This is a genomic window from Pedobacter nototheniae, from assembly GCF_004335085.1.
GTDB lineage: Bacteria > Bacteroidota > Bacteroidia > Sphingobacteriales > Sphingobacteriaceae > Pedobacter > Pedobacter nototheniae.
Map to the genome: position 1 here is coordinate 1 of NZ_RQRS01000003.1, position 57,671 is coordinate 57,671.

At 33.3% G+C, this 57,671-nt stretch carries 54 protein-coding genes (1 of these 54 running past the window's edge); 45 read left to right on the forward strand and 9 right to left on the reverse strand.

Annotated features, from left to right (window positions below):
• On the forward strand, positions 1-206 hold a 206-nt coding region (locus EHC72_RS22930), incomplete at its 5' end, for a hypothetical protein (protein WP_211660273.1).
• A gap of 347 nt (positions 207-553) precedes the next feature.
• Entirely contained in the window at positions 554-1,030 is a 477-nt protein-coding gene (locus EHC72_RS03515; RefSeq protein WP_131536176.1) for a hypothetical protein, read from the forward strand.
• A gap of 869 nt (positions 1,031-1,899) precedes the next feature.
• On the opposite strand, the gene upp is transcribed toward EHC72_RS03515, so the two are convergent.
• The 3 genes from upp to EHC72_RS03530 form a co-directional block, all read right to left on the reverse strand.
• On the reverse strand, positions 1,900-2,544 hold the full coding sequence (gene upp, locus EHC72_RS03520) for a uracil phosphoribosyltransferase (RefSeq protein WP_131536178.1): 645 nt from the start codon (positions 2,542-2,544) through the stop codon (positions 1,900-1,902).
• A gap of 83 nt (positions 2,545-2,627) precedes the next feature.
• Positions 2,628-3,896, reverse strand: a complete 1,269-nt coding sequence (locus EHC72_RS03525) for a DUF7033 domain-containing protein (protein WP_131536180.1) — start codon at positions 3,894-3,896, stop codon at positions 2,628-2,630.
• A 150-nt stretch (positions 3,897-4,046) separates the two neighbouring features.
• Positions 4,047-4,559, reverse strand: a complete 513-nt coding sequence (locus tag EHC72_RS03530; RefSeq protein ID WP_131536182.1) for a DUF6702 family protein — start codon at positions 4,557-4,559, stop codon at positions 4,047-4,049.
• Positions 4,560-4,651: 92 nt separating this feature from the next.
• On the opposite strand from EHC72_RS03530, the gene EHC72_RS03535 reads away from it, so the two are divergent.
• The 6 genes from EHC72_RS03535 to EHC72_RS03560 all read left to right on the forward strand — a co-directional run bounded on the left by EHC72_RS03535 (position 4,652) and on the right by EHC72_RS03560 (position 10,942).
• On the forward strand, positions 4,652-5,236 hold the full coding sequence (locus EHC72_RS03535) for a HupE/UreJ family protein (protein WP_131536184.1): 585 nt from the start codon (positions 4,652-4,654) through the stop codon (positions 5,234-5,236).
• A 12-nt stretch (positions 5,237-5,248) separates the two neighbouring features.
• On the forward strand, positions 5,249-7,621 hold the full coding sequence (locus tag EHC72_RS03540) for a M1 family metallopeptidase (protein ID WP_131536186.1): 2,373 nt from the start codon (positions 5,249-5,251) through the stop codon (positions 7,619-7,621).
• A 156-nt stretch (positions 7,622-7,777) separates the two neighbouring features.
• Positions 7,778-9,820, forward strand: coding sequence for an excinuclease ABC subunit UvrB (gene uvrB, locus EHC72_RS03545; RefSeq protein ID WP_131536188.1), 2,043 nt, complete (start codon positions 7,778-7,780; stop codon positions 9,818-9,820).
• A 45-nt stretch (positions 9,821-9,865) separates the two neighbouring features.
• The gene (locus EHC72_RS03550; protein WP_131536190.1) at positions 9,866-10,063 is read left to right on the forward strand and encodes a YwbE family protein; all 198 of its coding nucleotides are present in this window, start codon (positions 9,866-9,868) and stop codon (positions 10,061-10,063) included.
• Positions 10,064-10,065: 2 nt separating this feature from the next.
• Positions 10,066-10,578: a hypothetical protein gene (locus EHC72_RS03555; RefSeq protein WP_131536192.1), complete on the forward strand. Its 513-nt coding sequence runs from the start codon at positions 10,066-10,068 to the stop codon at positions 10,576-10,578.
• 106 nt (positions 10,579-10,684) lie between these two features.
• Positions 10,685-10,942, forward strand: coding sequence for a DUF4834 family protein (locus tag EHC72_RS03560; RefSeq protein WP_131536194.1), 258 nt, complete (start codon positions 10,685-10,687; stop codon positions 10,940-10,942).
• A 5-nt stretch (positions 10,943-10,947) separates the two neighbouring features.
• Here the strand turns inward: EHC72_RS03560 and EHC72_RS03565 are convergent, their stop codons facing one another.
• The 4 genes from EHC72_RS03565 to EHC72_RS03580 all read right to left on the reverse strand — a co-directional run bounded on the left by EHC72_RS03565 (position 10,948) and on the right by EHC72_RS03580 (position 13,766).
• Positions 10,948-11,421, reverse strand: a complete 474-nt coding sequence (locus EHC72_RS03565; protein ID WP_131536196.1) for an SRPBCC family protein — start codon at positions 11,419-11,421, stop codon at positions 10,948-10,950.
• Between the two features lies 1 nt (position 11,422).
• Positions 11,423-12,349 (reverse strand): TIGR01777 family oxidoreductase, encoded by a 927-nt coding sequence (locus EHC72_RS03570; RefSeq protein WP_131536198.1) that lies wholly within the window; start codon positions 12,347-12,349, stop codon positions 11,423-11,425.
• A 7-nt stretch (positions 12,350-12,356) separates the two neighbouring features.
• Positions 12,357-13,169 (reverse strand): thiol-disulfide oxidoreductase DCC family protein, encoded by an 813-nt coding sequence (locus tag EHC72_RS03575; RefSeq protein WP_131536200.1) that lies wholly within the window; start codon positions 13,167-13,169, stop codon positions 12,357-12,359.
• Between the two features lie 90 nt (positions 13,170-13,259).
• Positions 13,260-13,766 carry a GbsR/MarR family transcriptional regulator gene (locus EHC72_RS03580; RefSeq protein ID WP_131536202.1) on the reverse strand — a complete coding sequence of 169 codons (507 nt, stop codon included), beginning with the start codon at positions 13,764-13,766 and terminating at the stop codon, positions 13,260-13,262.
• A gap of 221 nt (positions 13,767-13,987) precedes the next feature.
• Between EHC72_RS03580 and EHC72_RS03585 the strand changes: the two genes are divergently transcribed.
• The 11 genes from EHC72_RS03585 to EHC72_RS03635 all read left to right on the forward strand — a co-directional run bounded on the left by EHC72_RS03585 (position 13,988) and on the right by EHC72_RS03635 (position 26,891).
• Positions 13,988-16,492, forward strand: coding sequence for a YfhO family protein (locus EHC72_RS03585; protein WP_131536204.1), 2,505 nt, complete (start codon positions 13,988-13,990; stop codon positions 16,490-16,492).
• Positions 16,493-16,841: 349 nt separating this feature from the next.
• Positions 16,842-17,693, forward strand: coding sequence for a UDP-2,3-diacylglucosamine diphosphatase (locus EHC72_RS03590; protein ID WP_131536206.1), 852 nt, complete (start codon positions 16,842-16,844; stop codon positions 17,691-17,693).
• A 26-nt stretch (positions 17,694-17,719) separates the two neighbouring features.
• Complete coding sequence (locus EHC72_RS03595; RefSeq protein ID WP_131536208.1) at positions 17,720-18,712, forward strand: glycosyltransferase family protein; 993 nt, start codon at positions 17,720-17,722, stop codon at positions 18,710-18,712.
• Positions 18,713-18,863: 151 nt separating this feature from the next.
• Entirely contained in the window at positions 18,864-19,844 is a 981-nt protein-coding gene (locus EHC72_RS03600; RefSeq protein WP_131536210.1) for a DUF6427 family protein, read from the forward strand.
• A 155-nt stretch (positions 19,845-19,999) separates the two neighbouring features.
• Complete coding sequence (locus EHC72_RS03605) at positions 20,000-20,734, forward strand: type III pantothenate kinase (protein WP_131536212.1); 735 nt, start codon at positions 20,000-20,002, stop codon at positions 20,732-20,734.
• A complete protein-coding gene (locus EHC72_RS03610) occupies positions 20,715-22,028 on the forward strand; it encodes a porin family protein (protein WP_131536214.1) in 1,314 nt (437 codons plus the stop codon). The genes EHC72_RS03605 and EHC72_RS03610 overlap by 20 nt, the downstream gene beginning before the upstream one ends.
• Positions 22,028-22,600, forward strand: coding sequence for a hypothetical protein (locus tag EHC72_RS03615; RefSeq protein WP_131536216.1), 573 nt, complete (start codon positions 22,028-22,030; stop codon positions 22,598-22,600). The genes EHC72_RS03610 and EHC72_RS03615 overlap by 1 nt, the downstream gene beginning before the upstream one ends.
• A gap of 193 nt (positions 22,601-22,793) precedes the next feature.
• On the forward strand, positions 22,794-24,869 hold the full coding sequence (locus EHC72_RS03620) for a peptidylprolyl isomerase (RefSeq protein ID WP_317126312.1): 2,076 nt from the start codon (positions 22,794-22,796) through the stop codon (positions 24,867-24,869).
• Positions 24,870-24,935: 66 nt separating this feature from the next.
• Entirely contained in the window at positions 24,936-25,451 is a 516-nt protein-coding gene (locus EHC72_RS03625; protein WP_131536220.1) for a DUF2480 family protein, read from the forward strand.
• A 94-nt stretch (positions 25,452-25,545) separates the two neighbouring features.
• Positions 25,546-26,319 (forward strand): DUF3108 domain-containing protein, encoded by a 774-nt coding sequence (locus EHC72_RS03630; RefSeq protein WP_131536222.1) that lies wholly within the window; start codon positions 25,546-25,548, stop codon positions 26,317-26,319.
• A gap of 2 nt (positions 26,320-26,321) precedes the next feature.
• Complete coding sequence (locus tag EHC72_RS03635; protein ID WP_131536554.1) at positions 26,322-26,891, forward strand: DUF3109 family protein; 570 nt, start codon at positions 26,322-26,324, stop codon at positions 26,889-26,891.
• Positions 26,892-26,900: 9 nt separating this feature from the next.
• Here EHC72_RS03635 and EHC72_RS03640 read toward each other — a convergent pair whose 3' ends face one another.
• Complete coding sequence (locus EHC72_RS03640; protein ID WP_131536224.1) at positions 26,901-27,551, reverse strand: LexA family transcriptional regulator; 651 nt, start codon at positions 27,549-27,551, stop codon at positions 26,901-26,903.
• 106 nt (positions 27,552-27,657) lie between these two features.
• Here EHC72_RS03640 and EHC72_RS03645 point away from each other — a divergent pair, with 106 nt between their 5' ends.
• The 26 genes from EHC72_RS03645 to EHC72_RS03770 all read left to right on the forward strand — a co-directional run bounded on the left by EHC72_RS03645 (position 27,658) and on the right by EHC72_RS03770 (position 56,756).
• Positions 27,658-28,368 carry a hypothetical protein gene (locus tag EHC72_RS03645; protein WP_131536226.1) on the forward strand — a complete coding sequence of 237 codons (711 nt, stop codon included), beginning with the start codon at positions 27,658-27,660 and terminating at the stop codon, positions 28,366-28,368.
• An 83-nt stretch (positions 28,369-28,451) separates the two neighbouring features.
• Positions 28,452-29,504, forward strand: coding sequence for a dTDP-glucose 4,6-dehydratase (gene rfbB / locus EHC72_RS03650; RefSeq protein ID WP_131536228.1), 1,053 nt, complete (start codon positions 28,452-28,454; stop codon positions 29,502-29,504).
• Positions 29,505-30,053 carry a dTDP-4-dehydrorhamnose 3,5-epimerase gene (gene rfbC / locus EHC72_RS03655; RefSeq protein ID WP_131536230.1) on the forward strand — a complete coding sequence of 183 codons (549 nt, stop codon included), beginning with the start codon at positions 29,505-29,507 and terminating at the stop codon, positions 30,051-30,053.
• On the forward strand, positions 30,046-30,906 hold the full coding sequence (gene rfbD / locus EHC72_RS03660; RefSeq protein WP_131536232.1) for a dTDP-4-dehydrorhamnose reductase: 861 nt from the start codon (positions 30,046-30,048) through the stop codon (positions 30,904-30,906). The genes rfbC and rfbD overlap by 8 nt, the downstream gene beginning before the upstream one ends.
• Positions 30,907-30,921: 15 nt before the next feature.
• Positions 30,922-31,782 carry a glucose-1-phosphate thymidylyltransferase RfbA gene (gene rfbA / locus EHC72_RS03665; RefSeq protein WP_131536234.1) on the forward strand — a complete coding sequence of 287 codons (861 nt, stop codon included), beginning with the start codon at positions 30,922-30,924 and terminating at the stop codon, positions 31,780-31,782.
• 131 nt (positions 31,783-31,913) lie between these two features.
• Complete coding sequence (locus tag EHC72_RS03670) at positions 31,914-33,197, forward strand: nucleotide sugar dehydrogenase (RefSeq protein ID WP_131536236.1); 1,284 nt, start codon at positions 31,914-31,916, stop codon at positions 33,195-33,197.
• A gap of 66 nt (positions 33,198-33,263) precedes the next feature.
• Positions 33,264-34,400, forward strand: coding sequence for a GDP-mannose 4,6-dehydratase (gene gmd, locus EHC72_RS03675; RefSeq protein WP_131536238.1), 1,137 nt, complete (start codon positions 33,264-33,266; stop codon positions 34,398-34,400).
• A gap of 89 nt (positions 34,401-34,489) precedes the next feature.
• A complete protein-coding gene (locus tag EHC72_RS03680) occupies positions 34,490-36,958 on the forward strand; it encodes an SLBB domain-containing protein (RefSeq protein ID WP_131536241.1) in 2,469 nt (822 codons plus the stop codon).
• Positions 36,959-37,112: 154 nt separating this feature from the next.
• Positions 37,113-38,198, forward strand: a complete 1,086-nt coding sequence (locus EHC72_RS03685; protein WP_131536243.1) for a GumC domain-containing protein — start codon at positions 37,113-37,115, stop codon at positions 38,196-38,198.
• A gap of 163 nt (positions 38,199-38,361) precedes the next feature.
• On the forward strand, positions 38,362-39,858 hold the full coding sequence (locus EHC72_RS03690; protein ID WP_131536245.1) for a lipid II flippase MurJ: 1,497 nt from the start codon (positions 38,362-38,364) through the stop codon (positions 39,856-39,858).
• 1 nt (position 39,859) lies between these two features.
• On the forward strand, positions 39,860-40,699 hold the full coding sequence (locus EHC72_RS03695; protein ID WP_131536247.1) for a glycosyltransferase: 840 nt from the start codon (positions 39,860-39,862) through the stop codon (positions 40,697-40,699).
• Positions 40,696-41,799: a glycosyltransferase gene (locus EHC72_RS03700; protein ID WP_131536249.1), complete on the forward strand. Its 1,104-nt coding sequence runs from the start codon at positions 40,696-40,698 to the stop codon at positions 41,797-41,799. Before EHC72_RS03695 ends, EHC72_RS03700 begins: the two co-directional genes overlap by 4 nt.
• Positions 41,800-41,802: 3 nt before the next feature.
• Positions 41,803-42,912 carry a glycosyltransferase gene (locus tag EHC72_RS03705; protein ID WP_131536251.1) on the forward strand — a complete coding sequence of 370 codons (1,110 nt, stop codon included), beginning with the start codon at positions 41,803-41,805 and terminating at the stop codon, positions 42,910-42,912.
• 15 nt (positions 42,913-42,927) lie between these two features.
• The gene (locus EHC72_RS03710) at positions 42,928-43,575 is read left to right on the forward strand and encodes a DUF1919 domain-containing protein (protein ID WP_131536253.1); all 648 of its coding nucleotides are present in this window, start codon (positions 42,928-42,930) and stop codon (positions 43,573-43,575) included.
• A gap of 6 nt (positions 43,576-43,581) precedes the next feature.
• Positions 43,582-44,472: a glycosyltransferase family 2 protein gene (locus EHC72_RS03715; RefSeq protein WP_131536256.1), complete on the forward strand. Its 891-nt coding sequence runs from the start codon at positions 43,582-43,584 to the stop codon at positions 44,470-44,472.
• Positions 44,473-44,490: 18 nt separating this feature from the next.
• Positions 44,491-45,048 carry an acyltransferase gene (locus tag EHC72_RS03720; RefSeq protein ID WP_131536258.1) on the forward strand — a complete coding sequence of 186 codons (558 nt, stop codon included), beginning with the start codon at positions 44,491-44,493 and terminating at the stop codon, positions 45,046-45,048.
• A gap of 31 nt (positions 45,049-45,079) precedes the next feature.
• Entirely contained in the window at positions 45,080-46,297 is a 1,218-nt protein-coding gene (locus tag EHC72_RS03725; protein ID WP_131536260.1) for a glycosyltransferase family protein, read from the forward strand.
• A 51-nt stretch (positions 46,298-46,348) separates the two neighbouring features.
• Positions 46,349-47,380 (forward strand): EpsG family protein, encoded by a 1,032-nt coding sequence (locus EHC72_RS03730; protein ID WP_165585757.1) that lies wholly within the window; start codon positions 46,349-46,351, stop codon positions 47,378-47,380.
• Between the two features lie 3 nt (positions 47,381-47,383).
• On the forward strand, positions 47,384-48,220 hold the full coding sequence (locus EHC72_RS03735; protein WP_131536264.1) for a glycosyltransferase: 837 nt from the start codon (positions 47,384-47,386) through the stop codon (positions 48,218-48,220).
• Positions 48,220-48,978 (forward strand): glycosyltransferase, encoded by a 759-nt coding sequence (locus tag EHC72_RS03740; RefSeq protein ID WP_131536266.1) that lies wholly within the window; start codon positions 48,220-48,222, stop codon positions 48,976-48,978. Before EHC72_RS03735 ends, EHC72_RS03740 begins: the two co-directional genes overlap by 1 nt.
• Entirely contained in the window at positions 48,956-50,074 is a 1,119-nt protein-coding gene (locus EHC72_RS03745) for a glycosyltransferase (RefSeq protein ID WP_131536268.1), read from the forward strand. The genes EHC72_RS03740 and EHC72_RS03745 overlap by 23 nt, the downstream gene beginning before the upstream one ends.
• Entirely contained in the window at positions 50,071-50,973 is a 903-nt protein-coding gene (locus EHC72_RS03750; RefSeq protein WP_170311710.1) for an NAD-dependent epimerase/dehydratase family protein, read from the forward strand. The genes EHC72_RS03745 and EHC72_RS03750 overlap by 4 nt, the downstream gene beginning before the upstream one ends.
• A 4-nt stretch (positions 50,974-50,977) precedes the next feature.
• Entirely contained in the window at positions 50,978-52,072 is a 1,095-nt protein-coding gene (locus EHC72_RS03755; RefSeq protein ID WP_165585758.1) for a mannose-1-phosphate guanylyltransferase, read from the forward strand.
• Positions 52,073-52,090: 18 nt separating this feature from the next.
• Positions 52,091-53,056: an MraY family glycosyltransferase gene (locus EHC72_RS03760; protein ID WP_131536274.1), complete on the forward strand. Its 966-nt coding sequence runs from the start codon at positions 52,091-52,093 to the stop codon at positions 53,054-53,056.
• A 143-nt stretch (positions 53,057-53,199) separates the two neighbouring features.
• A complete protein-coding gene (locus tag EHC72_RS03765) occupies positions 53,200-55,140 on the forward strand; it encodes a polysaccharide biosynthesis protein (RefSeq protein WP_131536276.1) in 1,941 nt (646 codons plus the stop codon).
• Positions 55,141-55,145: 5 nt separating this feature from the next.
• Positions 55,146-56,756, forward strand: a complete 1,611-nt coding sequence (locus tag EHC72_RS03770; RefSeq protein WP_131536278.1) for a gliding motility protein RemB — start codon at positions 55,146-55,148, stop codon at positions 56,754-56,756.
• 92 nt (positions 56,757-56,848) lie between these two features.
• Here EHC72_RS03770 and dxs read toward each other — a convergent pair whose 3' ends face one another.
• A protein-coding gene (gene dxs, locus EHC72_RS03775) for a 1-deoxy-D-xylulose-5-phosphate synthase (protein ID WP_131536279.1) crosses the window boundary here: on the reverse strand, positions 56,849-57,671 show its 3' portion. 1,106 nt of this gene lie beyond the right edge of the window; only the last 823 of its 1,929 coding nucleotides appear in the window; its start codon lies beyond the right edge, outside the window — the gene reads right to left on this strand; it ends in the stop codon at positions 56,849-56,851.

Genomic DNA, 57,671 nt, shown 5'->3' on the forward strand with positions numbered 1-57,671 from the left:
GAGATAGTTATATTATTGAAAATTATCATAATAATAAATACTCTGCAAAGCAGATTGATAGCTTTGCATATCAATTAGGCAAACTTAAAAAAGACAGTTGTAATTCCCTTTTAATTACTTTTTATAAGGCTTCTGATATAACCAACCTCAGTCATCTTAAAGAAAATCCTAGAGATTTATATCGGTATCTCAAGATAATGATATGATTTATGAATATTGGTGGTCTGGTCATGTATTCTTGGGAAGAACAAAATTTAAAAATGGTGAAATAATTGACCCTAAAAGCACTGTAATAGTAACAGACAACAGCTTTAGCCCATAAAATGGCTGTTTTTGTAAAATACTTGTTGTAATAAAATGTAAATATTAATCTTATCTAAGTTTTATTACCTACCTTATAGAACTGCCAATTACCCCTTAAGCTTAGAAAACTAAGCAAATTATCCCGATTTATTTTTGATTGATGTTTGAAGGCAATTTATGCTTAACGAAGATTTTTTTGTTAAGATAAATCCTTCTGTTTTTTGTGTAAAATTTAAAAACCATATAAATAATGAGTACTCAAAACCAAATTTCTATTGAAGTTCCAGCTTCCGTAATCGAAGCCGCCTTAAATCATTTAAAAGAATGTAAGGCTTCATTAGCGCCTTATCTAAAGGGCCTATCTGATGAGGATAGGAAGAGCCTGTTTAAAATGGGCAACAAAACAGTTGCTACCGTGCAAAAAACAAAATCTTATATCGAAACCAACCCAGAATTTATTCCAGCTTATATGGATAAGATAGAATTTTTTAAAGACGAAGCTATAGTTACCCAATTTAATCCGCTTGCAAATTTGGCAGAACAGTTAACACGCGATTTAGAAGATACAGTTATGCTTGCCGGTAGTGATGCTTTAAGAGCCGCGATGCTTTATTATGGACAGGTTAAAGAGGCCGACCATAAAGGAATTGTTACCGCTAAACCTATTTATGATGATTTAAGCGCCCGGTTTGCAAAAGGCAGCCCAAAACACCAGAATAAGATTTAACACTTTTGCCTCAATTTTGATACTATTAGTCTATAATTAATCACTAATAGTATCAAAATATAGACTAATAGTATTTAAGTAATTACTAATAGTATCAAATTATAGATTAATAGTGATTAAGTAATTACCAATAGTATCAAATTATAGGTTAATAGTATTTAAGCAATTACTAATAGTATCAAATTATATATAAATAGTATTTAATTAGTAGCTATTGGGCTTAAGTTAATTTCTAATTGTATTTAGAAGGTGGCAAGTGAAAAATTGAGGAGCGTAATTAACGACTAGCAACTGTTTGTTTTCGCTAAGTAGCTGATTATTTTTTCTAGGCATTAGAATTTGTAAATGAACGCTACGGTGTGCATGGCAATTGAAGTCCTGCTTTTACACTATATCCCGATAGAAAAAATCGGGATGTCGTTTCAATCCGGTTTAGATACAATGTTTGTGCCCTGATTTAACAAATTTCTTGCTGCCCTTTTTAAATAAACCCGACCAACAGCGGTATCCCGATTTTTTCTATCGGGATTTAGCAAAGGGCGGGGCTGCATTAGCCAAAAGCTACTGACAATAGTTTCCTAAAATAATTAGCTTCTAACCTTAATTAAAATAGCGGTTAATCCAAAAGTAAGATTTTTAGAATTTGTAAATGAACGCTACGGTGTGCATGGCAATTGAAGTCCTGCTTTTACACTGTATCCCGATAGAAAAAAATCGGGATGCCGTTTCAATCCGGTTTAGATACAATGTTTGTACTCCTGATTTAACAAATTTCTTGCTGCCCTTTTTAAATAAACCTGACCAACAGCGGTATACAACGTATGTATTGCATTATTTAAACAACTTCAATAAAGCAAAAAGAAGATTCATTATATTTTTTGTCCGTAAGCAAGGTCGCCGGCATCCCCTAAACCAGGTACAATGTAAGCCTTGCTGGTCATTTCTTCATCAATAGCACCTAGCCAAAGTGTGGCTTTTGGTAAATGCGCTCTAACATAGGCAACGCCTTCTGTGCTGGCAATAGCTGCAACAATATGTAAAGCCGAAGGTTTGTAGCGGTTAATTAACTCTTTGCAGCACATTACCATACTCTGCCCGGTAGCCAACATGGGGTCTGCCATAATTAAAACCCTGCCATCCAAATCTGGTGTAGAAACGTAATCCATCTGAATCACAAAATCGCCGCTTTTCTTTACCTTTCTATAAGCAGAAATGAAGCAACAATCTGCCTGATCGAAAATATTTAGTAAGCCTTGTTGTAGTGGAAGTCCTGCACGCAAAATTGTGGCTAAAACGGGTTGAGATTCTAATACCTCGCAATTTGAAATACCCAAAGGCGTAGTTACTTCTCTATTTTTATAAGGAAGTGTTTTGCTAATCTCATAGGCGAAAAATTCTCCCACACGTTCCAGGTTTTTCCTAAAACGCATAGAATCTTTTTGAATGTCTACATCCCTAAGTTCAGATACAAAAGTATTTGCTATTGATTTGGTTTTGCTGAGGTTAAAAATCATAATATGTTTATCGGCTAAAATAATGATTTAATTAAAGTAGCCCTTTGTAAATTTAATATTTCTAATTCTAAGATATTAACCTATTAATTACCTGCAAATTTAAGCAGTTCATTAAAAAGGTTTTTAAGTTTTTTAGACTTCAAATTGTTTGATAAATTTTTTAGTTGCCAGCTACTGTAAAAAGAACCATCTACAAACCTAACAATAGCAATATATTCCTCTAGTATTTTTAAGGCATCTTTTGTTGAGGTATGCTCTAGTGCGGTATCGGTAATTGAGTATGGTTTTATGTTTAGTGGCGTAACTTTTTCAAGTTGTAAATCATACCAGTTAAAAGCGGTGCATGTACCAGCCCTAAAGCCTGGTGTATCTGCATAGCCCATTGAATAATCGGAGGTAATGCCTGAGTTTAGAAGATTTAAATAACAAGAAGGAAATTTTAAAACTTCCAATTGTTGGCTCATTAAGTTTACTTGTGTAGGGTATAATTTTTTTAACTTAAGTAATGCCTCTTTAATAAAACCAACCTTTTGGTTTTCGTTGGCACAGGGCCTTAACAATCCAATGGTTTTATTGGCTAAAAGCTTGGAAACTTTATCTTTCAAAATAAATTCTAAAGGAACATTTGGAAACTCAATAAAATAGATAGGACTGTTTTTTTTATTTTCAAAAGTTTGTTCAACGTCTTTAATAAGTATTTCGTTGCTACCACTTAAACCTGTTACTTTATCAAAGCGAGAACTAAAGTAATCCATCTCCTTTTTAAAAACTGCCTGAAAAAAGAACTTTGTTTTTAATAGAAAACCCTCTGGTGCTGTGGGTAATATTTTGAAGTTTATTGTTGGGTGGTGACTAAAACTTTTTTCATGAAATTTAAAAGCCGGGTATTTCTTCCGGATCATATTCTTTAAAATCAATGCCCAGCCATCAATTATAGGTTTATCGAGCAATCGCCATTTGTGCTGATAACTTTTTGATGGTTTAAAATCTTCGGAAGATTTTTTTTGGTGCAAGTATTCTTCAAATCGACTTACGATAAAAAATGAAGCAGCAAATACATCAAAAGGGAGCGCAGAATTATCAACTGGAAAAGGAACCTGATAATCGCCAAATGTGGTGGTTTTTATAACAAACTCTTCAACCTTATTGGAAAATAGGAGGGGCGTGCTTTTAAAAAATAACTCATCGCCTAATGGCTGATCGCCATAGCTGATTTTGGCGTGTTCGCTCTGTGCAAAATGCTGGCTGTTTCCAGTAAACTCTACCTCAGCTTTTAAAATATCCTTAAATATAAAATTGAAGATATATTTTATCCTTGGTGTTAACGTGGAGGAGAAGATGATCAAGTGCATAACTTATTTTAAACAATAGGGACGTATAAATTAAGGTTACAAACAGTTTTAGTGATATAAATTATCTTCTCACCATTTGTTTGGCAATGTACTTTAAAATAAAGTTAACGTTTTATTAAAAACGATTAATACTTAATACAAAGATTATAATTAAAAGTTTGCCGTAAATTTTTTGTCGGGGTAAAGAATTTTACCGCTTTTTCGGTTTCCATTTTTAACAACGTGTACAATACTCATTTGATCATTAAATAAATCGTACAATATGGTATTATCTATTTCTATAGATTTTACTGATGGTATTTTTTCAACTTCCAGATAGATGTTTGTTGCCTCGTGGTCTATTTCAAAGCCTATGTAATTAAGAACAGCTATTTTACCATTGGCTTTAATTTGTAAATGGGATGTTAAGTATTTTTTTACCAATTCATCCATTGCCGTTTTCATTTCTGGTTTAGAGAGATCTGTTTTCTGCTTGTATAGTTTGGCGAGTATCGACTCAAAGTCGTCTGTAAAAATTCGGCAACTTATTTCCAAGGATTTATCTTTAGCATTAAAATTTACCTCTGTTGTGCTTACATGCAGAGGGTGTTTTTTCTCTTTTATGATTGAAGAGAGCGTGAAAACCAGAAAAAGAGTAACAAATTTGGTATTTAAGAGGTGCATTCTGGTAATTTTTCGAACTTTTAGTAAATAATACTTTAATTTTAAGCATTCAAAAGTACTAAAGCTTATCAATATAAAGCTAAAATATAAAAATGCCCTTACAAGATTTTATTTTTTACTTCAAACTAGGTTGGGAACACATCATTAGTGCTGATGCATTGGATCATCAATTGTTTATTTTGGCACTTGTAGCAATTTACAGCTACAAAAACTTAAAGCAGGTATTAATCTTGGTTACTGCTTTTACCATCGGCCATTCATTAACACTTTTATTAAGCGTTTTAGATATTATTCGGTTTGAAAGTAAATGGGTAGAATTTCTAATTCCATGTACTATTGTTTTAACTGCAATTAGTAATTTGTTCAGGAAAAACTTCTCCATAAAATCCGTAAGAATAAATTATTATCTGGCTTTAGGTTTCGGGTTAATTCATGGAATGGGCTTTGCAAACTCGATAAGAATTATGCTTGCTAAAGATCAAAATATTGGCTGGGGCCTATTTGGTTTTAATGTAGGTTTGGAAGCCGGACAAATTTTTATGGTTATGATTATTTTAGCCATAACATGGATTATTTTTAACTACACGCATATAAAAAGATTGAGTTGGGTATTATTTATATCCGCAGCCGTATTTAGCCTGGCTTTAAAAATGGCTTTAGAAAGAATACCGATTTAAACCAACATAACAATGAATAAACTGTTTACAACAACCGGTTTGCTGCTTTTTGCTGGAAGTTTAGCCTTTGCTCAAAACATTCAGAATAACCCAGGAAGCAACCACGGTAATAAATTTGAACAACTTGGCACCATTTTACCAACGCCAAATGAACAACGTACCGCAAGTGGTGCCCCAGGGGTTAAATACTGGCAACAGCGTGCAGATTATAATATTAAGTGTGAGCTTGATGAGAAAAATCTGTTGTTAACCGGTTCCGAAACGATTACTTATACCAACAATTCGCCCGATCCATTAACCTATATATGGTTGCAGCTGGATGAAAATGAGCACAGTACAGATAAAAATGCAAACTATCAGGATGCAACAAAAATGCCAGCTGTAGGAACTACTCAAAATATAGATCAGCTAAGTAATAAAGCCAATAATGGTTATGGCATTAATATTACCAAATTAACAGATGTAACCGGTAAGAAATTGAGCTATACGGTTAATAAAACCATGATGAGAATTGATTTGCCCGTTGCTTTAAAAACAGGTCAAAAATTGATTTTCAATATCGATTGGAATTATAAAATTACCGATCGGATGAGTGTTGGCGGGCGTGGTGGCTATGAGTTTTTTCCTGCAGATGGAAACTACCTATTTACAATGACCCAGTGGTACCCACGTTTGTGTGTTTATAGTGATTTTCATGGTTGGCAAAACCATCAGTTTACAGGTAGAGGGGAGTTTGCATTAACTTTTGGTGATTTTAAAGTACAAATGACGGTTCCTTCAGATCACCTGGTTGGTTCAACCGGAGAGTGTATTAATTATAGTGCAGTGTTAAACCCAACTCAGCTAAACCGTTATAATACGGCTAAAACTGCAACTGCTCCAGTAGAAATTCAAACACTCGCAGAGGCAAAAACTGCTGAAACTAAGAAAGCAACGACCAAAAAAACATGGGTATTTCAAGCTAATAATGTTCGTGATTTTGCCTGGACTTCTTCACGCAAGTTTATATGGGATGCCATGCCGCAAAAAATTGCTGCAAATAACAATACCGTAATGTGCATGAGCTTTTATGGAAAAGAAGCGTATAATTTATATAGCAAATTTTCTACCCGTGCCGTAGCACATACCATTAAAACCTATTCAGATTTTACCATTCCTTACCCTTACCCGGTTGCACAAAGTATCGAAGCCGCAAATGGAATGGAATATCCAATGATTTGTTTCAATTATGGCCGTACAGATGCTGATGGTACCTACAGCGAGAGCACTAAAAATGGCATGCTGGGTGTAATTATTCATGAGGTTGGGCATAATTTCTTCCCAATGATTGTAAACAGTGATGAACGCCAGTGGACCTGGATGGACGAAGGTTTAAACTCTTTTGTAGAGTACTTAACAGAAGAGCTTTGGGATAATACTTTTCCAAGTAAAAAAGGACCGGCGTATACCATTGTAGATTATATGAAACTGCCTAAAGATGAATTGGAACCGATTATGACCAACTCAGAAAATATAGCCCGTTTTGGTCCTAATGCCTATTCAAAACCTGCTACAGGTTTAAATATTCTTCGTGAAACAATTATGGGTAGAGAGCTTTTTGATTATGCTTTTAAAGAATATGCCAGAAGATGGGCCTTTAAACATCCAGAGCCTGCAGATCTTTTCCGTACCTTGGAAGATGCCAGCGGTGAGGATTTAGACTGGTTTTGGAGAGGTTGGTTTTATGGTACCGATCCATGCGATATTGCTTTGGATAGTGTGAAGTTTGCTAAAGCCGATTTTCCGACAACTATTCCTGCAGCGAGATCAAGAATGGTAAAAATTGATAAACCTGCCATAAATGCTTTCGATGATATTTCTAAAATTAGAAATCGTACAGATAAAAAAATAAGTTTTTATGTAGATAAAAACCCTGCCACTCATGATTTTTACTATAATTACGATAGAGGCTTAGTTAAAGTTGATACAACAACTTCAACTAAAATGGAAATGAACCCTCCATTTGATGTAGTGGCAAGCAATGACCAGCAGAAATACGAAAACAAATATTTTTACGAACTAAGTTTTAGCAATAAAGGTGGTTTAGTAATGCCAATTATTGTAGAGTTTACTTATAAAGATGGTAGTAAGGAAATTGATCGCATTCCTGCTCAAATTTGGAGGCATAATGAATTAAAAACATCTAAATTTTATGTGAAAGATAAAGAAGTAGAGTCTATTTTGATAGATCCACTGCGTGAAACTGCCGATATTGATACCAGCAACAATACTTGGGGCGGTAAAGCAAAAGAGAGTAAATTTAAAATTTATAAAACTAAGGCTAACGCTGCAGTGCGAGGTCAATCCGTTGGTCAAAACCCGATGCAAAAAGCTGCTGGAAAGTAAATTTCAATAAATTTATTAAAAAGGGCATTATAGATTTTAAGTTTATAATGCCCTTTTTTTAAGGGTTAACTTTTTATCATTCTATCATCAAATATTTTAAAGCTTGTGCTATAATATTTAGCATTTCAACCTAATTGCGTATATTTGATATTGCCTATGAAATTTAAAATCACATCCGCGTATCAACCTACAGGCGATCAACCAGGTGCTATAAAACAGCTAGTTGATGGCGTAAATGCAAATGAACATTATCAAACTTTATTAGGAGTAACCGGATCTGGTAAAACTTTTACAGTAGCCAATGTGATTGAGCAAACACAAAAACCAACCTTAATTTTAAGTCATAACAAAACCCTTGCCGCACAGCTTTATGGAGAGTTTAAAAACTTCTTTCCTGAAAATTCGGTAAACTACTTTGTTTCTTATTACGATTATTATCAGCCCGAAGCCTTTATCGCTTCCAGCAACACTTATATAGAAAAGGATTTAAGTATTAACGAAGAGATTGAAAAGTTGCGTTTACGCACTACTTCTTCTTTAATGAGTGGACGGAGAGATATTATTGTGGTTTCTTCAATTTCTTGTATTTATGGTATGGGAAACCCCGAAGATTTTTCGAGAATGGTTTTCCGCTTTGGCGTAGGACTTAGAATTTCCAGAAATGCGTTTTTACACAGCCTGGTAGAAATTCTTTATTCAAGAGCCACAACCGAATTTAAACGCGGAACATTTAGAGTTAAAGGTGATACCGTTGATATTTATCCCGCTTATCTCGACCACGCTTATCGAATTTCTTTTTTCGGTGATGACATTGAAGAGCTTTCTGCTATTGATCCTGTTTCAGGTAAAACGATAGAGAAACTGGAAGATATGGCCATCTATCCAGCTAATTTATTTGTAACACCAAAAGATCGTTTTACGCAATCTATTTGGGGTATTCAGGAAGAATTAGAGATTCGTAAAAACCAGTTAATTGCTGACAGACATTTATTGGAAGCCAAACGTTTGGAAGAACGTACAAACTTCGATATTGAAATGATGAAGGAACTGGGTTATTGTTCCGGAATTGAAAATTATTCGCGTTTCTTTGATGGTCGTAGCCCCGGAATGCGCCCTTTCTGTTTGCTGGATTATTTCCCTGATGATTATTTAATGGTTATTGATGAGAGCCACGTAACTGTACCGCAAATTAGAGCCATGTATGGTGGAGATAGATCGCGTAAGCTTTCTTTAGTTGAATATGGTTTCCGCCTACCAGCTGCTTTAGATAACCGCCCGCTAAACTTTAATGAGTTTGAAGCCCTTGCACCACAAACCATTTACGTAAGTGCCACACCCGCCGATTATGAATTAGAAAAATCTGATGGGGTAGTGGTAGAACAGGTGATTCGCCCAACGGGTTTATTGGATCCAATAATTGAAATTAGACCTGCAATTAACCAGGTCGATGATCTTTTAGACGAAATTGACATTACAATAAAGCAAGGCGGCCGTATTTTGGTAACAACCTTAACCAAGCGTATGGCTGAGGAATTGACCAAATACATGGATCGCTTAAATATTAAAACCCGATATATTCACTCAGAAATTAAAACGCTAGAACGTGTAGAAATTTTACGTGGCTTACGTTTGGGCGAATTTGATGTTTTAATCGGGATTAACTTATTAAGAGAGGGTTTGGACTTACCAGAAGTAACTTTAGTTGCTATTTTGGATGCCGATAAAGAAGGTTTCTTGCGTTCAGAGAAATCATTGATTCAAACCATTGGACGTGCTGCACGTAACGATAAGGGACGGGTAATTATGTATGCTGATGGGATAACGGACAGTATGGAAAAAACCATTTCTGAAACAAACCGTCGTCGTGATCTTCAAATTGCTTATAATTTAGAGCATGGAATAACGCCAATGACGGTTGGTAAATCTCGAGAAGCCATTTTAGAGCAAACGTCAGTATTAGATTTCTCTCAAAAAGCAAGCGATAATATTGCTAGAGCATATGTAGAAAATGCTGAAATCAGCATTGCTGCCGATCCAATTGTACAATATATGGGCAAAGCAGATTTGCAGAAAGCGATTGATAATACTAGAAAGGAAATGCAGAAAGCAGCAAAAGATATGGACTTTTTACAAGCCGCAAAATTGCGTGATGAAATGTTTGCCTTAGAGAAAATGTTCACTGAAAAATTTCCTAAGTAAGAAGCAATTTGTTTTAATTAATTACCGAGAAAACTATATTAAAAAATGAACGGACAAAACAGAAAGGATATTTACCCAGGGTTAGAAGTAGGGATTATTTTAAAAAAGGATCAACGATCAGGTAATATTACTTATGGTGTTGTAAAAGCCCTGTTAACTTCTTCAGCATTTCATTCGCGGGGAATTAAAGTAAGACTGGAAGATGGCCAGATTGGGCGTGTAGCCGAGATTGTAGAAGATTAGCTATGAAATTTGCGTCATTAATTCTGCTAACAACAATTTTAAGTTCAAAATTATTGGCACAAACCGTAGCGACTGATTCTTTAAAAAATGAAAAAAGTATTAGAATTTGTACACCTTCAAGAACCAGGTTTTTAACAAATCAACCACTTTACGTAATTAACAAAAGGAAAATCATGGATATGAATATTCAGTTTGTTGGCAAATCTGATATAAAATCAATTTATGTACTCAATAAAAAAGAAGCTACTATCAAATATGGACTTAGTGGTAATAATGGTGCTATTGAAATTGAATTGAAAGACAAGGTTAAAATCCTAAGTGCTGAAGATCTATTTAAAAAGTTTAAAATAAGTAGTAAAAACTGGAACTTACCTGTAATTGTTGAGCAAACAAGATTGGTTACTCTGAATGATTTTTACATCGCGGAGGATAAAGTTAAAGATGTTAAGATTATAGAAGTTGATGATAAATTATCTGGAAAACCACGCATCATAAAAATTTGGTTAAAACCCTAATTGTAGTTAATTCGTATATTTGATTGTAATCAAATTGCAATTAAAGGATAAAAAAGTAACAAAATAAATTTAGCTACGTCTATATTTGTATTAAGAGTAAATTAATATGCCGTTAATAAAATTCATATTCATAACCATATTGGTACTTTGGGCAATCAGATTATTGATTCGCTTATTGTTACCTATGTTGTTCAATAACCTGGCTTCTAAAATGCAACAGCAAGCTACAGGAGGGCAACAACAACGCCAGCAAAGGCGTTCGAAACCAGAAGGTGCAATTTCAATTGATTATATGCCACCAAAACCGGATCAAAGTAAAACCGATAAACTTGGCGACTTTGTAGATTACGAAGAAGTTAAATAATAGAACTAAGTCCCGATATAAATCGGGACTTTTTTTTCTGCCTGATTTTTTATAACCGCATTTCTACTGATAAGCAAACGCTTCATGTAATAATTTAAAAATAGCCTTTCTGCTATATATCCAAATAAGCCAAGTGGAGCTTTGTAGATAAAAATATCCACCATTTCCGTTTGATCGTCAACTGATTCAAATTGATGAATATGTTTTAGCGCTTTGAATGGTCCTTTTACCATCTCATCAATAAATATTTTTGGACTGTTTAATTTGGTAATTTGATTGGTCATTTTAAAATTAAAACCAAAATGCCTCGCTTTCCAGGTTACAGACTCATTCAATTCTATGAATCCTGAGGTTTTGCCTGCAACCGCTTTTTCATTAGATGATACCATCGATTTAACATGCAAATCTATGCTTCTGGATAAATCGAAACAGGTTTCGATGGAAGCATTTATCATTGTTTTTATAGTTATTGTTGGCATTTTATATTCTCAAGCTTATAATATCATGAATGGCATTTTCTAATTTTCCATATTGAAAAACGAAACCATTTTCCATTAAAATAGTCGGTTTAACCCATCGGCTTTTTAATGTGAGTTCCGTTTCAGTTCCAATTAATTTTGCACCAATCTCTAAAAGCCATGCAGGGGCAGGGATTCCAAAAGGTACGCCATAAACTTTCCTTATGGTAGCCATTAATAGTTCATTTTTTACCGCTTCAGGAGCAGTACAATTTACGATACCATTAATTTCGGGTTTATTAATAAGCCATTCGATACTTTGCGCAACATCCTGCTCATGTATCCAGCTTACATATTGCTTACCATCGCCCTGTTTGCCACCCATACCCACTTTAACTAAATTAAGTAACCGAGGGAAAGCACCATCTTTCCTGCCCAAAACAATGCCCATTCTTAATGCTATTTTGCGTGTTTTTGGAGTATAACTTTCAAAAAAACTTGCTTCCCAGAGTTTGCAAACCTCAATAGAAAAACCAGAGCCTATTTCTCCACTAATTTCATCTTGTGCAACGTCTTCTGCATGGCGATAAATGGTTGCAGAAGTTACATTGATCCAAACTTTTGGCGGATTATCCATATTGTTAATAACCTCCCCAAGGAATTTTGTAGGAATCAATCTTGAATTTATAATTTCCTCTCTATTTTTTTCGGTGTACCTGCAATTAACATTTTTGCCGCAAAGGTTAACGATTAAATCAGCGCCAACCAGTTCTTTTTCCCATTTATCTCGAGTTTTTCCATCCCATAAAACTGTCTTTATATTGAGTTTCTGTATTGCAGCCTTTCTTGAAATTATAATAATTTCTCTGGCAATGCCACTAAAATGGTTTGCTAAAACACTACCAACATAACCATTTCCACCAACTAAAATAATTTTTCCGTATTTCATGTCCTTCTTAACTAAAGATTAATACTAAAATAATAAGGCGATAAATAACCCAGGTAAAACTTAATAGATATCCTAGTTTTAAAATTTTGCTTCGGCGAAAATGTTCTAGTAGCATCAATCCAGCTATACCTAAAAAGTAAACTATAAAGAAAATAGGGGCAATGGTAAAATACTTTCCAAATAGTAAGGCCGGTAGAAGAAGTAAAGCCCCCGCGAAAGAAATCGTCATCATATTTCCTAAGTAATCCCAAAGACTATCTTTCTTATAAAATGAAATTATAATGCCTTGAAAAAATATCTGACCGCCACATATTAGATACTCACGGAATTGATTCCCGATTGGAACAAAATCAGTTAATAAATGAGCATAATTAATTAAAATGAAAGCTGTAACTAACCAAGTAAATAATAAATAAGCAAGGCGATATTTAAGTTTAAAAGTTGGTTGAATGTGATGTGCCTTAACTTCGGCAGGAATAATAACTTTTCTATTGTAAGATATAAAGGCATAAAACTTAGTCATTAACCAAATAAATGGACTCAGCCTAAACAGCGGTTTAAGAAATGGAAGGGTGTTTCCAATTACCTTAAATAAGCTATGAATGCCGTATTGTACTTCTCCAGTTTCTGTATTAACTAAAGCAATTTCATTCGCTGCCTTTTGCCGATCCACCAATGCGCAAATTTGATTGGGCATGTTTTGGTAAGCCTCACGACCATCTACAGGTAGCATTCCTGTTTTAATAAAGGCTTTGGTGTAACGGTGGCACATTGGGCATTCTTCATCGAATAGGATTACATGGTTTTCTAGCGTTTTCATATTCTTTTATTTTTAGTATTTTCAGTAAAAAATGAAAGTTTGGTTTAAAAAATTAAGCCTCATCAGGCTTAATTAAATTTTTAATTAGGTTTATTTAAAAACTTTTAAAACCGAGCCCCAAAACCAATTTTCTTCGGCTTTTAACATCGTTTCGAGAGTTTTATCCACATTATTAGCTAATTTATTAATATCAGTAACTGATTTTTTAAATGTTTTAAATTCAGGATCTTTTTCATCGCCTTCTACCGCAGATAATTCGGTAAGAATTTTTAAAACAGGTTCAAGTTCTCTTTTTTTGCGCTCTTTTGCTACTTGCCGAGCAATGTTCCAAACATCTTTATCAGCAAAAAAATATTCTTTTCTTTCACCAGCCTTATGTTGCTTTTCAATTAGTCCCCAACCAATTAAATCACGCAATGTCATGTTCGCATTTCCTCTCGAAATACTTAATGTCTCCATAATTTCTTCTGTGGTTAGCGCTTCTGGCGAAATTAATAATAGCGCATGTACTTGTGCCATTGTTCTATTTATTCCCCATTCAGAGCCTAATTTACCCCAAGCTTCAATAAATTTAAGTTTTGCTGCTGCTAATTCCATAAACAAATATAAATAGTTTTATTAAACTTTCAGTAATTATTGAAAATTTATTTTACTTGAAAGATTAGCTTAAATATACAGTTTTGCAGAGGCTTAAAAATTCGATGGTTTGCTCTGGTTTAAACGAATATTATTTTTATTATACGGGCATTCAATTAATTCCTTTTTTATACCGTTCAATTTTTTATTTTTGACATTCGTTTAAACTTAAACAAACCTTAATGAATAACTGGTTTAATAAAAATGGCATCCATGTTGCCATTGTTGCAATTTTTGTAGTCATAACTTTTGCCTACTTCAGTCCTGTTTTACAGGGAAAAGCGCCTGCACAAAGTGATGTGATCCAATCGCAGGCCATGCAAAAAGAAATTATGGATTTTAAAGAGAAGGATGGAAAAGGCCCTCTTTGGACAAATCAAATGCTTGGCGGTATGCCTGCTTATCAAATTTGGGTTCAGTATGCTTATAATGGTGCTACTTATGGTATTGCCTTAATTACTAAAGCATTGCCAAATCCTGTTGGAACTGTATTATTATTAATTTTTGGTTCTTATTTCTTATTTATTGTTTTAAGAATTAATCCATGGCTCGCTGCGGCTGGCGCAATAGCCTTTACCTTTACAACTTATAATTTTGTACTAATTGCTAGTGGGCATAGTAGTAAAGCACTTGCTATAGGCTTTTTTGCGCCTATTATAGCAGGCATAATCCTCACGCTTAGGGGAAAACATTGGTACGGTGCAAGCTTAACGGCTTTGTTTTTAGCATTGGAGATTAGAACCAATCACGTGCAAATGACATATTATCTTTTCTTAGCGATAATTGTTTTTGTAGGTGTACAAATTTATCAAGCTTATAAAGCAAAAACATTAAATGCTTTAGGTAAATCTTTCGGATTTTTAGCTTTATCAATTGTGATCGCTGTAATGATTAATGCCAGTTTATTATGGTCTACAGCAGAATATGCAAAAGAAACTAATCGTGGTAAATCTAATTTAACAACCGCTGCAACTACAAAAGATGCAGGCATGTCAAAAGAATATGCCTATCAATGGAGCCAGGGCGTTGGTGAGAGTTTTACTTTCCTTATTCCTGATTTATACGGTGGAGCAACAAGTTCTCAAGATCTTATTAAACCAGAAAGCCATATGTATAAGGCTGTTGCTGAAATTACTGGTGGTGATCCAAATCAAACTACACAAGCCATCCAATCTTTGGGGCAACAATTAAATATGCAACAATATTGGGGCGAGAAACCTTTTACTCAAGGTGGCTACTACTTTGGTGCAATTATTTGCTTCCTGTTTGTATTTGGATTATTTATTGTTCGTAGCCCATTAAAATGGTGGGTTTTAATAACAACAATATTGTTCATTCTACTTTCTTACGGAAAGAACTTCCCATATGTAAGCGATATTTTCTTTAACTATTTCCCATTATACAACAAGTTTAGAGCTGTTGAATCTATTTTGGCTGTGGTTGGTTTAATGGTTCCTGTTTTGGCACTTTTAGCAATGAAAGAAGCTCAAGAAGGAAGTATTGATCAAAAAGTGTTGGTTAAAAAATTAACATGGTCTGCAGGTATTACTGGTGGTTTTGCTTTATTAGTGGCTATTGTGCCAACGTTATTCTTCAGTTTTAAAGCTTCGAACCATTTAGAAATTGTTCAGGCACTTACTCAAAGCCTTCAAAATAATGCGGGTGTAGCACAAAAAATTGCAAATGCCTTAGTTGAAGATCGAATTTCTATTGCACGTACTGATGCATTTCGTTCATTCTTTTTCATTCTTGTTGGTTTTGGAATTGTTTGGGCATTCATTACCAAAAAAATGAACATGCAATTCGCTTTCGGTTTATTGGCCTTAGCGGTATTAATTGATATGTGGCAGATTGATAAAAGATATTTAAACAACACAAATTTCGAAACTAAAACTTCATTGCAGAGCTATTTCCAGCCTCGTGATGTGGATAATTTCATTCTAGCAGATAAGGACCCTAACTTTAGAGTTTACGATCAATCTATAAATACCTTTAGTGATGCCAGCACCTCTGCATTTCATAAAACGATTGGTGGTTATCACGCGGCAAAACTTAAACGTTATGATGAGCTGATTCAAAATCAATTTGCAAAAAGTGTAAATCATGATGTTTTAGATATGTTGAATACCAAGTACATCATTTCTCGCGATCCACAAAATGGATCTTACAAAATGGAACGTAATGCAACTGCAGCTGGAAATGCATGGTTTGTACCAAGTGTACAATTCGCTAAAAATTCTGATGAGGAAATGAAAGCAATCAGCAGTTTTGATCCTAAAAAGGAAGCAATTGTAGATGAAAGTTATAAAAATTTAATAGATACAAAACGTTTGGGTACCGGTCAGGAAGGTTTTATTAAGTTAACCAATTATAATCCGGATCATTTGACGTACGAATATTCAAGTGCGAAAGATGCGATTGCCGTTTTCTCAGAAGTTTATTACGATAAAGGTTGGAAAATGTTTATCGATGGAGTAGAAAAACCATATTTCAGAGCAGATTATGTTTTACGTGCGGCGCAGTTAGAAGCTGGTAATCATAAACTCGAGTTTATTTTCCACCCAGCATCATATTACACAGGTGAGCAAATATCTTTAGCAGGCAGTGTTTTATTATTAGCCGGTTTGGGTTTCGGAATCTATTCTGAAAATAAAAACAAGAAAAAGAAAGTTGCAAAAGCAGCATAATCTCTTTTCTAAATAAACTTAACCCCGTAAGAGTGTAGCTTTTACGGGGTTTTTTGTTAGCTAAATTTCCCTATTTGATGTCATTTTAACATTCTTTATCAAATGCTGTTTAAAATTTAACAATGTCGTAACATTTGTTTGATAAACAGCGTCTTACCTTTGTATTGTAAAACTGATAGTATGTTAGAATCATTTTTTGCCATCTGCCTATTAATTGTTGTACTTTATTTCTTTAGCCCCTTTGAGGTAAAACTCGATGAGGAAGAAGAGTGGTAATGCAACTTTCTCCTTATTAAACTGCTTAACTCAAGCGGTATCTAAATTTTTAGCCCCTAAAAAAATCTCGTTTATGGATAAAAGAAATGTCGATGTAGTCGTAATATCCGATGTGCATTTAGGCACCTATGGTTGCCACGCAAAAGAACTTTTGAAATATTTGAAAAGTATAAAACCAAAAACGCTGATCTTAAACGGCGACATTATTGATATATGGCAATTTAGTAAAAGCTATTGGCCTGAATCCCATATGAAAGTAATTCGCAAAATCATGAAATTTGTGTCTGAAGGCGTAAAGGTTCATTACTTAACCGGCAATCACGATGAAATGCTAAGGAAATTCGACGGGATGGAAATGGGATCTTTTCATCTTCAAAATAAACTTATTCTGGAGCTCGATGGTAAAAAAGCATGGTTTTTTCATGGCGATGTTTTTGATGTAACCATGCAACACTCGAAATGGCTGGCAAAACTTGGTGCCGTTGGTTACGATACCCTAATTCTGATTAATAGTTTCGTAAACTGGGTATTAAATGCAATGGGCAGAGAGAAAATGAGTTTTTCTAAAAAAATAAAAGCAAAATTTAAAGATGCCGTAAAATTCATTAATAGCTTTGAACAGGTAGCAGCAGAGTTGGCTATTGAAAAGGGTTATGATTATGTAGTTTGTGGGCACATCCACCAGGCAGAAAAAAGAGAAATTAGTAGTGATACCGGAAAAGTAACCTATTTAAACAGCGGAGATTGGGTAGAAAGCCTAACTGCGTTGGAATATAATGACCAAAACTGGACGATTTTTAAATACGAGCACAAAGATTTTGTTAAAGATGAAGTAGACGAAGGAATGCTATCTGATGCGGAAGATTTAAGAAGTAAGCTGGATATAAATTTACTTTTAAACAATATTAAGTATGAAATTGCCTAATAATTATAGATATTAGGGCACATAAAATGAAGATACTTTACGCAATACAAGGAACAGGAAATGGTCATATCAGTAGGGCGAGGGAAATTATTCCTCTATTACAAAAATATGGCGAGCTGGATATTTTAATTAGCGGTACCCAAGCTGATGTTAAACTTAGCCAGCCTGTAAAATATCAATTGCATGGCTTTAGTTTTATTTTCGGTAAAAAAGGAGGCGTAGATCACTTCAAAACTTGGTTGAACATGAATCTTTTTCGCTTTAGAAAAGATATGAAACAGCTGCCTTTAAAAGATTATAACCTAATTGTTAATGATTTTGAGCCAGTAAGTGCCTGGGCTTGTAAGTTGCAGGGTATAGAAAGTGTATCACTTAGTCATCAAGCAGCGTTTAAATCCAAAAAAGTTCCAAGGCCAAAAACTATAGATTGGGGTAAAGTTATTTTAAGTCACTACGCACCCACAACCCATCATATAGGTTTTCATTTCGATCGTTATGATAGTTTTATTCATACACCTGTAATCAGGGCAGAAATAAGGCAAATGGAATGTCAAAATTTAGGGCATTATACCGTTTACCTGCCAGCAATTGATGATAAAAGACTAGTGAAATTACTGGTTCAGATCCCAAATGTTCAATGGCAAGTATTTTCTAAGCACAATAAGGTTGCTTATCAGGAAGCCAACGTTATGGTAGAGCCTGTTAATAACGAAAAGTTTAACAAAAGCTTGGCTACGTGCGAAGGCATGTTTACGGGCGGTGGCTTTGAAGGACCAGCAGAAGCACTTTATTTAGGCAAAAAGCTATTAGTCGCTCCAATGCGCTTTCAATTTGAGCAGCAATGTAACGCTTATGCTTTAAAACAGTTTGGCTTACCCGTAATTTGGGGCAGTACAAGTAATTGGTTGCCAATTATTAAAAATTGGGTAGAAAATACGCAACAACATCAATTTAATTTTCCTGATGAAACTGCCCAGATTATTGATGATATGGTAAAGAAATACGCCAGAAAAGGCTAAAGACTAGTGCTTAAAGCGAAGGTTTCACAGGCGAGGTTTTTTAGCCTTTCTGCTTTGGCCTTTTGGCTTTAGTTTTTAAGCTTCTTTCCCTTTTATCTTTCTGCCTAGGTCTCAAAATATTTTCTTTACTTTGCCTACTCTTTAAAAAGGCATGATCAATCAGTTTAGAAAGCTAAATCCGGTTAACCTCATCTTATTGCTGGCTTACACATTTTTTATGCGTATGGCTATTTTTTATGAGATGCCTACACAGCTCAATTTCGATTTTTTAGAGCCCTTTGCACGCTTGTTGATTAATATTAACCTTGATGATGCATTCTCTCCAGCCACTAATGTTTTTTTTGCTGGCGTTTTAGTTTTTATTCAGGCATTAATTTTTAATAGAGTCATCAATAACCATAATTTATTAGGCAAGCCCAGTTTTCTACCGGGTTTAATGTTTGTAACCGGATCGAGCTTATTTATGCCATTTATGGTTTTAAGTCCCGCCTTAATCTGTAATTTTTTATTAATCTGGATGATTGATAAATTCTTAAAGCTAGGTAAAAGTGCAAATTCCATTACAACAGTTTTTGATATAGGAATGATTATCGGCATTGGCACTTTGATCTATTTCCCTTTTATTGCCATGTTTCTTACCATTTTTGTGGCATTGCTATTATTCCGTTCATTTAACTGGCGAGAGTGGGTTGGCGGTTTAGTTGGCTACTTAACGGTATTCTTTTTTCTGGCCGTTTTTTACTATTGGAATAATAACCTAACCTCATTTTACCAAATATGGAAACCCTTGGGAAATAAGTTTCCTTCGGTTTTTAAAATAAACTATGATGATTATCTGGTGCTTATTCCAGTGGGGGTAATTATTATTTTGGCCTCACTACAACTCCGTGAAAATTTTTTCAGAAGCTTTATTAGCACCCGCAAAGGGTTTCAACTTTTGTTTTTCATGTTTATCGTATCGGCGGCAAGTTTTTACCTTAAACCCGATTTTAGAACCTGGCACTTTTTACTCTGTGTGCCCCCAGGTGCAGTACTTTTAGCATACTATTTTAGCAACGCAAAAAAACGCTGGTTTTACGAAACATTATTCCTGTTATTCGTGCTATCTGTGCAGTATTTTCTCTTTGTTTAACCTTTTTTAACAAAATACTCACCCGAAACTTGCTAAAGATTAATAGCTTTGTGCCATGAAGGTTGAGGTAATATCTTTTTTAGCTAACAAGCATTCGTTTAATTTTTGTGTCGCTGAGAAAGAAATTACTTGTTTTGTAAACTTAGGTAATGTAAATGCATAAACTGAGCATTGATATTGGTAATTCTGCTGCTAAAATTGCTGTTTTTGCCAATCGGGAGATTATATATCAACAGCGCATTGAAAAACTTAAAATAGAAGATTTAGCTGAGTTAGTAGATAAATTTGCACCAGATAAAGCCATAATCAGTACCGTAGGTGAAGAAATAACCGAACTAGAAGCATTTTTACAAAAACATACAAAATACACCCGGTTTTCAACTTTGTTAACCAATGGTGTGCTAAATAAATATAAAACGCCAAATACCTTAGGTTTAGATAGATGGGCGGTTGTTTTAGGCGCAAATGGATTGTTTCCTAATAAAGCTTGCTTGGTAGTAGATGCAGGAACATGCATTACATATGAACTTTTAACCAGTGCTAAAGAATATTATGGCGGAAGCATAAGCCCTGGTATAGGAATGAGATTAAAAGCCATGCATACATTTACAAAACGTTTGCCGTTAGTAAATTGGGATGCAGAAGCACCAATTCCGGAAGGAAATGATACCCAAACAGCAATGTTAAACGGGGTATTGCAAGGTGTAATAAATGAAATTGAAGGCTTTATTGCCTTAAATAATAAAAAAGAAAGTACTTTACAGGTGATTTTAACGGGGGGCGACGCTAATTTTTTGTATAAGCAATTACAAAACAGCATCTTTGCGCCTCAAATTATAACAGATCCCTTTTTAGTGTTAAAAGGATTAAATGAAGCTATTGCAGATTAAAATGTACAAAAGAATAAATTATATTGCAGCCATACTCGTTCTAGTTTGTGGTTTAGGTGTTAAAGCACAGGTTACCACTTCATCGCCATATTCAAGATATGGAATTGGAAATATAAAAGGCTCCTTGCTACCTCAATTAAGGGCTATGGGTGGAATTTCAACCGCTGTAAATAAAGTTACCGGGTTCAATTACATTAATATGCAAAACCCCGCATCTTACTCAGGCATTAACTTAACCACAATTGATATTGGTATGAGTGCCGATATTAGTAGCCTATCTCGTGGAAATTTAAGCGAATCAAATTTCAACTCTACTTTTAGTCATTTAGCCTTCGCTATTCCGGTTAATAGAAGATCTGCTTTAAGTTTTGGTGTGATGCCTTACTCAGATTTAGGTTATTCTTACAAGAACACAACTACCGTTGCCGATTTGTCTGTAGATCAGCTATATGCAGGTGAAGGTGGCTTATCTAAAGCGTATTTAGGTTATGGTTACCGTGTTGGCGATCATTTAAGGCTTGGTGGTAACGTAGAGTATATTTTTGGTAACCTTTTAACCACCCGCTCAACAGAATATAATGTAGCAGGTGCTTACAATGCAAAACTTCAAAATAAAAATAGCGTTGGTGGCTTCAATTACTCATACGGTATCCAATACGATTTTAACGTTGGTGCAAAAACAACTGTTACTTTAGGTTACTCAGGTAGCACTTCGGGCAAGGTTAACTCAACGCAATCATTCTATGCCACTCAATACCTTAGGGATGCGAGCGGAAATGAGCAACCAGCTTTAGATACTTTAAGCTCTATCGTTAATGGCAAATCTAGCTTGAAATTGCCGACTAGTCATAATTTCGGAATCTCAATTCAACAAAGTGATAAATGGTTAGTTGGTGCTGATTTTAGATTAGGAAAATGGTCTCAGTTAACTATTAATGATGTTAACCAGAACTTACAAAACAGCTATGGTGCATCCCTTGGTGGCCAGTTTACACCAGATTATACATCATACAACAGTTATTTCAAACGTGTTGATTATCGTTTAGGTGTAAGCTACGATAAAACCTATATTAAAATTGGCAATCAGGATATTAAGCAAATGGCAGCATCCTTTGGTTTTGGTTTCCCATTACCATCAGCTAACGGAGGATCAGCATTTTATAAAATAAACTTTACTACAGAATTAGGTCAAAGAGGAACTTTAACTGATAATTTGGTAAAAGAGAAATTTATTAACTTTCACTTAGGCTTTACCCTGAACGATACTTGGTTCCGTAGGTATAGAGTAGATTAATGAGGTTTAAAACTGTTCTATATGGTTTGTTTCTTGGGTTGTCTATTTTTCTGGCATCATGTGGAGAAGACGACCTAAAAAAAGCCAATTCTGTTTCTACCAAAAAAGTAACGCTCAGTCGCGATCGCACTTTAGGTGTCGATATTATTTACAGTGATTCAGCAAGGGTAAAAGCACGTGGTGTTGCACCAATTTTAGATAAAGTTACCCCATCAACTGGAAGTACTTATCAAGAAATGATAAAAGGGGTAAAGATCGATTTTTATAACCCCACTGGCGCAATTGATGGAACTTTAACTTGTAATTATGCCATTCGCCTCGATCAGGAACTTAAAACAACATTTAGAAAAAATGTTGTTGTTAAAAACGATAAAGGAGACACTTTTTCCTCGGAAGAGTTAATTTGGGATGAAGCCAAAAAGATTTTTTACTCTACACAAAGAGTATACGTTAAGGGTGCTGATGGCAATACTGGTGATGGAATAAACTTTGAGGCCCCTCAGGATTTTAGTACCTATAAAATGGATAAAGGGAGTGGCGAGTTGAATATGAAAGAAGGAATAGCCCCCTAAACAGCTAAAATTATATTCCATCAAGGTAAATCAACAAGCAAATCCGATAATAAAATCATTCAAAAAAAACGGCGCTATTTACTTAAAAATTAAACAGTTGATAAATAAAATTTTGTGTTTTCTTTTTTAACGCAAATTTGTATCTTGCGCCCTCTTAAAAAACTAAATAAATTATAAGTACAATATGGGATTAATGACATTTTTGCGTAACCGAGCAGGCTATATCTTGGTCTTTGCTATAGGTTTTGCAATTGTTGCATTTTTAGTAGGCGATGCAATTAACGTGGGTAAGCCTTTCTGGGCCGCAAATCAAAAAACAGTAGGCTCAATTGATGGAAAAGATATCAGTATAGATGAGTTCACTCCAAAAGTAGATCAAAATTTAAATCAGTTTAAACAACAGTATGGCGGTAGTGCAAATGCACAAATGACGGCTATGGCTGTAGATCAGGCTTGGAATGCAGAATTAGCCAGCGCATTGTTAACTAAAGAATATGATCGTTTAGGCTTAATCGTTTCTAACGATGAACTTATGGATTTATTGGTTGGTCAAAACCCTAGCCCATTAATTAAACAATATTTTGCTGATCCTAAAACTGGTCAAATTAACAGATTATCGTTAAACCAGTTTCTTAAATCAAAAGAGCCACAAGCTTTGCAACAATCAAATATGTTGCAAGAGGAAATTAAAAATCAGGCTTTACAACAAAAATATTCAAACTTGATCCGTAATTCGGTTTATGTAACTTCGTTGGAAGCTACTGATGAGTATACAAACCGTAATAAACTGGCTAACTTTAAATATGTAAGCTTGGATTATACTTCAATTCCTGATGCATCTGTTAAGTTATCAGAGTCTGATTATTCAGATTATTATAATGAAAATAAAGCACGCTTCAACAATCCTCAAGATACACGTGCATTTGAATATGTTACTTTTAACATTAAACCAACAGCTGCAGATTCATTAGCTATTAAAACTCAAATCGAGAAAATTGCTGAAGATTTTAAAGTTGCTAAAAACGATTCGCTTTTTGCTGCAATCAACTCCGATGTTAAAGTTCCATATACTTATTTAACAAAAGGTAAATTAGATCCAGCTGTAGATTCTGCTGTATTCTCTTTGCCTGCCGGAAGTTTTTACGGTCCAAAATTAACTGGTAATTCTTATAAAGTTGTTAAAGTTATTTCAACTCGTTTTTCTCCTGATTCTGTTAAAGCAAGTCACATCTTAATCGATCCAGCCAAAGTTGGTGGTGATGATAAAGCGTTAAAACTTGCTGATTCATTAAAAGCATTAGCTGTAAAAGGAAGTAGTTTTGCTGAATTAGCTAAAAACTACAGTGTTGATGGTTCTAAAGATAAAGGTGGTGAGCTAGGAACTTTCGCCCGTGGTGCTATGGTACCTGAATTTGAGAACGCAGCCTTCGATGGTAAAGCTGGAGATATTAAAGTAGTAAAATCTCAGTTCGGATATCACGTAATCAAAATTGAAAAACAAATAGGTTCATCTAAAGTAGCTAAGTTGGCTTATGTAGAGAAAGCATTAGGCGCAAGTAGCAAAACACAAGCTGCTGCTTACAAAGCTGCTAGCAATTTCTTGAGCGAAGTTAAAGGAAACGATTTTAATAAACTTGCTCAGCAAAAAGGATTAAAAGTTGCTATTGCTGATAAAATTACTCCAACTCAAGGTTTTGCTCCAGGATTAGATAATCCACGTAAATTAATTCAGGATGCTTATGCTGCTGATAAAGGAGATGTATTACCTGAAATTTACAACATGACAAATTCTTATGTTGTAGCTCATTTAACTGCAGTTAATCCTAAAGGTATTTTACCGTTAGAATCTGTTAAGAAAGAAATCGAGCCAATGGTTCGTAATGCTGTAAAAGCTAAAATGTTAAAAGATAAATTTGAGAAAGCTGGAAAATCTAGTTTAGATCAAATTGCTTCTAAAGTAGGTGGTGCAGTTAACCCAGTTCAAAACATTGTTTTTGCTAACCCTATTATCCCAGGTGTGGCACAAGAAAATGCTTTAGTTGGTAGTGTATTCGGTTCTCAGCCAGGAAAAGTATCTCCTCCTGTAAACGGAGAGCGTGGCGTATATGTTTTCACAGTTGATGGATTTACAAATCCTGCTCCAATTGCAAACATGTTTAAACAAAAAGAAAGTATGTTGTTAAGTTTAGGTCAGCGTTCATTAGGAGCAGCTTTCCAAGCTTTACAGGATAATGCGAAGATAAAAGACAATCGCGTGAAATTCTATTAATTAGAAATTGCGTAATTTTGTAACCGTTCCAATGTTAAGTTGGAACGGTTTTTTTATATAAGCAAAATGGAAATCCAGGAAAACATCATCAATAAGGTAGCCAATAGCGGTTTAGTTACTTTAAATCTTGAAGATTATTACGATAAAGGTGAAAGAGTTCTCTATGATATTAAAGACAATCTTTTCCATGGTTTAATGCTCAAGGAAAAAGATTTTAGAGAGTTTATTAAAAGCCACGATTGGTCACAATATAAAGATAAGAATGTCGCCATTATTTGCTCAGCAGATGCAATAGTGCCAACTTGGGCTTATATGCTCTTGGCAAATAGAATTAGTCCGTTTGCAAATGAGGTGGTTTTTGGGAGTTTAGAGACTTTAGAGGCCGTAATGTTTTCAAAAGCAATTGCTAAAATAGATCCCCAAGTTTATGCAAATGAACGCGTAGTTGTAAAAGGTTGTGGTGATATTGATGTACCGGTGGCAGCTTATGTTGAGATAACAAATTTGTTAACACCAGTAGTTAAAAGCATTATGTTTGGAGAGCCATGCTCTACAGTTCCAGTGTTTAAGAGAAAAGATTAGAAAAATTGGTTTACTTTTTGCATATCTTCATAACGGTTACTGTAAACTAATAATTAGGTTGTTGCAGGACTAACACAAATGAAAATATAAGCAAATGAAAAAACTATTTTTAATCGCAATAGTCACGGCAAGTGCGCTATTTACAAATGCCCAGGAATTGCCATTGAAAAAGGAACCTGTTTTTCAAGATGGAGAAATTTTGCAATATAAGCTCAGGTATGGTTTTATTACGGCAGCCGAAGCAACAATTAAGGTAACAAACTCTGATCTGAAATTTGATAATAAACCAACGTATAAGCTTACTGTTGACGCACAAACATCAGGTACTTTTGATATTTTCTATAAAATAAGAGACCATTACGATTCTTATATTGATAAAACGGATTTAACACCATATTTCTATCAGGAAAATATTAGAGAGGCCAGTTACACAAGGCAGGATAAAGCTCGCTTTACCCAAGATGCAAAAAAAGTAGTTTCAAACCGAGGTACATTTACAACGCCAACAACACAAACTTTTGACTTGGTTTCTGCTTATTATTTTGCAAGAAGCCTTGATATTACGAAGCTTAAAATTGGCGATAAGTTTAAACTTAATTACTTTCTTGGAGATGAAATATCTGCTCTGGAAATTGAATACGTAGGTAAAGAAACCGTAAAAAATAAATTAGGAAATATAAGATGCCTTAAGTTTAGCCCATCTATAAAACCGGGACGTATCTTTAAAAAAGATAGCCGTTTGTATTTATGGGTTACTGACGACGGAAACCGGGTGCCAGTTAAAGCTCAAGTGGAAATATTGGTAGGTGCAGTAACTATGGAATTAAAATCTGCACAAGGCTTAAAATATGCTATAGCAAAAGAATAATGATGATAGAAGTAGAACAGGTGCTGGTGCACGAAGATGTTTTGAAGGAGAACTTTGTATGTAACTTAACTAAATGCAAAGGGATTTGTTGTGTGGAAGGAGATTCTGGAGCACCTTTGGATAATGAAGAAAAAGCTATTCTTGAAGATATTTATCCAAAAATTAAGCATCTGTTAAATGAAAAAGGTATAAAAGCTATTGAAGAGCAAGGTGTATATGTTATTGATGAAGATGGAGATTTAACTACACCTTGTGTAGATAAAAATAAAGAATGTGCTTATGTACTTTTCGAGGGAGGGATTACTAAATGCGCAATCGAAAAAGCATACGAGCAAGGTATTGTAGATTGGCAGAAACCAATTTCTTGCCACCTTTATCCAATACGGATAACAAAATACCCAGAGTTTGATGTGCTAAATTACGACAGGTGGCATATTTGCCATGACGCATGTACTTTTGGTCGTGAATTAAAGGTTCCAGTTTATAGTTTTCTTAAAGGGCCACTTGTTCGTAAATATGGCGAAGAGTGGTACAAATCTCTAGAAGAAAGCGTAGCATTAGAAAATCTTTAGATATTCTACTTAAATTGAATTCCTAGTAATTTTACCTTTAATGAGATAAAGAGCAATAATGCTGCTTCGATCAATAACTATATCTCCTTTGTAATCTGGATTATAGGAACGAAGTATAAGTTTATTTCCGTTTTTATGTTCGTAAATAAGTTTAATGCTTCTTAAATTATTTGTTTTAGCATCAGTCATAATTATATAAGCCTCTCCCCATTGCAGTATTTCGTAATTGGTGATTTCTTTTACCGCAATAATCTCTCCGGCAGCATACTTAGGGTACATACTATCACCATATACCGGAAGATATGCACTGCAATCATTGAAAGGCTGATAATTCACTAAATATTCAGCACGATCTTCTTCCAGAATTAACTTATCTGAATCTGAAAGACTAATGTCAAAATAAGGAACACCATCTTTCGGTTTAGAAACAATAACCGTTTTAAGAATTGGTTCGCCCACGCCAGTTTCCAACCATTCTATGTTTACCCCTAAAATAAGATTAAGCTTATCCTTAACGGCATTTGATATACCCATTCCTTTTTTCTCACGAAAAATATCTGAAAGAGAGCCTTGCTGGATTTTAATCTTATCGGCAAGCTCCTTTTGTGTCTTAAAATGTAATATATCAATTAGTGTTTTTAATCTTTGATTTTCCGTCATTACGATTGTTGATAAGATTTTATAATAATTTGTGTATAATCTAATTAAACTTGTTAAGTTTGATTATGCTAATGTAGGTTAAAAAATACAAACTAAATAGAAGTTTATGGAAAATACTAATGAAATTTATTTTGAAGAGTGTTGTTTTATTGAATCTGCTAGTCAATTTTTTGATTTTGATAAAATTATAAAGGACAATTATTTAATTGAAGATCAGTTTGATTGTAGCTGTCCGTTAGTTTTAGACGAAAAGTATCAGAAAAATCCATATTTATTTATAGAGTACTTTTTTAGTATTGATGGATTGGCAGGGCACAAGAAACATTTACATAAATGGTTTAAAACAGCATTAGCCGAGAAAAAAAATATTTCAAAAGCTAAAGATTTTCTATTTTTTCACAACATGTTTACCCAATTATTAAACGTAGGATTTATAATCATAAGTAAACAAGTTCATTATTCACCTGAAAAAACTTATACCAGTAATACAGAAACTTTTGGGCAATGGTTAATTAGAATTCAAAATAATTCGATTAGTAGCGGAAATTATTCTGTTAATGACTTTGAAGTTTCGTCTCTGAGCGCAAAGGAAAAGGATAATCCTTATTTATTTCTTCAAAAGGCGTTAACCATAAATAAGGTAAAAAAGATACGTTACGGAATGCTTGAATGGTTTGAGTCTACTCTTCATAAGGGAATGAGCATTGAAGATTTGGACTCTATTTATTTGTTTAGTCAATATGAGTTTATGACTAAGTTTTTAGAAGCAACTTACTTGATTGTTATAAATGAAAAGGAAATTAATTTATTAAATTAAAACAGGGATTTGCTCGTTCATTGGTATAATAATTGCTTAATTGCAAATTCTATGTTATTTTAGCCGACTGTAAACATTATACTGTGAAAAAAATTCTAATTACCGGTGGAGCAGGTTTTATTGGCTCTCATGTTGTTCGTCGTTTTGTGAACAATTATCCACAATATGAAATCGTAAACTTAGATAAGCTTACTTATGCTGGTAACTTAGCCAATTTGACTGATATTGAAAATAAGCCCAATTATAGGTTTGTTAAGGAAGATATTACAGATGCGATAGCAATAAGTGAACTTTTTAAGAATGAAAATTTTGATGCTGTTATCCATTTAGCGGCTGAAAGTCATGTCGATCGATCAATTACAGATCCAACTGCCTTTGTTATGACAAATGTTATTGGAACTGTAAACCTATTAAATGCAGCCCGAGAATTTTGGAAAGGTGACTACGATAAAAAAAGATTTTATCATGTAAGCACCGATGAGGTATACGGTGCTTTAGGAGAAGAAGGTATGTTTACTGAAACTACAGCTTATGATCCGCACAGTCCTTATTCGGCTTCGAAAGCAAGTTCTGATCATTTTGTAAGAGCTTATCATGATACCTACGGAATTGATTGTGTGATTTCGAATTGTTCAAACAATTATGGTTCTCATCACTTCCCAGAGAAATTGATTCCACTTGCCATTAACAATATCAAAAATAATAAACCTGTGCCTGTTTATGGTAAAGGAGAAAATGTTCGTGATTGGTTATGGGTAGAAGATCATGCAAGAGCGATTGATGTAATCTTTCATAACTCGAAAACTGGCGATACTTACAATATTGGTGGACATAATGAATGGAAAAATATTGATCTAATTAATTTGCTTTGTAACATCATGGATCAAAAATTAGGACGTGAAGCTGGTGAATCTGCAAAGTTAATTACTTATGTAACCGATAGAGCAGGACATGATTTACGTTATGCAATAGATTCTTCTAAACTACAAAATCAATTGGATTGGGTGCCAAGTTTGCAATTTGAAGAAGGATTAGCCAAAACTGTTGATTGGTATCTTCAAAACGAAGATTGGTTAAATAATGTAACCTCTGGCAATTATCAATCTTATTACAAGCAGCAATACAACAATAAATAAATGGAAATAGAACAAACGGGTTTAAAGGATTGTGTAATTATTAAACCAAGAGTGTTTGAAGACCCAAGAGGTTATTTTTTTGAAAGTTTTAATCGTAATACTTTTGAAGAAAAAACTGGGCAATCGGGGGCTTTTGTACAAGATAATCAATCTTTTTCTTCCTATGGAGTGATTAGAGGCTTACACAAACAAGGCGGTGAATTTGCACAAGCCAAACTAGTACGTGTTTTAAAAGGTGAAGTTTTAGATGTAGCTGTTGATGCCCGTCCGGATTCTCCAACTTTTGGGAAACATTTTGCAATAAAGCTGAGTGCTGAAAATAAGCTTCAGTTATATGTTCCAAGAGGTTTTTTACATGGTTTTTCTGTTTTAAGTGAAACTGCAGAGTTTTTTTATAAATGTGATAACTTCTATAATAAAGAATCAGAGCAGGGAATTATGTTTAACGATCCTGATTTAAATATTGATTGGTTAATTCCATCCGGGAAAGAATCTGTATCAGAAAAAGATCTTATCTTAAATTCGTTTTCATCTTTATTAAATGGGTAAAATATTAATAATCGGGGCAGGTGGTCAGCTAGGTCAATGCCTTAAAACCGTTGCTGAAAGAAAAGGCATTATAGAAATTGTTTTTCCTTCCGAACAAGAAGCAAATATTTTGAATCCTGAACTTTTAGCAGCTTTATTCGAAAAAGAAAAGCCCGCATATTTAATAAATTGTGCTGCATACACCGCTGTTGATAAAGCTGAGGATGAAACTGATTTAGCGAAAGCTGTTAATGAAACCGGCGCTCTATATTTAGCTCAAACTTGCAAAAAATATAACGCAACACTGATCCACATATCTACAGATTTTGTTTTTGAAGGTAATGAAGTTAAGTTATTGTCTGAGGATGATTTTGCAAAACCAATAAACATATATGGTGTTACCAAACTAGATGGTGAAAAGGCTATTTCATCCGTGTTAAAAGAATATTTTATTCTTCGTACCAGTTGGTTATACTCAGAATATGCAAACAATTTTGTTAAAACCATGCTAAAATTGGGAGCAGAACGAGATGAGTTAAATATTATAGCAGATCAGGTAGGTACGCCAACTTATGCAATTGATTTAGCAAATACCATTTTTGAGATCATTAATTCAGGCAGCCAAGAATATGGTTTATATCATTATAGTAATGAAGGCGTAACCTCTTGGTTCGATTTTGCAAAAGCTATATTTGATATTAGTGAAACAAAGGTAAAAGTTAATCCAATTCCTGGATCAGCTTACCCAACTAAAGCTACTCGTCCTCCATTTTCAGTAATGGATAAAACGAAAATTAAAACAACCTTTAAATTGTCGATTCCATATTGGAGAGATAGTTTAGTAGAGTGCATAAATCAACTAAAAAATAACTAACCATAAATATATAATATGAAAGGTATAATTCTGGCCGGAGGAAGTGGAACTCGCTTGCATCCTTTAACACTTGCGTGTAGTAAACAAATGATGCCGGTTTATGATAAGCCGATGATTTATTATCCATTATCAACCTTAATGTTGGCGGGTATTAAAGAAATCCTTATTATATCTACTCCGCATGATTTGCCTAACTTTGAGAAGTTACTAGGTGATGGGAGCAATTTAGGCTGTAAATTTAGTTATGCTGTACAGCATGAGCCCAACGGACTTGCACAAGCTTTTGTAATTGGAGAAGAATTTATTGGAAAAGATAAAGTAGCCCTAGTTTTAGGCGATAATATTTTTCATGGAGATGGAATGGCTAAGCTATTGCAGGCTAGTTCTGATCCCGATGGTGGTGTTGTCTTTGCTTATCAGGTATCAGATCCTGAGCGTTACGGAGTTGTTGAGTTTGATGAAAATAAAAAAGCGATTTCAATTGAAGAAAAGCCTGAAAAGCCTAAATCTGATTATGCTGTTCCAGGCTTGTATTTCTATGATAACGAAGTAGTAGAAATCGCTAAAAATATAAAGCCATCACCGCGTGGTGAATATGAAATTACAGATGTAAATAGGGTATATCTAGAGCGAGGAAAACTTAAGGTTGGAGTTTTAAGTAGAGGAACTGCATGGTTAGATACGGGTACTTTTACATCCTTAATGCAAGCAGGTCAGTTTGTTCAAATTATTGAGGAACGCCAGGGATTAAAAATTGGTTGCATTGAAGAAATTGCTTACAGAATGGGCTTTATTACCGCAGATCAGCTTAGAGCAATTGCAACCCCATTAGTGAAAAGTGGTTATGGTAGCTATTTGCTAAAACAAATAAAATAAAGGAATACAAATAAAATTTTTAGCCCAAACCTAATTTAAGGTTGGGCTATTTTTTTGTCTGATAGATATTAATTAATCCTCTTTTGCACTCCTTCACAAAACACATATCTTTACATTTAGAATAATAATAAATGACAGAATTTCCAAAAATTGCAATAATAGGATTAGGGTATGTTGGCTTACCATTAGCGCTAGAATTTGCTAAAAAATATCCTGTCATTGGGTTTGATCTTAATGAGCAAAGAGTAATTGAATTAAAAAATGGACTAGATCACACACAAGAAGCTGATCTAGAATTATTAAATACTGTTTGCAGCTATAAAAATCAATCTTTCGGATTAACATTTAGCTCTACTCTTAGCGATATTAGTAGAAGTAATATCTATATCGTTACCGTGCCAACACCAATTAATCAACTTAAGCAACCTAATTTAGAGCCACTTCTAAGTGCTTCTAAAATGCTGGGGACAGTTTTGAAAAAAGACGATATTGTTATCTATGAGTCTACGGTTTATCCTGGTTGCACCGAAGAGGATTGTGTTCCTATACTGGAAAGAACATCCGGATTAAAATATAATGAAGATTTCTTTTGCGGATACTCGCCAGAGAGAATTAATCCCGGAGACAAAATAAATACGCTTACTAAGATAAAAAAGGTTACATCGGGCTCAAATCCAGAAACTGCGACAAAGGTTGATGAACTTTATAAAAACATTATTGTTGCAGGCACTCATCTTGCTCCAAGTATAAAAGTTGCTGAAGCTTCTAAAGCAATTGAAAATGCACAGAGAGATGTTAATATTTCATTTGTTAATGAACTTGCATTAATTTTTGACCGGATGAATATTGACACTTCAGATGTATTATCTGCCGCCGCAACAAAGTGGAATTTTCTTAATTATAAACCAGGATTAGTTGGCGGACATTGCATTGGAGTAGATCCATATTACCTGGCGCATAAATCCGAGTCGTTAGGCTATAAGCCAGAAGTAATACTATCTGGCAGGAGAGTAAACGACAATATGGGGATGTTTGTGGCCAATAAGGTTATCAAGATGATGGTTGCCAAAGATAAGATCATTAAAAATGCAAAAGTGCTTATTCTAGGCTTCACTTTTAAAGAGAATTGCCCTGACACTAGAAATACTAAAGTTATAGATATATATAAAGAGTTGGCCTCATTCAGCATTAATGTTGATATTCATGATCCATGGGCAAAAAAAGAAGATGTTGCTCAAGAATATGGGATTAACCTGGATGATTACGATCCATCAAAAAGCTATGATGCTATTATTTTAGCTGTATCGCACAAACAATTTGCTGCCTTGGATTTTAAATCATATAAGAATAATGGAACAATCATATTTGACACAAAATCTTTTATTGATAGAAATTTAGTTGATGCTAGATTATAGCATTGCGTTTTTTTTACAACTAAATTATTGTGTATGTTTGCAAGCTTAATACCTATTGAATAGTTTATGAAAGTTGCCTTAATTACAGGAGTAACGGGCCAGGATGGTGCATACTTAGCAGAGTTTTTGCTGAAAAAAGGATACTTTGTTCATGGCTTAAAAAGACGTTCTTCTTCCTTTAATACCGATCGAATAGATCATTTATATCAAGATCAGCACGAAAAAGATGTTAATTTCAAACTCCATTATGGAGATTTAACAGATTCAACTAACTTAATCCGTATTATTCAGGAAACACAGCCCGATGAGATTTATAATCTTGCTGCAATGAGCCATGTTCATGTAAGTTTCGAAATGCCCGAATATACCGCAAATGCTGATGGACTTGGAACCTTAAGACTACTTGAAGCTATTCGTATTTTGGGGCTTACAGAAAAAACTAAAATATATCAAGCTTCAACTTCTGAGTTGTATGGATTGGTGCAGGCTGTACCACAAAGTGAAAGCACTCCTTTTTATCCAAGATCGCCTTATGCAGTTGCAAAGATGTATGCGTATTGGATCACTGTAAATTATCGCGAAGCATATAAAATGTTTGCCTGTAACGGAATTTTATTTAATCATGAAAGTCCGCTAAGAGGAGAAACGTTTGTTACCAGAAAAATTACTCGTGCTGCAGCCAAAATTTCTTTAGGGTTACAAAACTGTCTTTATCTTGGAAACCTCTCTGCACAAAGAGATTGGGGCCATGCTAAAGACTATATTGAGGCAATGTGGTTAATCCTTCAACAAGAAAAACCAGAAGATTATGTGATTGCAACAGGGGTTACTACTACAGTTCGTGAGTTTGTAAGGATGAGTTTTGCCGAACTTGGCATAGAAATTGAGTTTAGCGGCAAAGATGAACACGAAAAAGGAGTGATAATTGATGTTGATGAAGAACTTGCTCATAAATTAGGTGTTAAAACTGAGTTTTTAAAACCTGGAATGACAATAGTAAGAGTAGATCCTAAATATTTTAGGCCAACGGAAGTTGATCTGTTATTAGGAGATCCTACAAAATCTAAAACACAATTAGGTTGGCAACCGAAGTATGATTTACAAGCTTTAGTAAAAGATATGGCTCATGCAGATTTACAACTTATGAAAAAAGACGAGTACCTAAAAAAGGGCGGATTTAAAACCCTTAATTATTTTGAATAATTTATTCTTAATATTATAACACAAAACCTCCCAGTTTAACATAATAAATTTCAACTCAAATTTAAAAGGAGATTGAATCAATACTATTTATGGAAAGAAAAATACTGAAATTATTAACTCTTGTTATAATCTGTATAAGTTTTAGCACAGTTGCTATTGCACAAACCAATTATGCCAATGTTAAAGTCGATGAATTATCTGATGCACAAATTTTGCAGATGATTAAGCAGGCAGAATCAATTGGTTATGGCGATGCACAATTAGAGCAAATGGCAGCAGCTAAAGGCATGAAGGCTGATGAAATTCAAAAACTTCGTCTCCGTGTTGAAAAAGTTCGTAAACAAGGATCAGCAGTTAAAGCAGAAGATAAACCAACTAATACTGGTCGTGAAATAAGTGAAACAACCGATGGAGGAAAGGTTGATAACGAGAAAAAAGTTGCGGATGAGGAAGTTGGTCCAAAGATTTTCGGATCTGAAATGTTTAAAAATGGATCAATTACTTTCGAGCCAAACCTACGTATTGCAACACCCAAAAGTTATGTCATTGGGCCAGATGATAAATTGTTAATTGATTTGAATGGCGATAACGAAGCAAACTATAATCTTCAGGTTAGTCCAGATGGTGTGATTAATCTTCAGTATGTTGGTCGGATTTCAGTTGGAGGATTAACTATTGAACAGGCAGAATCAAAAATTAGAGCTGCTATGGGTAAAACTTATCCTTCATTAAGATCTGGAAGAACAAGTTTGGCCATCAATTTAGGAAATATTAGAAGCATAAAAGTAACGCTAACAGGTCAATTAGTTAAACCTGGAACATATACACTATCGTCATTATCTACAGTATATAATGCACTATATGCATCTGGAGGACCATCTCACAATGGATCTTTTCGTAAAATACAAGTTATAAGGAATAACAAAGTCGTATCAACAGTTGATGTTTATGATTTTTTGTTAAAAGGAATTCAACAGAATAATATACGTTTGCAAGATCAGGATGTAATTAATGTTCCGGTTTTTGATAAAAGAGTAGAGATTACTGGCGAAATAAAAGTTCCTGCATTTTTTGAGGTTGTAAATGGTGAAACGTTACAAAGTGTATTAAACTTTGCCGGAGGTTTTACAACACAAGCTTATACGGCAAAAATTAAATCTTTTCAGAATACCGATAGAGAAAGAAAAATTTTAGATGTACCCGCGGCAGAATTCAATTCTTACGTACCTAAAAATGGCGACAAATTCGTTGTAGAAGCAATATTGGATCGCTTTGCTAATCGTGTTGAGATTCTAGGCGCTGTATTCCGTCCTGGTGTTTATGAACTAGATAAAGGACTAACATTACGTGGTTTAATTAACAAATCTGATGGCTTAACTGAAGATGCTTTTCTAAATCGAGGTTATATTAATCGTTTAAATCCTGACAATACACAATCTTTAATTTCATTTGATTTAGCTAAGATTATTTCTGGTTCAGAAAGTGATATTACTTTACAAAGGGAAGATAAGATTACAATTTCATCTTTGTTTGATTTAAGAGATGAATATAAAATAAGCGTTCAAGGAGAAGTTAGAGCGCCAGGAAGTTTTGAATATGCAGATAATATGACTTTGGAATCTGTAATTCAAATGGCGGGAGGATTTAAAGAAGGCGCTACACCAAATCGTATTGAAATTTCAAGAAGGATAAAGAATAGCGATGCCACATCTGTTTCGGCCCGCACTGCAGAAGTATTTACTGTAAATGTTAATCCTGACCTGAAATTAGAAGGAGAACCATTTATTCTGAAACCATTTGATATTATTTCTGTACGTAATTCTGAAGGATATAGTGCGCAAAAACAAGTGAAATTAGAAGGAGAAGTTCTTTATCCAGGAACTTACACCATCACTAATAAAAATGAAAGAATTTCTGATTTAATAAAGAGAGCGGGAGGTTTAACTTCTTATGCATATGCAGATGGTGCTTCACTAAAAAGACCAGGTGCAGAAAAAGTTAATCCTACTGATAAAAATGCAATCAATAATAAGGACGAAGAAGATAAAAAATACCTAAATTTAAAAAGAGCGCAAGAAGCAGGTGTTAAAGATACTGTTAAAGCAGAAGTAGAACAGAAGCTTATTCAAAGTGATTTGGTAGGAATAAACCTTGTTAGAATTATAGAAAATCCGCTATCAAAATATGATTTAATTGTAGAAGATGGAGATGTGATACGAGTTCCACGCACTTTACAAACTGTAAAAGTAACCGGAGAGGTTTTAAATCCAAATAGCATCGTATTTTTACCAGGAAAAAGCTTAAAACAATATATCAACGGAGCTGGAGGTTTTACCTCAAATGCTAGAAAATCGGGTGTATATGTTAAGTATGCAAATGGTTCTGCAGCAGCAGTGAGTAAGTTTTTGTTTTTTAATAATAACCCGATAATTAAACCTGGAGCAGAAATTTTAGTTCCTAAAAGAGCTGAGAGGGAGAGAATGACTGCACAAAGCTGGATAGGAATTGGTACTGCAGTTGCATCTTTAGGGGCTATTATTGTAAGCTTATTAAGATAATTTTTTGTCATTCTGAGCGGAGGGAAGAATCTCTTACCGATGAAGACAGAGGCTATCAGAGAATTGTTTATTCCAATTGCAACGAAGAATCAGCGTTAATAATAAATACAAATTATCAAGTTATGATACTTGACTAAATACCCGATACTTATACATGACAACAGAAAGTCAACAACACATTGCTACTGATAACGATGAAATTTCTTTGAAAGAACTGATTTTTAAAATTCAGGAATGGTGGCGTTATTTATTATCTAAATGGATCATCATTCTGTTTTTTAGTTTAGTGGGGGGGACATTAGGGTTTTTTTATGCCTCTAACAAAAAGGCAGTATATACCGCAACTACAACTTTTGTATTGGAAGATGAAAAAGCAGGTGGCGGTGGTTTGGGTAATTTGGCTGGCCTAGCCTCTATGGCTGGAGTAGATTTAGGATCAGGTGGTGGAGGTATCTTTCAGGGAGATAATTTACTGGAATTGTATAAATCTAGAAAAATGATTGAAAAGACACTTTTAACGAAGATTGATTTTCGGGGTAAGAAAGAGTTATTAATTAATCGATATATTGTTATTAATCATTTAAAAGACCAATGGAAGAGCAGGCCAGAGTTATTGAAGATTAATTTTAATAATGAAATTTTTCCTAACCGCCTAAAGGATAGTTTAATTAATCAATTTGTTGGAGATATTAACAAAAATTATTTAATTGTAGCTAAGCCTGATAAAAAATTAAGTATTATTAAAGTTGATTTGAAATCGAAAGATGAATTTTTTGCTAAAGCCTTTAACGATGAGTTAGTTAAGAATGTTAATGAATTCTATGTAAATACAAGAACAAAAAAAACGTTGCAGAATGTTCAAATTTTAAAACATAAAACCGATTCGGTTAGGGCAGTAATGAACGGCGCTATATATACTGCTGTTGAAGTGGCCGATGCTACGCCTAATTTAAATCCCACAAGGCAAGTAAAACGTGTCGCACCTGCGCAAAAAGCACAATTTTCTGCTGAAACCAATAAGACAGTACTTAGTGCATTAGTTCAAAATTTAGAACTATCTAAAATGGCTTTATTAAAAGAGGCGCCTTTAATTCAAGTGGTTGATCAACCAGTTTTGCCTTTAGATGTTGTTAAAGTAGGCAAATTAAGATATCTAGTTATAGGTGGTATCGTAATGGGCTGTTTTATTGTTTTGATTTTAACAATCAAAAAGTTCCTATCTGATTTGATGAACCAGTAACGTAAGATAAATAGTATGATTCAATCTATGGACGATACAATCGATATCTTTAGTATATATTATTTTAGTTAATTTTAATAAAAACACCTTGATAAACAGATTTTTTAATACATTTAATAATTTAAATCTTTTCTTTTCGTCCTCGAGAAGAATTTCGATAGGCATGGGGTTTTTGAGAATACTTCGGTCCTTTATTTCTCTATATACAATTGCTTTATCAGCCAAATATTTTGGTGTTTCTATTGAACGGGATGCGTGGGTAATTGGAGGGACTATAATTGCAGTTTTTGCAGGCTTTTTGTTTGGACCAGTTGTAAATATCTTTAGAACGAAGTTTGTCCATCTGAAAGAAGAAGAAGGAGAAGAAAGTGCCATTAAATCGACTTCGGCTTTATTAGGGGGAATCGTAGCTATATCTTTATTAATTATTCTGATTTCAGAAATTTATCCTCAAATTTATACAGGCATTTTTGCACCTGGATTTACACCATCACAAGATAGTGTGTTACTGTTGATGGTTAGGTGTTTGATGCCTTCATTACTAATTAATCAAGTAATAATAATATGGACTGCAATACTGAATTCTTATAATTCTTTTTTTATGCCAGATATTTTTGGTTTCTTATCAGGGATCTTAAATATTGTTTTCATTATTGTTCTTGCGCCTATTATTAGTATATATTCATTGGTGATTTCGAGTTATATAAGTTCAATTATTTTTGGATTTTTATTAGTTCGAATTTTGAAAAAGAAAAAAATAAAGCTTTATAGTTTCCATTTTAATTGGAAAGACTTTAAACCTTATTTGATATTTGCACTTCCTTTATACCTTAATTATTTTGCGGGTCAATTTTTGACAGTTATTGAGCGAAGACTATGCACTTTCCTAGATAGTGGTACAGTTTCAGCATTTGATTATGCTAAAAGATTTGGTGATTTAACTTTAAATGTTATTTTAAGTATCGTACCTATGGTACTTACCCCAATACTTGCAAGTCTATTTGTGAAGAAGATGTATAAGGATTTCAACAAAGAACTTTTACTTTACGTTAGAATGTTTATGATTGGAGTTATACCAATTGTGCTTTGTTTTACTATCTGTTCTAATGATATTGTTCAGTTGCTTTTTAATAAAGGATCTTTTAAATCAGAATTTAAAGAAATTACTGCAAATACATTATTTTGGATGGGAATAGGAATCATTGGTGTTGTGTTATATGTGATTAGTGGAGAGGCTTTAGTTGCTCAGAAAAAGGTAAAAACAATTACTATTGCAAGTTCCATTGCTTATTTAATTATAGCCGCTATTGATACAATGTTTTACAAGCATTATGGAGCACCCTTGTTTGCATTTTCGTGGGCTGTTGTTCATATAATATTGGGGCTATCTTTAATTTTAACAAACTCAGGAGTTGTTGAGAAGCCGTTGTTTTTAAAAGAACTTTTTAGAATAATATTATTTTACACGGTTTCACTATTGGTCGCCCTTCTTATAAGCCAAATCTTTGATAAAAATATAGTAGATGGAAGAATAATAATATTAAAGTTAATTGCGGTTGGATCGGCGATTAGTTTGTCTATCTGTGCCCTGATTTTTGCATTTAAAATGGAAGAACGCCTTCTGTTGAAGAAAATTTTCGTGAATCTATATAAAAAATAAAATGATTTATAAAAAAGGAATTACTGCCCACACATTAGTTAAAAACGAGGAGAAGTGGGTGTGGTTTGCAATTATGTCCGTAATTGATTTTGTTGATCATATGATTATTTATGATACTGGATCTACCGATAAGACTTGTGCTGTTATTGATGAGATCTTGAAGGATGAGAGGCTAAGAGAGAGAATAGATTTCCAGAGAAAGGGGGCTGTTAGCAAAGAACAATTTACTAAGCTTAGACAGGAGCAAATTGAAAAGACTAAAACTAAATGGTTTCTAGTATTAGATGGGGACGAAATATGGTATAAAAAGGATTTTATTAATCTTATAAAGGTAGCAGAATTTACAACGGCATCGATGTTGGCGATCAAGTTTCATAATTGTACAAAAGACGTTTATCATTATACTAAATACGAATCAGGAGGATATAATATAAAATCAGAAAAGGGAAATGTTACATTAAAGCTAATTAGTATGGATATCTTAGGCGTCCATGCGGATGGGCCTTATGGAATGGAGGGGTACTTTGATATTCAAAATAGACCAATTCAAGAATCTGAAAGTGACATTGAAATTGTTGACGGTTTTTTTCTTCACACTTCCAACCTAATTAGATCTAAAAATATCTTCCATGATTGGAAGATACCCTATCGAAGAGCGAAAATTTTTTCAGAAGTTGAAGAAAGCATAAATAATGATTTTTTATTCCCAGAAGTCTTTTATTTAAAGCGACCGAAGATAGTTCCGAATCCATTTAAAAGAGCTGGAATTTCATATTATTTTTTCAAATCATTAACAATACCAATTAATATTTTGATTTCCATTAAAAGAGCATTGAAATGAAGAAAATAATTGTTTTAGCAACATATGTGGGTGTTATAAATAGAGGAGCTGAGACATTTGTTATTGAGCTGGTGAAAAAACTAAGAGATAATTATAATGTCGAAGTATACTCTTTAGGAAATTCTGAAGAGATAAAAGATAATATAACTTTAGTTGATTCTACCCCTCCTTTTTGGTTCAAACCACATAGGTTTCTTTATAACAAAATATATCCTTACAAAGTTCTTTGTGATCGGCTCTTTAGTCCAATACCTACCATAATCGAACAATATTATTTTACAAAAGTTGTTTATGAAAAGTTTTTAAAGGGAAGAAAGGATATTGACTTGCTATTTCCTAATAATGGGTATTCTGGGACAAAGTTAGCTAGCCTCATAAGACAAAAGTCAGGAACACCATTTATTTATACTGGTCATGGAGGAATAGGGAGTGGAGAAATTAAAATTTTGTTAGAGAAGCCTGACTTATATATTGCTCTCAATGATACTCATGCAAATTGGGCAAAGAAATTTCATAATGATGTAGTAAAGATTAGTAATGGCGTTGATGTTATTAAGTTTAATCCAGAAACTAATAGACATCCAAGTGGCTTAAAAGTAGTTCTATGTGTTGGTGCGTTTGTGCAATTAAAGAGGCAAAAGCTATTAATTGATGCTATTGAAAAATTAAGTGATGTGAAGCTGATTTTACTAGGTGAAGGAGAAATGATGAACGAACTTAATAGTTATGGACAGCAAAAACTAAAATGCAGATTTGAAATTAAATCAGTTAAATATAGTGAGATTTATACTTATTACAATAAATGTGATTTGTTTTCATTGCCTACTAAAGAGGAACCTTTTGGAATTGTATATTTGGAAGCATTAGCAATGAATAAGCCGATTGTTGCTCCTGACGATAAATCTAGACGCGAAATTATTGGAGAAGCAGGTTTGTTCTGTGATGTTGAAGATTCAACTGTTTATTCTAAAACTATAGAAAAAGCACTCCATATGAATTGGGGTAATATTCCCCGAGATAGAGCTGTGTCTAAGTTTGATTGGAATATAATTGCAAGTAAATATAAAGAAGTGATTGATTGTTTAATTGATGAAGAATAATTAATGAAATTTTTAACTTTATTTCCAAAATGTGAAAATGTACATTTAATTAAGGATGTTGGGATGATTCCGTTTATTCTTCAAAAGAAATTTGGTTTTGACTCTACAATAGCAAGCTATCAAAACGGTGTGTATCCCTACGCTGAAACTGAAGTTAAAGGCATTAAACAAAGGTATATAAAGAAATTATTTAATAATACGAAAGTTGATACTATTATCTTTTTATTAAGGAACTCAAGAAAGTACGATATTCTTCAAGTTTATCATTTTTCCATTGAAAGCCTCTTATATTTATTGGTGTTTAAGCTTTTGAGGGGATTCAGCCCTCGAGCTAAAACATATCTTAAGCTAGATGCTGATGATGATATATTGAAATTAAGACTAAAGGGCTGGCTAGGGAAATTGGTAAGAAAATTCTTAGCAAAGATTAATCTGATAACCATTGAGACACTACTTTTATTTAAAGAAGTAAATAGAAAGAAGCTTTTTTCAGATAATTTCTATTATATCCCTAATGGTTTTTATGATAATGAAAATAGAGAGTCAGTAGATTATAGTATTAAGGAGAATCTCATTATAACTGTTGGGCGAATCGGAACGTATCAGAAATCAAATGAAATTCTTTTGCAAGCATTTAAGGCGTTTTTCGAAACTAATAAGGATTGGAAATTAGAAATGATCGGACCAATCGAAAGTACTTTCGAAGATTATATTAAATCTTTCTTTATTGAGAATCCATTATTAATAAATAATGTTTTTTTTACTGGACCGATAAATGATAGAAAGGAGTTAGAAGACAAATATAAAAAAGCTAAATTATTTGTTCTAACTTCAAAGTATGAAGGATTTCCATTAGTCTTTTTAGAGGCCGTACGATTTGGTTGTACTATTATTTCTAGTGATGTTAGCCCTGCTTTTGATATTACAAATAATAGAAAGTATGGAAAGGTTTTTCCTAAAGATGATGTTGATTCGCTTTACGCAGAGTTAATTGGAATTGTAAAAGATGAGAAGTATATACAAGAGAACTCTTTACTGGTACAAGAATTTGCTTATAATCAATTCTATTGGCCAAACCTATTGAGTAAAGTAAGTGATATATTAAGAAAATAGTCAGATTTCTTAGACATGGTAATAATTAGAAAAATAAGAACTTTTTACAGAATGCTTCTTGAACGAAAGTGGCGTACAGGAATGAGAAAAGCTTTGATAAACAAAGATTTTTCAATATTATCTAATAATTGTTGGGGTGGTGGGATTTATGAAGACCTCGGCCTTCCATATACCTCTCCTACTGTAGGACTTTTTTTTCATGGACCTTGTTACCTGAAATTTTTAAAAAAATTAAGGTTTTATCTGTCTTGTGAATTGAAGTTTATAGATATTTCGAAATATGACCTCGCTAATAAAAAGAGAGCAATAGGGCAATTGACATATCCTATTGCCCTGATTGATGATGTAGAGTTGCATTTTCTGCATTATCATTCCAAAGAAGAGGCAGAGGATAAATGGAACCGTAGAAAAAAGCGAATAAATTTTAATAACCTTTTTGTTGAGTTTGGCGAAATTGAGCTGGTAGATTATGATTTGATGTTGGAGTTTGATTCTCTAGAGTATAAAAACAAACTATTATTTTCTGTCGGTAAACATAAGGATTTGAAATCTTCAATATGTTTAAGAGGTAGGCAAGGAAAAGTAGATGTTGGAGATATTTACACAAATAAGGCGGTTTGGAGAAAAGAGTTTGATGTTGTTAAATGGCTAAACGAAGGATAGATTAAAATGGTTGATGTTTCTGTTATTTTAGTAAATTATAATACTAAGGACTTATTAAGACAATGTTTAAATTCATTATATGATAAATGCCAAAGCTTAATCATTGAGATTATTGTTAGTGATAACGATTCTAGTGATGATTCCAATGAAATGCTGGAAAAAGAGTTTAAGGATGTTATAATAGTCAAGAACAATGCAAATCTAGGTTTTGGCAAAGCTAATAATAAGGCTATAAATATAGCCAATGGGAAATACCTGTTTTTATTAAATACTGATACTTATTTAATCAATGATGCTATAAAAATTCTTTTTGAATTTATGGAAAGGGATGAAAATAGTGAGGTTGCATGTTGTGGCGGAGACTTATTTAAACCAAATGGTGAAAGACAGGCCTCATATGGAAATTTTCCTACAATTTTTGATGCAATATCGCAGTTAGGTTTTTATAAATTATATAAGCAATATTACAATAAGCATTTAACAGGTGGGGCTCTAAACTATGACCAGAACATAAAAGTCGTTGATTATATTTGTGGGGCGGACATGTTTTTGAGAAGATCCATTATGGATAAAATTGGATATTTTGATGAAGACTTTTTTCTTTATTTTGAAGAGACTGAGATGTCATATAGAATTTGTACAAATGGATATAAATCTGTTTTAGTCCCGTCTGCAAAGATTGTTCATTTAGAGGGGGGAGGGCAGATAGATTCTAATGTTAATTTTTTTAAAATAAAAGAGTTCTCAAAAAGTAGAAGATTGTATTTTATGAAATCAAGAGGGTATCTAATATCAGGACTGATAAAGTTTATATTTGTTTTCCAATCACTTTTATTGTTCACTGTTAAAAGGGATTCTGATTACCTTAAAAAAGCGAAAATTATATATAATAATTAACAATAATTGATATTTAAGATGAAAACTGAAATTAAATTATTTGTTGCTCATTTAAGAATTTACATCTTTAATGTTTTTCTTACTAAAATACCAGTTAATTTCATTAGAATGTTTTTTGTCCGTCTCTATATAAGGGTGGGTAACAATACTTTCGTATCAATGAATGTACGATTATTAAACCTTCAATTAAAAAGAGATCAAATTCAGATTGGAGAAAACTGCATAATTAATCCAGGCGTTTTGCTAGATGGTAGGGAGGGAAGAATAATTATTAAAAACAATGTTGATATATCTAGAGATAGCTATATTTATACTGCTCAGCATGATCCTCATTCCGACTTTCATGAAATAAAATTTGGTGATGTAATTATTGAAGATTATGTATGGGTCGCTTCAAGGGTTATCATTTTGCCTAACGTGACTTTAGGTAGGGGTTGTGTTGTTGCATGCGGGTCTGTGGTAACAAAAGATACGTTAGCTAATACAATAGTTGGAGGAATTCCTGCAAAAAAGATTGGCGAAAGAAAATCCAAACTGCTTTACACAATTAATTACTCACCATATTTTTACACTTAGTTGTATTAAAAATATTTTATATTAAAAACTTATGATTTTCATCGTAGATAGATTTGTTGAAGGGTACTTACATGTTTTAGCAAATGTTAATACTATAAAAATCTTAAATATTATCTTTCCAGGCAAGCCCAAAACTTTTATTGCTGAGAAATCCCATTTAATCTTAGTACAGGAGCATTTTAATTCGGATAAACAAGTTGATTTGATTTTTGATCCTTATAAAAGCTTTAGTGCTAATAGATCTAAGCTGGTGCAGTTATTGAGAATATTAGTCCGAACATGGAAAGATATTTTGTTTTTTAAGAAGCTTTTTCGATTGGTTTCTAAAGAACCACATTCCTTTATCTTTATTACTCATGTGTACCCATTATCTCTAATTTTTGTTAAGTTTTTAAAGAAACTTTATCCCGAAGTTAAAGTTATCTTAACAATGCATGGTGAGGTTGAATATTTATATTATGGGAAAACGAATTATGAAAAACTAATTGGAAAAATATATGATCTTGTATTTCAAATTAGTGCAATAAACTTCTATTACCTTTTTTTAACAAAGGTTTCAAAGCGGATTCTTGTTGAAAGTAAAAAACTCAATGATTTCGAGATATTAACTATCATTCTGCCAACATTAGCTAATTTTAAAATACAAACTAAAACTAATATAAAAAAGAGTGGTAAGGTGAAAATTGGTCATATTGGAAGTGCAGGAAGGAGAAAGAATGTCGAATTATTATACGAGATCGCTAATGTTTTTAAAATAGAAATAGAGGCGAATAAAGTTGATTTCGTGGTAATAGGCCCCATAGAAGAAAATCTTAAACCTTATTTAAATAATTTAGTTACAAATTTTGTTGGTGATAAGATCAATGTGCATTTGGAACGTGATATTTTTAATATTGAAACTGAAAAGATTGATTATTCAATTTTTTTCTATGGTGAATTTGATTTTGTTTTAAGAAGCAGTGCTGCATTTTTCGATGCAATTCATTTTGAAAAGCCAATAATTGCGTTTAAAAATCCATTCTTCACTGATGTTTTTAAAGAGGCTGGTGAAATAGGTTACCTCTGTGATAATTTGGAGGAAATGAAAAATGTATTAAATGCAATTATTGAAAATGATGTAGTTGTTCAGGATAATTATCAAAAATTTTTGATAAATATTTCTAAGTATAAAAAGACAATAGAATTGGGCACTATTGCCAAAAATTTGAACGATGAGTTAAGGAACTTGGACTTTGATTTATATAAATAAGTATTCTGGATGTTTTTTTTGGTTTTTATTTTATGTGTGTGTTTATCTTATTTGACATTATTTCAGTCAGATCGGAATACTAAAATAATTACCTTTTTTATCGTTTTTATTGTCTTGTCCATTTTTGCGGGTACAAGAACAATGATTGTTGGCCGGGATTATGAAGAATATTATAGGCTTTTTAGTTTTTTTCCCACTTTTAAGAGCATAGAAGGAGAAGCTTTTGTATTATACGAGCCAACTATTCTTCTCTTACCTCAATTATCTAAATTTTTATTTGGATCAGATGTTTATTTAAATGCAACCTTTTTATTATTTTCCATTCTAGGGGTAGGTACTAAATTATATTCGATACAAAAATCGAAATTCTTTTTTTTAAGTACAATTATTTATTGTAGTTATCTCTTCTATAGTCAGGAAATGATTACAATACGAGCAGGAGTAGCTTGTGGTTTATTCTTGTTGGCAATTGATGATTTGGAAAATAAGAATGATAAAAGATTTTTTTTGAAAATTGGTATTGCATATTTATTTCATTACTCTAGCTTCATATTTATTTTTGTTTGGATAATTGAACGATTTAATATACGATATAAGCTTTTATATATTGGAATTGGATTTTCATTAATTATTGCATTGCTAAAAATCAATATCTTAACTTTGCTTAAACTGGATGCTGTCTTTCCAAAAGTAAAAATATATTTAGCTTTATTAGAGAGTGAGTCAGATGTCCCAGTAAATATATTGAATTTTAGGATTTTGTTCAGTTTGTTGTTCTTGGCGTTGTTTGTTTATAAGATTGAATTGGTGAAAAATCTAAGGATGTTTCCTCTTCTCTTCAAAGTGCATCTACTTTCAATTATTTTGTTTTTTACTTTAAGCCCCACAGCGATGGTTTTTTCTTTGCGTATCTTTGATATGCTCTCAGTTGGGCAAATACTACTATATCCTTTTGTTATTTATCTATTTAAGGAAAAGGTGATTGGGTATTTAATAATTCTTATTTTTTGTATTATTAATTTTTATTATATTTTTTTCATTTCAGGGTGGTTTGTTAATGGGTATGAAAGCTGGTTATTTTAAAAGATGAAAAAGGAAATTTTATTTGGTATTGTTACTTATAAGGAAAAATTTTATGAATGTAATTCGTTCTTGTCCTTAATTGAATCATTTGAATCGGTTGAGGACGCTGAGCTAACGATCCTTGTTATTGATAATACGGATGTAGTGAATTGGAGCATTGATCAAAATTTTGTTAGAAAGAACATCAAAATTGTATATATTCATTTTCCAACAAACCCCGGGATCTCTTTTGCTTATAATAAAATAAATGCTTATGCAGACCAAAATGGTTTCAAATGGGTTATATATTTAGATCAGGATACGGTTCTACCATTAAAGTCATATTTAGCATACTTGAACGAGTCTAATGCTACCTCTGATCCTATAAAATTACCAAAGGTATGGGCAAATGATAAATTATTGTCCCCTTGTTGGTACATGTTTCATAGATCGTTTTGGATTAAAGAAATAACTGAAAAGAATCTATCAGCAAAAAGGATATCCTGCATCAATAGTGGAATTATGATAAATGTGAATTTTTTTATTGAAGCTGGAGGTTACAATGAACGGTTACGGATTGATTTATGTGATCATGAGTTTATTTCTAGAGCAAAAAAACGAATTCAAAACTTTTATATTTTAGATATCGATTTAGTTCAAGACTTTTCTGCTCATACAAATAATTTACAACAGGATTTGTCAAGATATAAACATTTTGTACGAGATATAAGGGCTTATTCAGTCAATAGATCAAAATTGACTATTTTCTTTTCATTAGATTTGGCGCATTGTTTAAAATTGACTTATAAGCATAGATCTTTCGAGTTTATTAAACAAAGATTTTTTATTAAAATATCGTGATGATTTCAGTTTGTATAACAACTTATAATGGCGAGGGCTTTATTATTAAACAACTAGATTCAATACTGATGCAGTTAGAACAAAAGGATGAAATTATTATTTCTGATGACGGTTCAACGGATAATACAATTAGGCTTATCAAGTCTCTTGAGGATTCTAGGATTAAAATCTTAAATCATGTTCCTAAGCCTGAAAAGAGGTATAAATTCAATCTAACAACTAGAAATATTGAAAATGCAATTCTCAAAGCAGAGGGTGATATTATAATCTTAGCTGATCAAGACGATGTGTGGAATCAAAATAGAATAAGTGTGGTTAAAGAGCTATTACTGGTACATGACTTAGTCGTAAATGATTGTGAGATTATGGATGAAAGAGGGGGAGTAATTGCTCCATCTTATTTTGTAAAAATAAAACCTACAGATAGCTTATTTAAAAATCTGATAAGTGGGAGATATTTAGGGTGTTGCATGGCATTTAAAAGAGATTGTCTAAAATATGCTTTGCCTTTTCCTAAACTGCCTGTCCCTCATGATATCTGGATTGGTATGGTTGCAAAAATTTTTAATAACGTATATTTTACTAGTGAAAAGTTAGTGAAATACAGAAGACATGGTGCTAACCTTTCTGCATCTTCAGAATTAAGTGAAAATAGCTTGCTTTTTAAAATAGAGTATCGCTTGATGTTATTATTCTCACTTGTTAAACGATATTTAGCTATTAAATTTAAATTGAATGAAAGTCCTACAAACCGTTAAATTCTATGAACCTTCTAAGGGGGGGATGGAATCAGTGGTAAAAAATATAGTGGAAGGGGTTATATCTTTGTCAGATAACCATCTTTTTACAGTTTATGCAAATAGCCACTTCTCAAATATTAAAAGGGAGTATCTTGATATTAAACAACTAAAATCGATTAAGGAAAGAACACCTTTTTTACTAAGGAGTCAGCCATTGAGTATTAGATATTCCCAATTGAGAAAATTGCTTACTGAAACGGATATTCTACACCACCATTATCCTTTTCCTAATATGGAGTTGGCTCTTTTAAGGAATTTGGATATTTTGAAAAACAAAAAATTGATCATCACGTGGCATGCAAATATTAAGAATTCAAGATGGAGTTGGATTGGTAAATATTATAATCCAATTATTAGAAAGCTTTTGGATTTAGCAGATTGTATAATCGTAACATCACCTCAATTATTAAGCTCTTCGGATATATTGCAGGATTATGTTGAAAAGGTGAAGGTAATTCCCCTAAGCTATAACGCAAATATTATCAAAGGAGCAGGTCGTGCCAGGAAATTCCCAGAAAATAGACCATTTAGATTGTTATTTGTCGGCAAATTACGGTCTTATAAAGGACTTGGTTTTTTAATTAATGCCATTAAAGATGTAAATGTAAATTTAAAAATTATTGGTGATGGAGAGGAGGAACAGAATTTGAAAATTCTAGTAAAGGAACTTGGAATTGAAAAACGAGTAGCGTTTTTGAAAGGCCTAAATAATGATGAACTGGCGTTAAATTACCAAGAGTCAGATCTTTTCATTTTACCATCAATAAATGAGGCAGAGGCTTTTGGAGTAGTTCAACTGGAAGGTATGTCAAATGGGTTACCGGTTATTAATACTAATCTCGACTCAGGAGTGCCATTTGTTTCGTTGCAAGGGATTACAGGGCTTACTGTTGAACCTAAAAGCATTGGGGAGTTAAAGAGTGCGATTCTGGAAATTATAAACAATAAAGTCCTTTATGAGGAGTTCTCTCAAAACTGCATTCAGAGAGCAAAAGAATTTACAACTGAAAAAATGGCTTCATCATATCTTAATTTATATAATTCATTACAATGATTACTTTAATTACTGGTGGAACAGGCTTTGTAGGGGGGAATTTCAGATCTTTTTTAGAAGACTTTGCTATTGATTTTAGACTAGCTAATAGAGATAGTTTAAGCAATATAAATACTCTTGATGTTAATGGTATCGATGCCATTGTTCATTTGGCCGGAAAAGCACATGATTTAAAAGCTGTGAGTAATGGGGAAGAATACTATCAGGTTAATTATGAAAATACTAAAAAACTATATGATGCTTTTCTATCGTCTAATGCAGAAAAATTTGTATTTATAAGTTCTGTTAAGGCTGTTGCCGATGTAGTAGAAAAAGTATTAACCGAAGAAACTAATCCAAATCCTCAAACGCATTATGGTAAGTCAAAGTTAATGGCGGAAGAATATATTCAAAATCAACCATTACCTGTTGGTAAATCATATTATATACTTCGACCTTGCATGATTCATGGGCCTGGAAATAAAGGGAATTTAAATCTATTATATAAGTTTGTAAGGAAAGGAATTCCCTATCCATTAGGGGCATTTAAAAATAAAAGATCTTTTTTAAGCGTGGATAATTTGTGTTTTATAATAAAAGAATTGTTATTGAATAATGTAGAGTCTGGAGTTTATAATGTGGCAGATGATGAAGCCTTGTCTACAAATGAAGTTGTACGTATTTTATCAGAGTCGATAGATAAACCTGCTAAAATTTGGGCAATTCCTGATGGGTTTTTAAGAACTTTAGCTAAAGTAGGCGATATTTTAAAGTTGCCATTAAATACTGAACGCTTAAATAAATTGACTGAAAATTATGTGGTTAGTAATAAAAAAATAAAAACGGTTCTAGATATATCACTTCCTTTAAGTGCTAAAGATGGTTTGATTATTACAGCAAAATCATTTACAAAAGACTGAAATTATGAATAACACACATGTATTAATCATGGCGGGAGGCGTTGGCTCTCGCTTCTGGCCGAAAAGTCGGAATCACTTTCCAAAACAGTTTATTGACATATTGGGACTTGGAAAATCTTTATTGCAACTGACATATGATCGTTTTTTGAAAATATGTGCTAAAGAAAATATTTATATTTTAAGTAATGAGCAATATAAAGACTTGGTGCTTGAACAGATACCAGCTTTAAGTGAAGATCGAGTTCTATTGGAGCCAAGTCGCAATAATACTGCGCCGTGCATTGCCTATGCAAGTTATAAGATTTTAAAAAATAATCCAAATGCCAATATTGTTGTGGCGCCTTCCGATCATCTGATCTTGAAGGAAGAAGAATTCTTGAATAAAGTTCACTTGGCCCTAAGCTTTTCAGCTACGAACGATGCTTTGCTTACCTTAGGCATTCAACCAACGAGGCCAGATACAGGTTATGGGTATATTAAATATCAAGAATCAAGTATTCAGAATCAAAAGCAGGCCGCTGAAATAAAGCAGGTAGAGGCTTTCATGGAGAAACCGTCTTTAGATAAAGCTGAAAAATATCTTGTTAGTGGAAAATATTTATGGAATGCAGGGATTTTTATATGGTCGGCTAAATCCATTCAAAGAGCTTTTGAAAAATATTCGCCAGAGATTGATACAATTTTTAAAGGTGGAAATCAATTTTATAATACTTCTTTTGAGCAGGATTTTATCAATAAAAATTATCCTAAAGCACCGAATATCTCAATAGATTATGCAATTTTAGAAAAGGCTGATAATGTTTATACTATTCCTTCTGATATTGGATGGTCAGATTTAGGAACATGGGCTTCCTTACATCAAGTTGCAGATAGAGATGAGTATGAAAATGCGCTAAGCTGCTCTCATTTGAATCTAACCGATACATCAGACTGTATTATTCAATTACCAGAAGGTAAGGCGGCTGTTATTAAAGGAATGAAAAATTACATTATTGTTGATGACGGAAAAGTCTTGTTAATCTATCCAAAATCTGATGAACAGGAGATTAAGCAAATTGCAGGACAAATGGTGCAGGATTATGGTGATGAGTATCTATAGAAAAACTACTTTTGCAAAATGACAATAATTTCTGCCTCTACATTCTTATTAATACTTTTTATCTTGGAATTTGCTTATTTCAAAATTGCAGACCATTTTAATATTATAGATAAGCCCAATCATCGAAGTTCTCACACAGAAGTTACGATTAGAGGCGGAGGTGTAATTTTTGCCATTTCAGTAATATTGTTTTATTTCTTATTCAATTTTGAATACCCATATTTTGTTATTGGATTATTCTTAATTTCAGCTATAAGCTTTATTGATGATGTGGTAACCCTAAACAATAAAATTAGACTCAGTGTTCATTTATTGGCTGTAGCCTTAATGTTTTATCAGTGGAATTTATTTGATCTTAACTGGTACTGGATTGTTGTAGCCGTCATTTTTGTAATTGGTACAATCAATGCCTACAACTTTATGGATGGCATTAATGGGATAACAGGTGCTTACAGTTTGATTACTGTTATAACGCTATACTATCTAAACACCTTGTTTTCTTTTGCAAATCAAAACCTGATTATTTGTACAGGTTTAGCATTGTTGGTATTTAACTTTTTTAATTTTAGAAAAAAAGCAAAATGCTTTGCAGGGGATGTTGGCAGTGTAAGTATCGCTTTTATTCTGATTTTCTTAATTGGTCTGTTGATCTTGAAAACTCAAAATCTCAGTTACATCCTATTGTTTCTGTTATATGGTTTAGATGCCGTTTTTACCATTTTTTTTAGGGTAATTAGAAAAGAAAATATTTTTGAAGCTCATCGTAGCCATTTTTATCAGTATCTATCTAACGAATTAAAATGGCCCCATTTACAAGTTTCAGCTCTTTATTTTGCTATTCAATTGATTATTAACCTATGTTTAATTTTCTGGACTAAGGATTCCATGATTCTCAATTGTATACTAGTATTTGCTCTCAGCATAGTGTTTTTGATAATCCGTTTTAAGTTAGAAGGTAAACAACGTTTACTTAATTTACAATAGTATTTGCCAAAAGCAAAAGGATTAATTTGAATTAAACTTTTTGGCAAGATAGTTGTTTGCTTGTATCCAAGTCGATGAGTATATTATTTTAGTTTTGATTATGATTAATACTTATCTTTACGATAAAAAAAGCCTATAGCACTTTGTTTACTCAAATTAATATTGTACCCCGCTGGATTATTTTCATAATTGATTTATGGATTTGTAGCTTCTCTTTGGTTTTTGCTTATAGTTTAAAGCATAACCTGGATATGACAGTCGTGGAGATTCCCGAACTTGCCAGAAATTTACTTATCCTAGCAGTAATTAATATTGGAGTATTTCTACATATTAAAACATTTACAGGAATAATTCGCTATACGAGTGCCCAAGATTCTTTCAGGATTTTGTTCGCTGTGTTAGTCGCTAATGGCAACTTCTTTGTTTTAAACTTAATCTTTATTAGCTTTTTTAATGGTTCGTTAATTTCCAATACTATATTAATTACCAATGGTTTAACAAGCTTTTTACTGCTAATAACATATAGGGTAATGATTAAGTATTTCTTTATGTATATAAAGAATTTAAAGCTAGATAAGAAAAAGGTAATCATATATGGCGCAGGTGAAGCAGGATTAGCTACAAAACGTACGTTTGATCACGATGCTAGAGTTAACAAGAGCATCATGGCATTTGTAGATGATGATGAACGGAAAGTTGGGAAAACTATTGATGGTGTAAAAATATTAGATGCCAAGAATTTAGAATATTTGATTCAACAACACCAGCTTGATGAGATAATCTTTGCCTCTTATACTATTCCTGATGAGCGTAAGGATCAAATTGTAGATTTATGTCTTGAAAATGATATTAAAATTCTAAATATTCCTCCGCCAGATGTATGGTCAAACGGTAAATTACAACCCGCACAAATTCAGAAACTAAATATTGAGGATTTGCTTAATCGTAAATCCATTAAAATAGACATTGATGGGATAGGTAATATGCTTAATAATAAGCGAATCCTGATTACTGGAGCCGCCGGCTCTATTGGGAGTGAAATTGTTCGTCAGCTATCTAAATTTGATGTCGGTTTAGTTATTTTATGTGATCAAAGTGAAACCGCTTTACATGAATTATACCTTGAATTAGAAGAAGGTAATCGTAATAAAAACTTTCATGCCTTTGTTGGCGATGTTCGAGATGAACAGCGCATGGATAAATTATTTAGCACATACAAGCCACACTACGTTTATCACGCAGCAGCGTATAAGCATGTGCCACTAATGGAAGATAATCCTGCCGAGGCAATAAAAGCGAATGTTTTAGGAACCAAAACTATTGCAGATAAATCTGTAAAATATGGCGTGCAGAAATTTGTTATGATTTCTACAGATAAAGCTGTAAACCCTACCAATATAATGGGGGCTTCTAAAAGAATTGCAGAAATTTATGTTCAGTCTTTAAATAACTCGCTAAGCACAAATGGTTTTATTTTTAGTAATGGATTGAGTTATATAAATGAATTAAATGTTAAGCCAATAACTAAATTCATTACCACCCGATTTGGAAATGTATTGGGGTCAAATGGTTCTGTTATACCTAGATTTAGACAGCAAATTGAAAAAGGTGGACCAGTAACGGTTACACATCCAGAAATTACCCGTTATTTTATGACAATTCCAGAAGCTTGTCGTTTAGTACTTGAAGCTGGTTGTATGGGCAAGGGTGGAGAAATTTTTGTTTTTGATATGGGTAAATCCGTTAAGATTGTTGAACTAGCTAAAAAGATGATTCGATTAGCTGGTTTAGAGCCCAACGTTGATGTTAAGATTGAATACTCAGGATTAAGACCTGGAGAGAAGCTATACGAAGAATTGCTTAACGATAATGAAAATACAATGCCTACTCACCATGAAAAAATTATGATTGGAAAGGTTAGGGAATATGTTTTTGCTGATGTAGAAAGCCAGATTTACGAATTAATTTTATCTGCACGTTCGGGCAATGACAGGCAGGTAGTCGTGAATATGAAAAAATTGGTGCCAGAATTTAAAAGTAAGAATTCTATTTTTGAAGAGCTAGATAAACTGATAAACGATTAATATTAATGAGAAAATATCTTTATATGGCCTTTATGGCCTTTTTTGTTTTAACATCAAAAGCCCAGGAAACTCCCAACAGAATTATTCCTTACGATTATCAGTTTTATCAAAAGCTGAATCCATCAATATATAATCAGCAATCAAAATTTCATTCCTCTATAAAAGGATTTTACTCTGATGATAGCAAATTGAGTCAGCAGTATGATTCATTAATGAATGCTGGTACAGATAGCTTGAATAAGAGAAGTTGGGTGCATAGAAAATTATTTCAAGAGCACTTGTTAGAATTTAAAAATGAAGATTATAACATCTATGCAGACTTTCTTCCTGATTTTCAGATTGGTAGAGATGTAAGTAATAATAGAACAACTTGGTTAAATACCCGTGGTTTTCAGGTTGGTGGAAATGTTGGTAAACAATTTTCATTTTATTTAAATGGATTTGAGAACCAAGGAAAATTTGCCGATTACGTTAATAATTTTATTATTAAAAATCAGGTTGTGCCAGGACAGGGTTATGGCAAATTGGCAACAAATACACAGGATTGGTCTTATGTTACAGCATTACTTTCTTATACACCTAGTAAATATCTAAACTTTGCTTTGGGTTATGATAAAAACTTTATAGGTGACGGATATCGTTCGATGCTACTTTCTGATGTTTCATCAAATTACTCTTTTTTTAGAGTTAGAGCTACATTGGGTAGTGTACAATATCAAACCATATTTGCTTATATGTTAGATCCTGGGGCTCCTAAATTAGCTTCAGACAGGCGTTTAGGTGATCGTGGTAAATGGATGGCTGCACACTATGTAGATTGGAACGCGACTAATCGTTTTTCTGTTGGTTTTTTTCAAGCTGTTACCTGGGCAGATGCCGAAGTAGAAGGTAAAAGAGGTTTTGACTTTAATTATATTCACCCATTTATGTTTTTGCGTCCGGTAGAAAATACTAACACAACCTCTCCTGATAAAATGCGTTTAGGAATAAACCTTAAATATGAATTGTTAAAGAAAACTACCTTATATGGTCAATTTATGTTTGATGAGTTTACAGCAAAAGAATTTTTTGCAGGTAATGGCTATTGGGCAAATAAGTATGCGGTGCAATTTGGTGTTCGTGGATCGGATCTTTTTGCCGTTCCAGGTTTAAATTATTTAGCAGAATTTAATACTGCTCGTCCTTATACTTATGCACATTTCGATCGTATTTCTAATTATGCCAATTATAATCAATCTTTAGCACACCCACGCGGCGCTAATTTCAGAGAATTTTTAGGCATGTTAAATTATAGTTACAAACGTTTTGATTTCCAGGGTGAGGCTTTATACTCTAGATATGGCCTTGATCCTGATGGCATGAACTATGGCGGGGATATATTTAAAAGCTATGATACCCGTTCTGTTCAATATGGTAGTCATATTGGGCAAGGAATTACTACTGATTTGTATTACGCCAAAGGCCAGGTGGCTTATTTACTAAATCCTAAGTATAATTTGCGTATAGAAGTTGCCGGTACTTACAGAAGGGAAAGTAATACCCTAGGCGTAAATAATACGGGTTTAATCACCATTGGACTAAGAAGTACATTCAGAAATATTTACCACGATTTTTAATCAATAAGGGAGCAAAATAGAAACCCCATCTAATACAATTAGATGGGGTTTTTTATATCATTATATTTGGGAAATTTAATCCAGAAGCTAAATTACCCAACCATGCTATTAGTTGTTCGTTTTACAGCAACCTTCTTTACTGCTTCTATAATTGAGTTTTTATCATAACCACATTCTGCCCATAATTCTGGCTGTTCGCCATGTTCTATAAAATGATCAGGAATACCCAAACGAATCACATTTGAATTGTAATTATGATCTGCCATAAATTCTAAAACAGCAGAGCCTACACCGCCTGGAAGCGATCCGTCTTCAACAGTAATTACTTGTTTATATTTTGAGAATACTTCATGAAGCATTTGCTCATCTAATGGCTTAACAAAACGTAAATCATAGTGGGCAGGGTAATAACCCTCGCTGTTTAATTCTGCCCGTGCTTCTACAGCAAAATTACCCACATGGCCTATTGTTAATATTGCTACATCTTCACCATCACAGATTTTACGACCTTTACCAATTTCTAAAGCTTTAAAAGGTCTCTTCCAATCAGGCATTACCCCATTACCACGAGGATAACGAATTACAAAGGGCCCCATGTTTTCCTGTTGAGCAGTATACATCAGGTTTCTCAGTTCTTCCTCATTCATTGGTGAAGCTACAATCATGTTTGGTATGCAACGCATATAAGCTATATCGTATGCGCCATGATGTGTTGCGCCATCCGCTCCTGCTAAACCTGCACGATCCAGACAAAAAACAACATTTAACTTTTGAATTGCTACATCATGGATTACCTGGTCGTATGCTCGTTGCATAAAGCTAGAATAGATATTGCAAAAAGGGACCAATCCTTGTGTTGCTAATCCTGCTGAAAATGTAACGGCATGTTGTTCTGCAATTCCAACATCAAATGCT

Bases quoted from the DNA above. Each gene is read 5' to 3' on its own strand.
- EHC72_RS03710 (WP_131536253.1), top strand. From the start codon at position 42,928: ATGGTAATAATTAGAAAAATAAGAACTTTTTACAGAATGCTTCTTGAA.
- EHC72_RS03680 (WP_131536241.1), top strand. From the start codon at position 34,490: ATGGAAAGAAAAATACTGAAATTATTAACTCTTGTTATAATCTGTATA.
- EHC72_RS03615 (WP_131536216.1), top strand. From the start codon at position 22,028: ATGAGGTTTAAAACTGTTCTATATGGTTTGTTTCTTGGGTTGTCTATT.
- EHC72_RS03725 (WP_131536260.1), top strand. From the start codon at position 45,080: ATGATTTTCATCGTAGATAGATTTGTTGAAGGGTACTTACATGTTTTA.
- EHC72_RS03735 (WP_131536264.1), top strand. From the start codon at position 47,384: ATGAAAAAGGAAATTTTATTTGGTATTGTTACTTATAAGGAAAAATTT.
- EHC72_RS03695 (WP_131536247.1), top strand. From the start codon at position 39,860: ATGATTTATAAAAAAGGAATTACTGCCCACACATTAGTTAAAAACGAG.
- EHC72_RS03540 (WP_131536186.1), top strand. From the start codon at position 5,249: ATGAATAAACTGTTTACAACAACCGGTTTGCTGCTTTTTGCTGGAAGT.
- EHC72_RS03610 (WP_131536214.1), top strand. From the start codon at position 20,715: ATGAAGCTATTGCAGATTAAAATGTACAAAAGAATAAATTATATTGCA.
- uvrB (WP_131536188.1), top strand. From the start codon at position 7,778: ATGAAATTTAAAATCACATCCGCGTATCAACCTACAGGCGATCAACCA.
- EHC72_RS03550 (WP_131536190.1), top strand. From the start codon at position 9,866: ATGAACGGACAAAACAGAAAGGATATTTACCCAGGGTTAGAAGTAGGG.
- EHC72_RS03635 (WP_131536554.1), top strand. From the start codon at position 26,322: ATGATAGAAGTAGAACAGGTGCTGGTGCACGAAGATGTTTTGAAGGAG.
- EHC72_RS03575 (WP_131536200.1), bottom strand. From the start codon at position 13,169: ATGAAAACGCTAGAAAACCATGTAATCCTATTCGATGAAGAATGCCCA.
- EHC72_RS03560 (WP_131536194.1), top strand. From the start codon at position 10,685: ATGCCGTTAATAAAATTCATATTCATAACCATATTGGTACTTTGGGCA.
- EHC72_RS03715 (WP_131536256.1), top strand. From the start codon at position 43,582: ATGGTTGATGTTTCTGTTATTTTAGTAAATTATAATACTAAGGACTTA.
- EHC72_RS03595 (WP_131536208.1), top strand. From the start codon at position 17,720: ATGAAGATACTTTACGCAATACAAGGAACAGGAAATGGTCATATCAGT.
- EHC72_RS03770 (WP_131536278.1), top strand. From the start codon at position 55,146: ATGAGAAAATATCTTTATATGGCCTTTATGGCCTTTTTTGTTTTAACA.
- EHC72_RS03585 (WP_131536204.1), top strand. From the start codon at position 13,988: ATGAATAACTGGTTTAATAAAAATGGCATCCATGTTGCCATTGTTGCA.
- EHC72_RS03555 (WP_131536192.1), top strand. From the start codon at position 10,066: ATGAAATTTGCGTCATTAATTCTGCTAACAACAATTTTAAGTTCAAAA.
- EHC72_RS03515 (WP_131536176.1), top strand. From the start codon at position 554: ATGAGTACTCAAAACCAAATTTCTATTGAAGTTCCAGCTTCCGTAATC.
- rfbA (WP_131536234.1), top strand. From the start codon at position 30,922: ATGAAAGGTATAATTCTGGCCGGAGGAAGTGGAACTCGCTTGCATCCT.
- EHC72_RS03565 (WP_131536196.1), bottom strand. From the start codon at position 11,421: ATGCCAACAATAACTATAAAAACAATGATAAATGCTTCCATCGAAACC.
- gmd (WP_131536238.1), top strand. From the start codon at position 33,264: ATGAAAGTTGCCTTAATTACAGGAGTAACGGGCCAGGATGGTGCATAC.
- EHC72_RS03700 (WP_131536249.1), top strand. From the start codon at position 40,696: ATGAAGAAAATAATTGTTTTAGCAACATATGTGGGTGTTATAAATAGA.
- EHC72_RS03720 (WP_131536258.1), top strand. From the start codon at position 44,491: ATGAAAACTGAAATTAAATTATTTGTTGCTCATTTAAGAATTTACATC.
- EHC72_RS03625 (WP_131536220.1), top strand. From the start codon at position 24,936: ATGGAAATCCAGGAAAACATCATCAATAAGGTAGCCAATAGCGGTTTA.
- EHC72_RS03600 (WP_131536210.1), top strand. From the start codon at position 18,864: ATGATCAATCAGTTTAGAAAGCTAAATCCGGTTAACCTCATCTTATTG.
- EHC72_RS03670 (WP_131536236.1), top strand. From the start codon at position 31,914: ATGACAGAATTTCCAAAAATTGCAATAATAGGATTAGGGTATGTTGGC.
- EHC72_RS03645 (WP_131536226.1), top strand. From the start codon at position 27,658: ATGGAAAATACTAATGAAATTTATTTTGAAGAGTGTTGTTTTATTGAA.
- EHC72_RS03755 (WP_165585758.1), top strand. From the start codon at position 50,978: ATGAATAACACACATGTATTAATCATGGCGGGAGGCGTTGGCTCTCGC.
- EHC72_RS03745 (WP_131536268.1), top strand. From the start codon at position 48,956: ATGAAAGTCCTACAAACCGTTAAATTCTATGAACCTTCTAAGGGGGGG.
- EHC72_RS03760 (WP_131536274.1), top strand. From the start codon at position 52,091: ATGACAATAATTTCTGCCTCTACATTCTTATTAATACTTTTTATCTTG.
- EHC72_RS03570 (WP_131536198.1), bottom strand. From the start codon at position 12,349: ATGAAATACGGAAAAATTATTTTAGTTGGTGGAAATGGTTATGTTGGT.
- EHC72_RS03690 (WP_131536245.1), top strand. From the start codon at position 38,362: ATGGGGTTTTTGAGAATACTTCGGTCCTTTATTTCTCTATATACAATT.
- EHC72_RS03590 (WP_131536206.1), top strand. From the start codon at position 16,842: ATGGATAAAAGAAATGTCGATGTAGTCGTAATATCCGATGTGCATTTA.
- upp (WP_131536178.1), bottom strand. From the start codon at position 2,544: ATGATTTTTAACCTCAGCAAAACCAAATCAATAGCAAATACTTTTGTA.
- rfbD (WP_131536232.1), top strand. From the start codon at position 30,046: ATGGGTAAAATATTAATAATCGGGGCAGGTGGTCAGCTAGGTCAATGC.
- EHC72_RS03530 (WP_131536182.1), bottom strand. From the start codon at position 4,559: ATGCACCTCTTAAATACCAAATTTGTTACTCTTTTTCTGGTTTTCACG.
- EHC72_RS03605 (WP_131536212.1), top strand. From the start codon at position 20,000: ATGCATAAACTGAGCATTGATATTGGTAATTCTGCTGCTAAAATTGCT.
- EHC72_RS03535 (WP_131536184.1), top strand. From the start codon at position 4,652: ATGCCCTTACAAGATTTTATTTTTTACTTCAAACTAGGTTGGGAACAC.
- rfbC (WP_131536230.1), top strand. From the start codon at position 29,505: ATGGAAATAGAACAAACGGGTTTAAAGGATTGTGTAATTATTAAACCA.
- EHC72_RS03685 (WP_131536243.1), top strand. From the start codon at position 37,113: ATGACAACAGAAAGTCAACAACACATTGCTACTGATAACGATGAAATT.
- EHC72_RS03630 (WP_131536222.1), top strand. From the start codon at position 25,546: ATGAAAAAACTATTTTTAATCGCAATAGTCACGGCAAGTGCGCTATTT.
- EHC72_RS03750 (WP_170311710.1), top strand. From the start codon at position 50,071: ATGATTACTTTAATTACTGGTGGAACAGGCTTTGTAGGGGGGAATTTC.
- EHC72_RS03705 (WP_131536251.1), top strand. From the start codon at position 41,803: ATGAAATTTTTAACTTTATTTCCAAAATGTGAAAATGTACATTTAATT.
- EHC72_RS03620 (WP_317126312.1), top strand. From the start codon at position 22,794: ATGACATTTTTGCGTAACCGAGCAGGCTATATCTTGGTCTTTGCTATA.
- EHC72_RS03580 (WP_131536202.1), bottom strand. From the start codon at position 13,766: ATGGAATTAGCAGCAGCAAAACTTAAATTTATTGAAGCTTGGGGTAAA.
- EHC72_RS03525 (WP_131536180.1), bottom strand. From the start codon at position 3,896: ATGCACTTGATCATCTTCTCCTCCACGTTAACACCAAGGATAAAATAT.
- EHC72_RS03740 (WP_131536266.1), top strand. From the start codon at position 48,220: ATGATTTCAGTTTGTATAACAACTTATAATGGCGAGGGCTTTATTATT.
- EHC72_RS03640 (WP_131536224.1), bottom strand. From the start codon at position 27,551: ATGACGGAAAATCAAAGATTAAAAACACTAATTGATATATTACATTTT.